Annotated in this window: 57 protein-coding genes and 3 tRNA genes (1 of these 60 running past the window's edge); 24 read left to right on the top strand and 36 right to left on the bottom strand. The window is 65.9% G+C overall.

What is annotated here, in order from left to right:
• The 9 genes from PHR85_RS06010 to PHR85_RS05970 form a co-directional block, all read right to left on the bottom strand.
• A protein-coding gene (locus tag PHR85_RS06010; protein ID WP_300051766.1) for a response regulator crosses the window boundary here: on the bottom strand, positions 1–11 show its beginning. The gene continues 430 nt to the left of window position 1, outside the view; only the first 11 of its 441 coding nucleotides appear in the window; the start codon lies at positions 9–11; its stop codon lies off the left edge, out of view.
• Positions 8–292, bottom strand: coding sequence for a hypothetical protein (locus PHR85_RS06005; RefSeq protein ID WP_300051762.1), 285 nt, complete (start codon positions 290–292; stop codon positions 8–10). Before PHR85_RS06005 ends, PHR85_RS06010 begins: the two co-directional genes overlap by 4 nt.
• 2 nt (positions 293–294) lie before the next feature.
• Positions 295–801 (bottom strand): chemotaxis protein CheW, encoded by a 507-nt coding sequence (locus PHR85_RS06000; protein WP_300051759.1) that lies wholly within the window; start codon positions 799–801, stop codon positions 295–297.
• 28 nt (positions 802–829) lie between these two features.
• Complete coding sequence (locus tag PHR85_RS05995; RefSeq protein WP_300051756.1) at positions 830–2,536, bottom strand: methyl-accepting chemotaxis protein; 1,707 nt, start codon at positions 2,534–2,536, stop codon at positions 830–832.
• A gap of 40 nt (positions 2,537–2,576) precedes the next feature.
• Entirely contained in the window at positions 2,577–4,751 is a 2,175-nt protein-coding gene (locus tag PHR85_RS05990) for a chemotaxis protein CheA (protein WP_300051753.1), read from the bottom strand.
• A gap of 27 nt (positions 4,752–4,778) precedes the next feature.
• On the bottom strand, positions 4,779–5,063 hold the full coding sequence (locus tag PHR85_RS05985; protein WP_300051750.1) for a lipid asymmetry maintenance protein MlaB: 285 nt from the start codon (positions 5,061–5,063) through the stop codon (positions 4,779–4,781).
• Between the two features lie 48 nt (positions 5,064–5,111).
• Positions 5,112–6,428 (bottom strand): methyl-accepting chemotaxis protein, encoded by a 1,317-nt coding sequence (locus PHR85_RS05980; RefSeq protein ID WP_300051747.1) that lies wholly within the window; start codon positions 6,426–6,428, stop codon positions 5,112–5,114.
• Positions 6,418–6,786 carry a response regulator gene (locus PHR85_RS05975; protein WP_300051744.1) on the bottom strand — a complete coding sequence of 123 codons (369 nt, stop codon included), beginning with the start codon at positions 6,784–6,786 and terminating at the stop codon, positions 6,418–6,420. Before PHR85_RS05975 ends, PHR85_RS05980 begins: the two co-directional genes overlap by 11 nt.
• A gap of 77 nt (positions 6,787–6,863) precedes the next feature.
• On the bottom strand, positions 6,864–7,256 hold the full coding sequence (locus PHR85_RS05970; protein WP_300051741.1) for a response regulator: 393 nt from the start codon (positions 7,254–7,256) through the stop codon (positions 6,864–6,866).
• 320 nt (positions 7,257–7,576) lie between these two features.
• On the opposite strand from PHR85_RS05970, the gene PHR85_RS05965 reads away from it, so the two are divergent.
• Positions 7,577–11,308: a response regulator gene (locus PHR85_RS05965; RefSeq protein ID WP_300051737.1), complete on the top strand. Its 3,732-nt coding sequence runs from the start codon at positions 7,577–7,579 to the stop codon at positions 11,306–11,308.
• Here the strand turns inward: PHR85_RS05965 and PHR85_RS05960 are convergent.
• Positions 11,290–11,835 (bottom strand): HugZ family protein, encoded by a 546-nt coding sequence (locus tag PHR85_RS05960; RefSeq protein ID WP_300051734.1) that lies wholly within the window; start codon positions 11,833–11,835, stop codon positions 11,290–11,292. The genes PHR85_RS05965 and PHR85_RS05960 overlap by 19 nt on opposite strands.
• 54 nt (positions 11,836–11,889) lie before the next feature.
• Between PHR85_RS05960 and tal the strand changes: the two genes are divergently transcribed.
• From tal to PHR85_RS05920, 8 genes are all read left to right on the top strand, one after another.
• On the top strand, positions 11,890–12,837 hold the full coding sequence (tal, locus tag PHR85_RS05955; protein WP_300051732.1) for a transaldolase: 948 nt from the start codon (positions 11,890–11,892) through the stop codon (positions 12,835–12,837).
• A 3-nt stretch (positions 12,838–12,840) separates the two neighbouring features.
• Positions 12,841–13,185 (top strand): MerR family transcriptional regulator, encoded by a 345-nt coding sequence (locus PHR85_RS05950; protein ID WP_300051729.1) that lies wholly within the window; start codon positions 12,841–12,843, stop codon positions 13,183–13,185.
• Between the two features lie 36 nt (positions 13,186–13,221).
• Positions 13,222–13,298, top strand: a tRNA-Pro gene (locus PHR85_RS05945).
• Positions 13,299–13,405: 107 nt separating this feature from the next.
• Entirely contained in the window at positions 13,406–13,861 is a 456-nt protein-coding gene (locus PHR85_RS05940; protein ID WP_300051726.1) for a hypothetical protein, read from the top strand.
• Positions 13,862–13,871: 10 nt separating this feature from the next.
• Positions 13,872–13,948 (top strand) — tRNA-Pro (locus tag PHR85_RS05935).
• 106 nt (positions 13,949–14,054) lie between these two features.
• Positions 14,055–15,461: a DUF4139 domain-containing protein gene (locus PHR85_RS05930; protein WP_300051723.1), complete on the top strand. Its 1,407-nt coding sequence runs from the start codon at positions 14,055–14,057 to the stop codon at positions 15,459–15,461.
• Positions 15,462–15,510: 49 nt separating this feature from the next.
• Positions 15,511–16,422 carry a helix-hairpin-helix domain-containing protein gene (locus PHR85_RS05925; protein WP_300051720.1) on the top strand — a complete coding sequence of 304 codons (912 nt, stop codon included), beginning with the start codon at positions 15,511–15,513 and terminating at the stop codon, positions 16,420–16,422.
• A gap of 150 nt (positions 16,423–16,572) precedes the next feature.
• On the top strand, positions 16,573–17,835 hold the full coding sequence (locus PHR85_RS05920; RefSeq protein ID WP_300051717.1) for a cyanophycinase: 1,263 nt from the start codon (positions 16,573–16,575) through the stop codon (positions 17,833–17,835).
• Between the two features lie 20 nt (positions 17,836–17,855).
• On the opposite strand, the gene PHR85_RS05915 is transcribed toward PHR85_RS05920, so the two are convergent.
• The 7 genes from PHR85_RS05915 to PHR85_RS05885 form a co-directional block, all read right to left on the bottom strand.
• The gene (locus PHR85_RS05915; RefSeq protein ID WP_300051714.1) at positions 17,856–18,218 is read right to left on the bottom strand and encodes a translation initiation factor Sui1; all 363 of its coding nucleotides are present in this window, start codon (positions 18,216–18,218) and stop codon (positions 17,856–17,858) included.
• A 112-nt stretch (positions 18,219–18,330) separates the two neighbouring features.
• Positions 18,331–18,648 (bottom strand): c-type cytochrome, encoded by a 318-nt coding sequence (locus PHR85_RS05910; protein WP_300051711.1) that lies wholly within the window; start codon positions 18,646–18,648, stop codon positions 18,331–18,333.
• 62 nt (positions 18,649–18,710) lie between these two features.
• Positions 18,711–19,208: an Rrf2 family transcriptional regulator gene (locus PHR85_RS05905; protein ID WP_300051708.1), complete on the bottom strand. Its 498-nt coding sequence runs from the start codon at positions 19,206–19,208 to the stop codon at positions 18,711–18,713.
• A 134-nt stretch (positions 19,209–19,342) separates the two neighbouring features.
• Entirely contained in the window at positions 19,343–19,909 is a 567-nt protein-coding gene (locus tag PHR85_RS05900) for a hypothetical protein (protein ID WP_300051705.1), read from the bottom strand.
• 55 nt (positions 19,910–19,964) lie between these two features.
• On the bottom strand, positions 19,965–20,597 hold the full coding sequence (gene plsY / locus PHR85_RS05895; RefSeq protein ID WP_300051703.1) for a glycerol-3-phosphate 1-O-acyltransferase PlsY: 633 nt from the start codon (positions 20,595–20,597) through the stop codon (positions 19,965–19,967).
• 30 nt (positions 20,598–20,627) lie between these two features.
• The gene (locus PHR85_RS05890) at positions 20,628–21,689 is read right to left on the bottom strand and encodes an aldo/keto reductase (RefSeq protein ID WP_300051701.1); all 1,062 of its coding nucleotides are present in this window, start codon (positions 21,687–21,689) and stop codon (positions 20,628–20,630) included.
• A gap of 52 nt (positions 21,690–21,741) precedes the next feature.
• Complete coding sequence (locus tag PHR85_RS05885; RefSeq protein WP_300051699.1) at positions 21,742–22,833, bottom strand: transposase; 1,092 nt, start codon at positions 22,831–22,833, stop codon at positions 21,742–21,744.
• Positions 22,834–22,985: 152 nt separating this feature from the next.
• Between PHR85_RS05885 and PHR85_RS05880 the strand changes: the two genes are divergently transcribed.
• From PHR85_RS05880 to PHR85_RS05860, 5 genes are all read left to right on the top strand, one after another.
• On the top strand, positions 22,986–23,942 hold the full coding sequence (locus PHR85_RS05880; protein ID WP_300051696.1) for an alpha/beta hydrolase: 957 nt from the start codon (positions 22,986–22,988) through the stop codon (positions 23,940–23,942).
• Between the two features lie 75 nt (positions 23,943–24,017).
• Positions 24,018–25,122, top strand: a protein-coding gene (gene prfB, locus PHR85_RS05875) for a peptide chain release factor 2 (RefSeq protein WP_300051693.1) whose coding sequence is annotated in 2 segments (ribosomal slippage) — positions 24,018–24,098 and positions 24,100–25,122 — 1,104 coding nt in all. Because the reading frame shifts where the segments join, the coding sequence is not laid out codon by codon here.
• Between the two features lie 3 nt (positions 25,123–25,125).
• Positions 25,126–27,789: an aminopeptidase N gene (gene pepN / locus PHR85_RS05870; RefSeq protein ID WP_300051690.1), complete on the top strand. Its 2,664-nt coding sequence runs from the start codon at positions 25,126–25,128 to the stop codon at positions 27,787–27,789.
• A gap of 23 nt (positions 27,790–27,812) precedes the next feature.
• Complete coding sequence (locus tag PHR85_RS05865; protein WP_300051689.1) at positions 27,813–28,844, top strand: class 1 fructose-bisphosphatase; 1,032 nt, start codon at positions 27,813–27,815, stop codon at positions 28,842–28,844.
• A 94-nt stretch (positions 28,845–28,938) separates the two neighbouring features.
• A tRNA-Thr gene (locus PHR85_RS05860) sits at positions 28,939–29,014 on the top strand.
• A 707-nt stretch (positions 29,015–29,721) separates the two neighbouring features.
• On the opposite strand, the gene PHR85_RS05855 is transcribed toward PHR85_RS05860, so the two are convergent.
• From PHR85_RS05855 to PHR85_RS05820, 8 genes are all read right to left on the bottom strand, one after another.
• Entirely contained in the window at positions 29,722–30,000 is a 279-nt protein-coding gene (locus PHR85_RS05855; protein ID WP_300051686.1) for an HGGxSTG domain-containing protein, read from the bottom strand.
• Positions 30,001–30,035: 35 nt separating this feature from the next.
• Positions 30,036–30,617, bottom strand: coding sequence for a hypothetical protein (locus tag PHR85_RS05850; protein ID WP_300051684.1), 582 nt, complete (start codon positions 30,615–30,617; stop codon positions 30,036–30,038).
• Positions 30,614–32,227 carry a YfjI family protein gene (locus PHR85_RS05845; protein WP_300051680.1) on the bottom strand — a complete coding sequence of 538 codons (1,614 nt, stop codon included), beginning with the start codon at positions 32,225–32,227 and terminating at the stop codon, positions 30,614–30,616. Before PHR85_RS05845 ends, PHR85_RS05850 begins: the two co-directional genes overlap by 4 nt.
• Positions 32,224–32,688 carry a CHC2 zinc finger domain-containing protein gene (locus tag PHR85_RS05840; RefSeq protein ID WP_300051676.1) on the bottom strand — a complete coding sequence of 155 codons (465 nt, stop codon included), beginning with the start codon at positions 32,686–32,688 and terminating at the stop codon, positions 32,224–32,226. Before PHR85_RS05840 ends, PHR85_RS05845 begins: the two co-directional genes overlap by 4 nt.
• Complete coding sequence (locus PHR85_RS05835; RefSeq protein WP_300051674.1) at positions 32,685–33,251, bottom strand: hypothetical protein; 567 nt, start codon at positions 33,249–33,251, stop codon at positions 32,685–32,687. Before PHR85_RS05835 ends, PHR85_RS05840 begins: the two co-directional genes overlap by 4 nt.
• Positions 33,248–33,484: a DNA-binding protein gene (locus tag PHR85_RS05830; protein ID WP_300051671.1), complete on the bottom strand. Its 237-nt coding sequence runs from the start codon at positions 33,482–33,484 to the stop codon at positions 33,248–33,250. The genes PHR85_RS05835 and PHR85_RS05830 overlap by 4 nt, the downstream gene beginning before the upstream one ends.
• Before the next feature lie 81 nt (positions 33,485–33,565).
• Positions 33,566–34,456 (bottom strand): hypothetical protein, encoded by an 891-nt coding sequence (locus PHR85_RS05825; protein WP_300051669.1) that lies wholly within the window; start codon positions 34,454–34,456, stop codon positions 33,566–33,568.
• Positions 34,457–34,554: 98 nt separating this feature from the next.
• Complete coding sequence (locus PHR85_RS05820; protein WP_300051666.1) at positions 34,555–35,874, bottom strand: integrase family protein; 1,320 nt, start codon at positions 35,872–35,874, stop codon at positions 34,555–34,557.
• A gap of 418 nt (positions 35,875–36,292) precedes the next feature.
• Between PHR85_RS05820 and PHR85_RS15220 the strand changes: the two genes are divergently transcribed.
• On the top strand, positions 36,293–36,559 hold the full coding sequence (locus PHR85_RS15220; RefSeq protein WP_367278707.1) for an Arm DNA-binding domain-containing protein: 267 nt from the start codon (positions 36,293–36,295) through the stop codon (positions 36,557–36,559).
• A complete protein-coding gene (locus PHR85_RS05815; protein WP_300051663.1) occupies positions 36,447–37,328 on the top strand; it encodes a tyrosine-type recombinase/integrase in 882 nt (293 codons plus the stop codon). The genes PHR85_RS15220 and PHR85_RS05815 overlap by 113 nt, the downstream gene beginning before the upstream one ends.
• A 537-nt stretch (positions 37,329–37,865) precedes the next feature.
• On the opposite strand, the gene PHR85_RS05810 is transcribed toward PHR85_RS05815, so the two are convergent.
• On the bottom strand, positions 37,866–39,332 hold the full coding sequence (locus PHR85_RS05810; RefSeq protein ID WP_300051660.1) for a DASS family sodium-coupled anion symporter: 1,467 nt from the start codon (positions 39,330–39,332) through the stop codon (positions 37,866–37,868).
• 114 nt (positions 39,333–39,446) lie between these two features.
• Between PHR85_RS05810 and PHR85_RS05805 the strand changes: the two genes are divergently transcribed.
• The 4 genes from PHR85_RS05805 (at position 39,447) to PHR85_RS05790 (ending at position 41,650) form a co-directional block, all read left to right on the top strand.
• Positions 39,447–39,797, top strand: coding sequence for a hypothetical protein (locus PHR85_RS05805; protein WP_300051657.1), 351 nt, complete (start codon positions 39,447–39,449; stop codon positions 39,795–39,797).
• Positions 39,798–39,969: 172 nt separating this feature from the next.
• A complete protein-coding gene (locus PHR85_RS05800) occupies positions 39,970–40,662 on the top strand; it encodes an SOS response-associated peptidase (RefSeq protein WP_300051655.1) in 693 nt (230 codons plus the stop codon).
• Between the two features lie 56 nt (positions 40,663–40,718).
• Positions 40,719–41,381, top strand: coding sequence for a DsbA family oxidoreductase (locus tag PHR85_RS05795; RefSeq protein ID WP_300051652.1), 663 nt, complete (start codon positions 40,719–40,721; stop codon positions 41,379–41,381).
• A gap of 5 nt (positions 41,382–41,386) precedes the next feature.
• Complete coding sequence (locus PHR85_RS05790) at positions 41,387–41,650, top strand: DUF167 domain-containing protein (RefSeq protein ID WP_300051649.1); 264 nt, start codon at positions 41,387–41,389, stop codon at positions 41,648–41,650.
• On the opposite strand, the gene PHR85_RS05785 is transcribed toward PHR85_RS05790, so the two are convergent.
• From PHR85_RS05785 to PHR85_RS05755, 7 genes are all read right to left on the bottom strand, one after another.
• A complete protein-coding gene (locus PHR85_RS05785; RefSeq protein WP_300051646.1) occupies positions 41,643–41,909 on the bottom strand; it encodes a hypothetical protein in 267 nt (88 codons plus the stop codon). The genes PHR85_RS05790 and PHR85_RS05785 overlap by 8 nt on opposite strands.
• A gap of 331 nt (positions 41,910–42,240) precedes the next feature.
• Entirely contained in the window at positions 42,241–42,846 is a 606-nt protein-coding gene (gene gstA, locus PHR85_RS05780; protein WP_300051643.1) for a glutathione transferase GstA, read from the bottom strand.
• A 7-nt stretch (positions 42,847–42,853) separates the two neighbouring features.
• Positions 42,854–43,078 (bottom strand): exodeoxyribonuclease VII small subunit, encoded by a 225-nt coding sequence (xseB, locus tag PHR85_RS05775; protein WP_300051640.1) that lies wholly within the window; start codon positions 43,076–43,078, stop codon positions 42,854–42,856.
• A gap of 22 nt (positions 43,079–43,100) precedes the next feature.
• Positions 43,101–44,777, bottom strand: coding sequence for an exodeoxyribonuclease VII large subunit (gene xseA, locus PHR85_RS05770; protein WP_300051637.1), 1,677 nt, complete (start codon positions 44,775–44,777; stop codon positions 43,101–43,103).
• Positions 44,778–44,821: 44 nt separating this feature from the next.
• On the bottom strand, positions 44,822–45,838 hold the full coding sequence (locus tag PHR85_RS05765; RefSeq protein ID WP_300051634.1) for a TIM44-like domain-containing protein: 1,017 nt from the start codon (positions 45,836–45,838) through the stop codon (positions 44,822–44,824).
• A 133-nt stretch (positions 45,839–45,971) separates the two neighbouring features.
• Entirely contained in the window at positions 45,972–46,196 is a 225-nt protein-coding gene (locus PHR85_RS05760) for a DUF3820 family protein (protein WP_300051983.1), read from the bottom strand.
• 53 nt (positions 46,197–46,249) lie between these two features.
• Positions 46,250–47,125, bottom strand: a complete 876-nt coding sequence (locus PHR85_RS05755) for a plasmid replication/partition related protein (RefSeq protein ID WP_300051631.1) — start codon at positions 47,123–47,125, stop codon at positions 46,250–46,252.
• Positions 47,126–47,783: 658 nt separating this feature from the next.
• On the opposite strand from PHR85_RS05755, the gene PHR85_RS05750 reads away from it, so the two are divergent.
• On the top strand, positions 47,784–48,713 hold the full coding sequence (locus PHR85_RS05750) for a SufD family Fe-S cluster assembly protein (protein ID WP_300051628.1): 930 nt from the start codon (positions 47,784–47,786) through the stop codon (positions 48,711–48,713).
• Between the two features lie 82 nt (positions 48,714–48,795).
• Here the strand turns inward: PHR85_RS05750 and PHR85_RS05745 are convergent, their stop codons facing one another.
• Together PHR85_RS05745 and PHR85_RS05740 are read right to left on the bottom strand one after the other, a co-directional pair.
• Positions 48,796–50,139, bottom strand: a complete 1,344-nt coding sequence (locus PHR85_RS05745; protein ID WP_300051625.1) for a dicarboxylate/amino acid:cation symporter — start codon at positions 50,137–50,139, stop codon at positions 48,796–48,798.
• Positions 50,140–50,231: 92 nt separating this feature from the next.
• On the bottom strand, positions 50,232–51,299 hold the full coding sequence (locus PHR85_RS05740) for a DctP family TRAP transporter solute-binding subunit (protein ID WP_300051622.1): 1,068 nt from the start codon (positions 51,297–51,299) through the stop codon (positions 50,232–50,234).
• Between the two features lie 29 nt (positions 51,300–51,328).
• On the opposite strand from PHR85_RS05740, the gene PHR85_RS05735 reads away from it, so the two are divergent.
• The 3 genes from PHR85_RS05735 to PHR85_RS05725 are packed head-to-tail and all read left to right on the top strand — an operon-like array spanning position 51,329 to position 54,749.
• Positions 51,329–52,978 carry a sensor histidine kinase gene (locus PHR85_RS05735; RefSeq protein ID WP_300051619.1) on the top strand — a complete coding sequence of 550 codons (1,650 nt, stop codon included), beginning with the start codon at positions 51,329–51,331 and terminating at the stop codon, positions 52,976–52,978.
• Between the two features lie 41 nt (positions 52,979–53,019).
• Complete coding sequence (locus tag PHR85_RS05730) at positions 53,020–54,114, top strand: transposase (protein WP_300051617.1); 1,095 nt, start codon at positions 53,020–53,022, stop codon at positions 54,112–54,114.
• Positions 54,006–54,749: a response regulator transcription factor gene (locus PHR85_RS05725; RefSeq protein ID WP_367278706.1), complete on the top strand. Its 744-nt coding sequence runs from the start codon at positions 54,006–54,008 to the stop codon at positions 54,747–54,749. The genes PHR85_RS05730 and PHR85_RS05725 overlap by 109 nt, the downstream gene beginning before the upstream one ends.
• A 21-nt stretch (positions 54,750–54,770) precedes the next feature.
• Here PHR85_RS05725 and PHR85_RS05720 read toward each other — a convergent pair whose 3' ends face one another.
• Positions 54,771–55,217, bottom strand: coding sequence for a hypothetical protein (locus PHR85_RS05720; RefSeq protein ID WP_300051614.1), 447 nt, complete (start codon positions 55,215–55,217; stop codon positions 54,771–54,773).
• Between the last annotated feature and the right edge of the window lie 225 nt (positions 55,218–55,442).

Here is a 55,442-nt window from a genome sequence, read left to right as displayed (position 1 = left end):
TCAGAGCTCATGACAGCAATTCCCCATCCATTTCATTCATCGGATTCAGACAGCCCGCCAAGGCCAGGGCCTGCCGGAGCGGCTCGGGCAAGGGGCCATCGAAAGGTGGCAAGCCGGTCGCCACGCAGTCCCTGGCATGGGCCAGCACCAGTTGCACGCCCGCCAGGTCCACCTCCTCGACCGCGGCAAAAGCGACCGGCAGGCCAGCGCGCCGCGCCGCCCGCAGGCAGGCGCTCAGCGACTGGGCGCTGCTCGCCGTCAAGTCAGGCAGCGTGCAAATCATGGCCGTCATGCTCAGCGGTCGGCGGGCTGCGCCTCGTCGAACAGATCCCTGACCTGGTCCGCCTCATCGACCGAGAACACCCGGTTGACGTCGAGCAGGATCACGAAACGCTCATGGCGCTTGCCTATGCCCTTCATGAACTCGGTGTTCCAGCGCATGCCGATGCGCGGCACGGCCTCGACCGCCCCGGCCTCCAGCTCGGTGACTTCATGCACGGCATCGGCGATGGCGCCCACGACCAGCTTCTCGCCGAGGACTTCCACCTCCAGCACGATGATGCGGGTATCGCGCGAATTGACGGCCGGCGGCATGCCGAACTTGACATGCAGGTCCACCACCGGCACCACCTTGCCGCGCACGTTGATCATGCCGCGCATGTAGTGAGGCGCGCGCGGCACCTTGGTGATCGGCACCAGGTCCAGCACCTCGCGCACCTTGGCCACCTCCACCGCGAACAGCTCGCCCTCCAGGCGAAAGGTCAGGTGCTGCGAAGACAGCGCATCCAGTTCTGTGCTCATGTCGTACTCCAATGCAAGCCCGGGCGCATCAGTAACGCTCGAAGCTCTGGTCTTCGTCGTCGAGGCGGATCTCGACGCCATGCCCGCCGTCGGACTTGCTGGCCGCGACCGGCTTCTTGCCGGCCGATCGACTCGACAGGGGGTGGGCCACGGCGACCGACTTGCGCGCGGGCGCATTGCTGACGCGACGGGCGCCGCCATTGTCGAGACGGAAGTAGGCGGCGGCCTCCTGCATCACGGCCGACTGGCTGGCGAGTTCCTGGCTGGTGGCGCTCATCTCCTCGGAGGCGCTGGAGTTCTGCTGGGTCACCTTGTCGAGCTGCTGGATCGCGCGGTTGATCTGCTCGGCGCCGGCGTTCTGCTCGTTGGACGCGGCGTTGATCTCCTGCACCAGCTCGGTCGTGCGCAGGATGTCGGGCAGCATCTCGGTCAGCATCTCGCCGGCCCTGGCGGCCACCGCGACGCTCGATGTCGAAAGCTCGTTGATCTCGTTGGCCGCGTTCTGGCTGCGCTCGGCGAGCTTGCGCACCTCGGAGGCCACCACGGCAAAGCCACGGCCGTGCTCGCCCGCGCGCGCCGCCTCGATCGCGGCGTTGAGCGCCAGCAGGTCGGTCTGACGGGCGATCTCCTGCACGATGCTGATCTTCTCGGCGATGGTGCGCATGGCTTCGACGGCCTGCGTCACGGATTCGTTGGTCTTCTTGGAAGCCTCGGCCGCCTTGACCGAGATCTTGCTGGTCTGCTGCGCGTTGTCGGCGGTCTGGCGGATGTTGGCGGCCATCTGCTCCATCGAGGCGCTGGCTTCCTCGGTCGACGATGCCTGCTCGGCGGCGCCCTGCGACAACTCCTCGGCCGAGGACGACAGCTCCTCGGCGCCGGCGGCCACGTTCTCGGACGCGTCCTGCACCTTGCCGATCACGTCCCGCAGCTTGGCGATCATGTTGTTGAGGCTGGCGATCAGGTCGCCCACCTCGTCGCGTCCGGTGTAGACCACGTTGGTGGTGAGATCGCCTTGCGCCACGCTTTCAGCCAGTTGCGTGGCCCGCCCCAGCGCCTTGGCGATCGAGATCGAGATCCACAGCGCGATGCCGGCTCCCGCAGCAGCACTCAGGACCAGCAGGGTGATCAGCGTGGTTCGGGCGCCATCGTAGGTCGCGTCCGCCGCCACCATGGATTGCTTCATGAAATCCTGGTTCTGCTCCACCAGCCTGGCCAGACGCGCTTCGGCCTTGTTCGCAAGGTCACGACCCTTGGAGTGAGCCAGCTCCTGCGACTGTTCCTCCAGCTTGGTGGCCATGTCCACCCGGCCGACCTCGCGGTCCTTGTTGGCCTGCAGATTCAGGGCGATGACTTCCTTCTTGATCGCCCGGTAGCCATCCATGTTGGCAACGAACTCCCGCACCGCCAACTTGCCCTCATCGGTCTTGAGCAACTTGTCCAGTTGTTCACGGTTGGCAAGCAGGCGGTCGTTGATCTCGTTGTGCTCTTTTTCCAGCTCTTCGAGCTCCTTGACCGTTCTGGAGAGAATGATGTTCTTTTCGTTGCGGATCAACGCCCCCACGTCGCGCTGCATCTCGGCGGCGAGGATGACCTTCCTGGCTGTCACGGTGCCCATCTCATCGAGCAGGTCATTGACCATGCTCATTTTATTGATGCCAATCAGGACCGATATCGCGCCAATCGCCGCGATCAGCAGGAACGACAGCAGCAATTTGAGTTTGATGGTGATTCTCATCATTTACTTCCAAAACCAATGAACAAGTGAAAATCCGCCTTCATTCCAGAACGGCAGCGGCATGGTTGACAGAACTGCGCATGAGCTGGGCAATCAGGGAAGGTATGTCCAGGATGACCGCGATCTCGCCAGTCCCCAGCAGGGTGCAACCGGCCAGCCCCTTGATGCCCTGGAACATCACGCCCAGCGGCTTGATGACGGCCTGCATCTCGCCATAGAGCTTTTCGACCACGATGCCGACCTGCTGGCCGCCGTGCTTGACCACGACCAGGTTTTCCGCCACATCGGACACGGCGCTATCGCCCTCGTCGCCGAACAGTTCGCGCAAGCGCACGAAGGGCAGCAGCTTGCCACGCAGGTTGATGTAGTCGCATGAGCGCGCCTGGCGGTCGTGCTGGATGCACTCGGCCACCATGTCGAGCGGAATCACGAAATGGGAGTCGCCGATGCCGACCCGGAAACCGTCGATGATGGCCAGCGTCAGCGGCAGCCGGATGGTGAAGGCACAGCCCTGACCCGGCCGGCTCTCGACGGTCACGCTGCCACGCAGCGCCTGGATGTTGCGGCGTACCACGTCCATGCCCACGCCGCGCCCGGACAGTTCGGTCACCTGCTCGGCGGTGGAGAAGCCGGGCTCGAAGATGAGCTGGTGGATCTCGGCCTCGGTCAGGGTCTGCTTGGGCTGCACCAGCTTGCGCTCGACCGCCTTGGCCAGGATTCTTTCGGTGTCGAGACCGCCGCCGTCGTCACGGATCTGGATCAGGATGCTGCCCGCCTCGTGCTGGGCACGGAGCGTCAGGCGGCCACGCGCCGGCTTGCCGCGTGCCAGGCGCAGCTCGGCCGACTCGATGCCATGATCCATGCTGTTGCGCACCAGATGCATCAGCGGGTCGCCGATCTTCTCGACCACCGACTTGTCGAGCTCGGTCTCGCCGCCCTCGGTGAGCAGCTCGATCTCCTTGCCCAGCTCCCGCGACACGTCGCGCACCACGCGCTGGAAGCGGTTGAAGGTGGCGCCGATCTGGACCATGCGCATCTGCATGGCGGAGTCACGCATGTCCTCGATCAGGCCCGACAGCACCGACAAGGCCTCGTTGAGGTCTTCCCGTCCGACCCGCGCGGCGATCACCGAGGCGGCGGCGCCGGCGATCACCAGCTCACCCACCAGGTCGACCAGCCGGTCGAGCTTGTCCGCGTCCACGCGCAACTGGGCATGCGCGGGCACGCTGGGTTGACCTGGCTGCGCTCGTCGTGGCGCGACCGCATCCGATGCCACGGCAGCGGGCGCGGCCAGCTCGTCAGTCTCTGCCTGAGGCACGGGCACGGGCACGGGCGCGGCGTCCTCAGACTGCTGGCCCGCGAGCCAGTCGATCAGCAGCGCCTCGTCATCCAGGTCGAGCATGTCGACCTGGCGCAACTGCTGCGCCAATTCCACCTCGCGGCCTGGGGCCTGGACCTGCAGCACCCGCCCCAGCTCGGCCAAGGGGCTGTGCGGCGGCAGGATATGCAGCACGCATTCCCCCTGCAGGAAGGCAAAGGCGTCCTCGATATCGGCGCGGACCACGGCACCGCGAAAAGCCATCTCGAAGCCGAGGTAGCACAGCTCGGCGTCCATCTGCTCGGGCGCTGGCAGCGCATCGGTGATGGGCAACACCCGCACCAGCTCGCCGAGCCCGGCCAGGTAGCGGATCAGGCCGATCGGCTCGACGCCGCGCTGAAAGATTTCCTGCCCCAAGCGCAAGGAGATATGCCAGGCATCGCTGCCCAGGCACTCCTCGCCACCCCGGCCGCTGGCGCTCGACGGCGATGCGACGAGCGGGATCTGCCGGGGCACTGACGCCGGCTCCAGCCAGGGCTTGAGCCGCGCCAGCAGGACCTGCCCCTGGGAGCGGGTCGGCTCATCGATGTCGGCATCACGGGCAAAGAAATCGAGCAGCACGCGGATATGGTCGGCGCAGCCCAGCAGCGCGCTGACCAGCTCCGACTCCACCACCAGCTCGCCGTCGCGCATGCGCTGCAGCACGTTTTCCACGTTGTGGGTGAACGCGGTAATGCCCATGGCCTCGGCCATGCTGGAGGAGCCCTTGATGGTGTGCGCCGCGCGAAAGGCACCGTGGATCTGGGTCTCGTCGCCAGGATCGCGCTCCAGCGCCAGCAGCGTGGTCTCCAGGGCTTCAAGCTGGTCGCGCGCCTCAAGCAGAAAAACGTCTTTCAAGGTTTCCATCAGGGGCTGCCGTTCGATTCAGGACTCTAGGGTGAAAAACGCGCCCAGGCCCAGCAGCGCCAGCACCTCGGACAAGGCGGCACTGGGGTGCTTGAGCACCAGGGCGTGACCAGCGGCCGCGCACTCGCGCTGCGCGAGCAGCAGCACCTGCAGACCGGCCAGGTCCACGCGCTCGACGGCCGAAGCGTCCAGCACCCGGTCACGCATGACGGGGCCCGGCGCCACCAAGCCGGGCTTGAGTGCCGCGGCCTCGTAGATCGTGAGCTCGGCGGGCAGGACGAAGTCGGCGGTGGTGGGTTCCATGCGTGGCGTCGAAAGTGAGAAGGGAAGAATGGCCCGTTGCGCCGGCGATCAAAACAGCTCGATGCTCGGTACTGCCGCTGCTACGGGCACAGAGGCGGATCCACCCACGCTCATGTTGTGCGTATTGATCTGGCTGTGCATCACATAGCGGTCGGTCTGCGCCGCCAGCAGGTCTTGCAGGCGCTCGCCGTCGCTCAAGGAGCCGTCTGGGGTCTGCATCAGGGTGGCGAGTTGCTGCAGGTGGGTGTTGAGCTCATGGATCGCGCCTTGCACATGGTCCACGCGCTGGCGCATCACATCGTAGAACTGCATGTTGCCCAAGGCCTGGGTCATCAACTCCACCAGCGCACGGTGGCCCTGGCCCAACGAACCGAACACATGCTCCATGTCGTTCTTGTTGGCGGCATCGTTGAAGCGCCGCTGCATGTCGTAGATGTCGGCCAGCACCTTGTGCATGTTGGCCACGGCCGAGTTGCGGTGGGCGCTGTTGCTGGCCACCTCAAGCTCCTTGTCCACCCCTTCGGTGGCGGCATGGATCCGGGCCGAGATGTCCTTCACGGTCGCGGCCGTCTTGGTCGAGAGGCTGCGGATCTCGGCGGCCACCACGGCGAAGCCATTGCCACTGTGCCCGGCGCGGGCCGCTTCCACCGCCGCATTGATCGACAGGAAATTGATCTGCCGCGCCACGGTGGCAATCACGTCCACCATCGGTTCGAGGGCCTTGACCTCCTGCAGCCGCTGCACGCGCCCGAGGTTGTCGGCCACGTCCTGCTGCAGCTTTTGCACGAACATCTCGAGAATCATGCCGAGTTGCTGGTCGAGTTGCATCTTCTCATGCACCACCTCCAGCAGCTCGGCCCCGTTGTGCTTGGAGGCCTCGATGCGCGCGAGCTCCTCCTGCGACACCTCGTTCATCCGGTTCAGCGACTCGACGATGGCGGTCACGTCCTTTTCGGCGTCCTGCAGCGCGCCTTGCAGCTGGCTCGTGAGCAGCTCCAGGTAGGGACCGGCGTCGCGCACCTCGGTCGCCGCCCGCGCCACCGGCAGGCGGCGTTCCATCACCAGCCACGGAAAGCGTCGCAGGCGCGGCTGCAAGACCGAAAAGCCCCACAGCCCCCCGAGCAGCAGCAGCTCCGTCAGCAAGGCGATGGACAGCACCCAGCGCCACGGCACCTCGGCGAAGCCCAGCAGCGCGACCAGCGCACCCACCAGCCCGAGCGCGAGCAGCGACGAGACCAGCACCGGCCCCGCCAGCTGCAGGCCCGCCAGCCCGCTGGCATCGACCGGCGGACTGGCGGTCGGGCCGCTGCCGGGCTTGGACATGGAGCGCCCCTGCATCGGTGGGGTAGCGGCGTCAATTGGCATGGTCGTCAATCAAGTCCAGCAACTGCATGGGGTTGAACGGCTTGGTCAGGAAGACCCGGGCACCGGCCGCCTGGCCCTGGCGCCGCAGCTCGGGGTCGTTGCTGCCGGTCAGCAGGATCACGGGAATCTCCGACAGCTGCGGATCACGGGACAGGCGCTGGCACATCTCGATGCCGTTGACGCGCGGCATGTTCAGATCGAGCAGGATCAGGTTGGGCTTTTCGCGGCGAGCCACCAGCAGGCCCTCGTCGGCGTCCATGGCCTCGACCACCTCGTGGCGGCCGTCGAACTCCAGCGCCATGCGGATCAGGCGGCGGATATCGCCCTGGTCATCGATCGTCAGGATTTTCTTTGACATGATCTCTCTACGTCCCTGGATTCAAGATTGAAAGTTCAAGATTCGAGCGGCAAGGAAGACCATCTGCCGATGCGGATTCAACGTCCAGCCGGCAATATCTGGGAAATCACCTTGATCAGATCAGGACCGGAAGCCGGTTTGAGCATCCAGCCCGTGATCCCCATCTTCTTGCCTTCGTCGCGCTTTTTCGGGTCGCTTTCGGTGGTCAGCATCAGGATCGGGGTGAACCTCAGAGTCGGCATGGCCTTGACGGCGCGCACCAGTTCACCACCGTTCATCTTCGGCATGTTGAAGTCGGTGATGATCAGGGCCGGACGCAGCCCGGCCTGGAGGCGGCTCAGGGCCGCCGCGCCGTCGGCCGCCGTTTCCACCTGGTAGCCATTGAGGGTCAGGTTGGACTTGAGGCTCAGGATCACCGTGGGGGAATCATCCACAATGAGAATCAATTTGGACATGGCAAAACCCACCATATTAGATTTACAGAACTGGCTGGATTATAATTGGCGGATGCGTCTTCAAAGTCGCAATAAAGCGTAAAAACGCAAATCTGCTCCATCTATGCACATGTCATGAACATGCCATAGTCATGAGGTAAAGCCGTAATGCCAGCAGTCGCTTCTATGCTCGATGTCGGCGCGTACACCCCAGCCACTGCATCTGCGGCCCAATGGACATCGGCAAGCGATTGAAGTACCTTACCAACGAGTTATCGACATTATTCCCCGAGCCGTCCCCGCCGCCGAGCTGGAGGCTGCGCCTTGCCCGCTCGAATCGCCCAGTCGAATGGCTGGTGCTGGGCCTGGGTGTGCTGCTGAGCCTGGGACTGGCCAGCACGGTGCGGCAAAAAAACGAGGCCAGCGCCCAACAAGCCTTTGACGATGCCGCGCACCACACCCAGGCCGAGCTGCTGGCCCGTTTCAAGCTGCCGGTCTATGGACTGCGCGGTCTGCGCGGCAGCTTTGCCAGCGTCGGGCCGCTGTCGCGCGAGCAATTCGCGCACTACATGGCTTCGAGCAACCTGGCCGACGAATTCCCAGGGATACTCGGCATCGCCTTCGTGCAGCGGGTGCAGCGACGGGATCTGGCTGACTTTCTCGCAGCCACCCGGGCCGACAAGGCGCCCGGCTTCACGATCCACGGCCTCGGTGAGAGCAAGCACAACGATCTTTATATCGTCAAATATATCGCGCCTCAGGCGCGAAACGCCAGCGCGCTCGGGCTGGACATCGGCTCGGACCCGTCACGCCGGCGCGCGATCGAGCAGGCCGTGCGCAGCGGCCAGCCCACCATGACCGAATGCATCTTGCTGGTACAGAACCGCGAGAACAAGCAACCCGGCGTCCTGATCAGTTTGCCGGTGTACGCGAACGCGGCACCATTGGACACCCCTAAACAGAGACAGGCCGCGCTGATCGGGATCATCAACACGCCAGCGGTGGTCGCCGGCCTGCTCGATGCCCGAGGCGATATCGGCCACGGCGAGCTGCACGTTCGCCTGCTCGGGCCGACGGCCCCGACGGGATCGACCACGCCGTGGTACGACAACCTGGCCGGGACAGCCAGACCAGCGGCAGCAACGCCGCACTACCAGCGCAGCATCCCGCTCGATCTCTACGGCCAGACGCTCGAACTGCAAATCGCCAGCACGCCGGACTTCGAGAACCTGCACCTGAGTTCAGCCGATTGGTGGGTGATGATCACCGGCCTGCTGCTCAGCGCCGGCACAGCCCTCTGGCTATCGCGCCACCTGCACGCCCTCAGACGGGCCGACAGCGAGCTGGAACTGGCGCAACGCAAGCTGGACAGCTACCGCCATCTCGCCGGCCAAACCCACTCGGCTTACGTGGCGACGAATCTGCTGGGCTGCATCACCTCGGTCAGTTCGGGCTTCGAACAGCTGTCCGGCTACACCATGGAGGAGGCACTGGGCTGGCACCCGGGCGCGCTGCTGCAGTGCGAAGAGACCGACCCCGACGAGGTGCTGCGCATCCGCGAGGCCTTGCGCAGCACCGGGTATTACGTGGGCGAAATCCTCAACCGCAGCAAGCAAGGCCGGCTCTACTGGGTGGAACTGCACATCCATCCCCACTTCAACAAACAAGGCGAGCAGATCGGCTTCATCGCCAGCTCGATCGACGTGACGCAGCGGCGCCAGTCGCAACAGCTGCTGCAGGAGGCCGAGCGCAGCAACCGCAACCTGCTGGATGCACTGGACCACAATGCCATCGTCTCGTTCACCGATCTCGACGGCGTGATCCAGCGGGTCAACAGCGGTTTTTGCCGCGTCAGTGGCTACAGCCAGGACGAGCTCGTGGGCAAGCGGCACAACATCGTCAACGCCGGGGCGGACAACGTGGTGAACTGGGGCCAGGTGTGGCGGACCATACAGAAGGGCCGCGTCTGGCGCGGCGAGGTCTGCAACCGCGCCAAGGACGGCCGCTTGTACTGGGTGGACACGGTCATCGTGCCCTTCCTGTCGGTCAAGGGCGAGGTCGACAGCTACGTCTCGGTGCGCTTCGAGATCACGCAGCTCAAGCTGACCCAGGCCCGGGCCGAGCAGCAGACCGCGCTGCTAGAGGGCGCGATCGCCACCATCGGTCAAGCCTTCTGCATCTACGATGCCGACGACCGGCTGGTCTATTTCAATGACCAGTACCGACAGGTCTACGCCAGAAGCGCGGCCAAGATCGTGGCCGGCGAAACCTTCGAAGCCATCGTGCGCTTCGGCGCCGAGAGCGGCCAGTACCCGGAAGCCATCGGCCGCTTCGACGAGTGGGTGGCCGAACGCCTGGCGTTCCACCGGCGCGGCGACGGCGAACTCGTGCAGCACCTCGACGACGGGCGCATTCTGCGCATCATCGAGCGCCGCATGTCCACCGGCTACACCGTGGGCTTTCGCATCGACATCACCAACATGGTCAAGGACAAGGAAGCGGCGCAGGCAGGCGAGCGCGCCAAGAGCCAGTTCCTGGCCAACATGAGCCACGAGATCCGCACCCCCATGAACGCGGTGCTGGGCATGCTGGCCCTGCTGCGCAAGACCTCCATGACGGCGCAGCAGAGCGACTACGCCGGCAAGGCCGAGCGCGCGGGCAAGTCGCTGCTGGGCCTGCTCAACGACATCCTGGACCTGTCCAAGATCGACGCGAACATGATGGTGCTGGAGCAGCGCCCGTTCGAGATCGAGCATGTGTTGCGCGAGCTGGCGGAAATCTTTGCCAGCACCCACAACTCGCCCCGGGTGGAGCTGCTGCTCGACCTGGACCCAGGCGCCAGCGGGTCGGTGATCGGCGACAGCCTGCGCCTGCACCAGATACTGCTCAACCTGGGAAACAATGCGATCAAGTTCACCCAGGAAGGCCATGTGCTGATCGGCGTGCGGGTGGTCGAGCGCGCGGCGACCTGCTTGCGCCTGCTGTTCGAGGTGCGCGATACCGGCATCGGCATGGAGGCCAGCTTCCAGCGCGTGATCTTCGATGCCTTCACCCAGGCCCAGCAGTCCAACACGCGCCAGTACGGCGGGACGGGTCTGGGCATGGCGATCACCAGCCAGCTCGTCAAGCTCATGGGCGGCGAGTTGCAGGTCGAGAGCGAACTGGGCCGGGGCAGCCGCTTCTTCTTCGAGGCCGACCTGGCGCTGGATCCGGCGGAACCCGCCGGCCCGCCCGAAGTCGCCCGCACCGGCGTGCGTTGGGACGGCTTGCATGTGCTGCTGGTCGACGATCACCCGAAATCGCGCGAGTTGCTTGAGCGGATGTGCCACTCACTGGGCTGGCGGGCCACAGTCTGCGACAGTGGCGCCGCCGCACTCGCCCTGCTGCGCGATGCGGCGCGGCAGGGCCACCACTACGATGTGGTGTTCATGGACAGTCAGATGCCCGACCTGAGCGGTTGGCAGACCTGCGTGCAATTGCGCGAGTGGGACCGCGGTACGCCGGTGGTGCTGATGACCACCCTGTCCTGCCTGAAATCGTTGCCTCCAGGGATCGATCTCGCGGGCCTGATCGACGGCCAGATCATGAAGCCGGTGACGGCTTCCATGCTCTACGACACCGTGGCCAACTTGCGTGGGCATGGCGAGCAGGCGGCCAAGCCCCCCGCCAGCCAGGCCATGGACGATGCGCCCCTGGCAGGCCTGCGCATCCTGCTGGCCGAGGACAACCTGGTCAACCAGCAACTGGCGCGTGAACTGCTCATGCACGAAGGGGCCGAGGTGGACATTGCCGCCAACGGCCAGCTCGCCGTCGAGATGGTGCAGGCGGCCAGCCCGCCCTACGACCTCGTGCTGATGGACATGCAGATGCCGGTGATGGACGGGCTGGAGGCCACGCGCAAGATCCGCGAGTCGCTCGGACTGCTTGAGCTGCCGATCGTGGCCATGACCGCGAACGCCATGAGCGACGACCGCCAGGCTTGCCTGGACGCCGGCATGAACGAGCATGTGGCCAAGCCGCTGGACATGGACGAACTGGTGGACATGATCCTGCGGCATGCGCCAGCGCGTCACGCCGAATCCCGGTGAGCTGATCGCGGCGGGCGCTCGGCGCTGAGTGCCAGGATGCGGCGCAGTTCATCGGCATCGACCGAGCGTGCCGCACCGAAGCCCGCGATCTGGCGCGCACCCGACAGCTCGATGGCGACGAAGCGGAAGTCGCCCAGCCGCGTCATCGGCTCGGCCTCCGGGAAGCGCGCCAGATAGGCCACGCGGCAGGCGGCCCAGGACGCGCCGCCCGGCTCCGGCGTGCCGGCGCGCCCCAACAGGCTCAGGCGCGGCAACGCGTGCACCGGCTGATCCGCCTGCTCGGCCTGCATGACCAGCAAGGAAATACGTGGATCACGCGCCATGTTGCCGGTGTGCTGCGCCAGCGCGCTGACATGCAAGACCAGGCAAGCCTGCTCCGGCTCGGTGGCGAACGGCACCATCGACACGAACGGCGAACCATCGGCCTCCAGCGTGGCCAGCGCCGCCACCCGCTGCCCCCGCAGCAAAGCCCCGATCGCGCGCATCAGGCGCGGCTGGTGTTCGGACGGTGAACGGGTCTCCATCATCGGCTTCCTTCAGTCTGACAATTTTTCGCGGCGCGCTTGGGCTAACATGGAGGGATGACCCAGCTCGACGCACTCAAACGATACACCACCGTGGTCGCGGACACCGGCGATTTCCTGCAACTGGAGCAGTTCCAGCCGCGCGATGCCACCACCAACCCCTCGCTGATCCTCAAGTCGGTGCAAAAGGCCGAGTACGCCCACCTGCTGGCCGACACCGTCGCGCGCTTTCGCGAGCGCCCGCTCGACGAGATCGTCGACCGGCTGCTGGTGCGTTTTGGCTGCGAGATCCTGCAGCGCGTGCCCGGTCGCGTCTCGACCGAGGTCGACGCGCGCCTGAGTTTCGACAGCTCGGCCACCGTCGCGCGCGCCGAGCGCCTGATCGAGCTCTACCAGGCCGCGGGCGTGCCGACCGACCGCGTGCTGATCAAGATCGCCGCGACCTGGGAAGGCATCCAGGCGGCCGAACAGCTGGAGCAGCGCGGCATCCACACCAACCTCACGCTGCTGTTCTCGTTCTGCCAGGCGGTGGCCTGCGGCCACGCCAAGGTGCGGCTGATCTCGCCCTTCGTCGGGCGCATCTACGACTGGTACAAGAAGCAGGCCGGCGCGTCGTGGGACGAGGCCGCGATGTCTGGCGCCAACGACCCCGGTGTCAAGTCGGTGCGCCAGATCTACCAGTTCTACAAGCATTTCGGCATCGCGACCGAGGTCATGGGCGCGAGCTTTCGCAACGTCGGCCAGATCCAGGCGCTGGCGGGCTGCGACCTGCTGACCATCAGCCCGGAGCTGCTGGCCCAGCTGGCGGCGAGCGAGGCGCCGCTGGCGCGCGCGCTCGACCCCGAGGCCGCCCGCGCGCTGGAGCTGCACTTCGCTCGGTACGACGAGTCCGCCTTCCGCCTCGCGCTCAACGAGGACGCCATGGGTACCGAGAAACTGGCCGAGGGCATCCGTGCCTTCTGTGCCGATGCCGTCAAGCTCGAAACCCTGATCCGGGCCGCGTGACCCATGAGCGACGCACTGCCGCCCATTCCCGCCAAGCGCTACTTCACCATCGGCGAGGTGGCCGAGCTCTGCGCGCTCAAGCCTCATGTATTGCGCCACTGGGAACAGGAATTCACCCAGCTCAAGCCCATGAAGCGCAACGGCAACCGACGCTACTACCAGCACCACGAGGTGCTGATGGTGCGCCGCATCCGCGAACTGCTGCACGAGCAGGGCTACACCATCGCCGGTGCGCGCAACCGCCTGCTGAATCCGCAGGAGGTCACGGCGGATGCCAGACCCGCCGGCCCCGACTGGGCCAAGGTGCGGAAAGAACTGCTCGACATCAGAAAAATTCTGGCTGGCTAGCGAAAAACCGATTTTTGTGCCTAAAATACGAGTCTTCGGCGTGTAGCGCAGCCTGGTAGCGCACTTGCATGGGGTGCAAGGGGTCGTGAGTTCGAATCCCACCACGCCGACCATACAGACAACGGCCTGCAATCTTCTGGATTGCGGGCCGTTTTGCTTTGGCGCCGCAGACTCCAGCAAAGGCATCCAACATGCCTCATACTTGGATGTTCAAAGAACCATGAGCCCCAAACGACCCATTCGTCCGCTGATGCTGGCCCTCTTGCTGGTCAGCACAGGCGCGCAGGCCGGCCAAACCGGCATGCCATCTGCCCCCATGGCGTCACGCTTCTCGGAAGTCGCGCTTTGTGTCGCGGCGCTGGAACGCGAGGTCAAGTCCGACCTGCACGCCAACCCGACGCCCCAGGAACAAAAACAGTGGCAACTCCGCCTCGAGAGCGCGTTCGCCCATACCGGCCAAGCCTACCTCGACGGCTTGTCCGGCGATGAAAGCAAGACCTTGCTCCACGCCGCCAAGTCCAAGGTCGCCAGCTGGGCGGAACAACGACTCAAGCCATACGCCCAGTCCTGTCACGAACAAGGCCAAGCCTTGTTCGACCAGGCCTCCGGGCTGCAGCAGCTGATCGTGCGCAATTCAGCCAAACGCTTGCTGAACCGGGAACTGGCCAAGCTATAATGCGAGGCTTCGGCGTGTAGCGCAGCCTGGTAGCGCACTTGCATGGGGTGCAAGGGGTCGTGAGTTCGAATCCCACCACGCCGACCATACAGACAACAGCCTGCGATCTTCCGGATTGCAGGCCGTTTTGCTTTGCCGCGCCGCCAGCTTCAGCTAAGCTGGTCTCCGGATCGACCATTCGGGGGAGGCGGACATGAAAATCATGCTGGGCATCGCGGCGGCACTGACCATGGCGACTGCGGCGCAGGCTCAAGGCAGCCGGGAGGCGAGCGTGGATGCCTCGGGAGCTGAGGCCCTCTCACTGACGCTTTACTCCGGCGACCTGGCCCTGGTCAGGGAGCGGCGCCAGCTCAGGCTGCCGGGCGGTCAGGTGCGCGTGAACCTGGGCCAGGTACCGGTCCTGCTACGCCCCGAGACCGTCATGCTGCGCCCGCTCGGCAGCGGCGCGTTCAAGCTGCTGGAGCAGGACTTCGAGGCCAGGGTCCTGACACCGCAGACGCTGTTGCAGCAGCATGTCGGTCGCGAGGTCACCGTGCTGCGCGAGCATCCGGTCACGGGCGAGGACCGGAGCGAGCGGGCCACCCTGCTGGCCGCCGGCAACGCAGCGGTGCTGCGCTTTGCCGACCGGATCGAAACCCACTACCCGGGTCGCATCGTCTTCGACCGCCTGCCGCCCGGACTGCAACCGGGCCCCACCCTGTCGGTGCTGCTCGAAGCGGCGACTGGCCCGCAGACGTTCGAGCTCGCCTACCAGACCGGCGGCCTGTCCTGGAAGACCGACTATGTGGCCCGGCTCTCGGCCGATGGCCGCAGCCTGGACCTCTCGGGCTGGATCACGCTGGCCAACCGCAGTGGCACCGATTACCCGGATGCCAGCCTGCAGCTGGTCGCCGGCTCGCCCAACCGGGTGCAGGACCGCTTCATGGCCAGCGAGCGCATGGCGCCCGCCGCCGTGCTGCGCGCCAGCGCGGAGCCGACCGAGGAGACGCTGCTGGACTACCACCTCTACCGCTTCGAGCGTCCGGTCACGATCGCGGACCAGCAGACCCGGCAGCTGGCCCTGCTCACGGCAGCCGCCGTGCCGGTGCGGCGCGAGTACCTGCTCGCCAGCGCCGAGCCGTTCCAGCTCGAACGACAGGATCAGCCGGCACAGCAGCTCAAGCCCTCGGTCTACCTGGAATTCGACAACCGGGGCGCTCAGCTGGGCCAGCCGCTGCCAGCCGGCGTGGTCCGGGTCTACGGCCCTGACCGCGAGGGCGCGACGCAGTTCATCGGCGAGGACCGGATCGCGCACACCGCCCGCGACCAGACCATCAGGCTCAGACTGGGCACGGCCTTCGATCTGTCGGCCGAGCGTCGGCAAACGGCGTTTCGCCAGCTGGGCGAGCGCAGCAGCGAGAGCAGCTGGCGCCTGAGCTTGCACAACGCCCGCAACGAGGCGGTCACGATCCGGGTGCTGGAAACCCTGCCGGGCGACTGGGAGATCGTGCAGGAAAGCCAGCACAGCCGCAAGGACTCGGCGCATGCCGCGTCCTGGTCCGTGGCCGTGCCGGCTGGCGGCTCGGCACAGCTGGACTACACGGTGCGCACGCGCTGGTGAACCGCCTCGCAGCCAGATAATCGGACCTTTTCCGTTCTGTCAGCCGACCATGCACCAAGACTCCACCCCTACCCCCTGGATGCCAACCGCCTTCGCCGGCGAAGCCAGCTTGCGCTTCGAGACCGACCGCGTCGAACTGCGGGCGGGGCTGCGGGGCGGCAGCCTGGCAGTCGGGGCTCGAAGGCCGATGGCGCTGCAACTCTGGGCCGACGACAGCTTGCTGCTCGCTGAACTGCCGCTGGGCGCTCTGCAACCGGACGCACGGGGCCTGGCGCGGATCAGCGCCAGCCTGCCGCTGAGACCGCCCGCCGGCCAGTCCAAGCGTCGGCTGTCGTTGAGCCTGGTCTCGGGCCGACCAGGCACCTGGGACAGGCTGCACGACCGCCAACGCTTCGCCATTCCACAGCGCTTCCTGCAACCCGCACTGGAAGGGGCGGTGCAGGCCCGGCTGGAGGGCGGCACGCTGCAGCTCGGCATCGAAGCCATCGTCAACCCGCGCGACGCAGCCGACATCAGCGGCAGGCTGGCGCTGGAGCTCTGGGCGCTGGAGCAGCCCTATGCCGGCGGCGACTTCCGGGGCCAGCCATTGGGCAGCACGCTGCTCGGCAGCCTGGGCGGCCAGCAACGCCGGAACAGGCTGAATCCGGCTTGGTGCCTGCCCGAAACGCCCCCAGCCTCGCCAGCGCGCACGCATCTGACCTTGATGCTGCGCGAATGGACCCAGTCCGCCTACGTCACGCGCGACTGGAGGGCGCTGGACTGGCCCCAGCCATCGGGTGCCGCCGCACCCTCGATCAACCGTTCGACCACGGCCAGGCTGCGCTCGGTGCCCGGGATCAGCGACAAGCTCGCACGCACCATCGTGGCCTCGCGCCCCTTCGCCTCGCTCGACGAGCTGCAACGGGTGCGCGGCATGAACGCGCGGCTCTACGCCAGGCTGCGCGACCGCGTCTTGCTCTGAGGCGGCCGGGGATTTCCTTGGAACCGGGATCGGCCTAAACTCACTCCCAGGCGAAAAACTCATTTACGCCATTTCTCAATGGAGTCAGGCATGACAAACAGGAAAAGGACGGCCCGATCGAACCAGCCGGGAATCAGCTCGAACGGATGCTTGACCAGCTGCCTGCTGGCGCTGGCGGGCTTGACACTGGTGCCGGCGGCAGCCAGCGCTGGCGACTGGACCAGCAAGGACGGCTACCTCTACTACAGCACGCCCTCGACTCCCGCACCGGACCAGCGGATCGACCTCAAGGACAAGGCCAACACGCCATCCTTCGTGCTGATGGGTGGCGGACCCGACGTCGACCAGGCTTTCCGCTGGATGATAGAGCGCGCCGGCGTGCGCCCCGCTGCAGCCGGCAAACCGGCCACCGGCGGGCGCTTCGTCATCGTGCGCGCGCGCGGCGCCGACGGCTACAACCCCTACATCTACTACAGCAACGCATCCCTGCAGACCGATCAGCCCGCGACCGACGACTGGGTCGGCGGCGCCCAGCTGGGCTTGAGCTCGGTTGAAACGCTGGTGATCCCGAACCGGGCGGCGGCCAACAGCGACTTCGTGAATCAGGTTGTCCGCTCGGCCAACGCGGTCTTCATCGCGGGCGGCGACCAGAGTGACTACATCCGGGACTGGAAGCGCAGCGCTCTCGAAGCGAGCCTGCTGGAACTGATGAAGAACCAGGTGCCGATCGGCGGCACCAGCGCCGGACTGGCGGTGCTGGGGCAGTTCGACTTCGCCGCGCTCAGGGGCACGGTCAGCTCCACCCAGGCACTGGCCGATCCCTACAACAAGTACATGACGCTGGACCCGGACCCCTTGACATTGACACAGTACGTAGCCGATGACGTCAGCACGAAAGGCGCCGGCTTCCTGACGCCAGCGCCCCTGTTCAACATCGTGTTCGACAGCCATCTGGACAGCCGCGACCGCCTGGGCCGACTCGTGACCTTCGTGGCGCGCCAGATCGGCGGCGGCAGCTGGGGCAATGGCTGCCCCGGCGGCATCCTCAACCCCGGCATGGCGCCCAAACCCAGCCAGACCGACCTCTACGCGCGCGGCATCGGCCTGTCGGTCGAGACGGCGCTGCTGGTCGCACCCAACGGGAATGGCCAGCTGATCGCGCAACGGGTCACCAACGCCAACAACCAGGACAGCGCCAGCAAGGCCTTCTTCGTCTCGACCAGCCAGGCTCCCGGCCAGTGCGCGGCGGGGCTGCCGTTGTCGATCAAGGCGGTCGACATCGTGCAGGCCGACGCCAACGCTCCGACCTTCAACCTCTCGACCTGGAGCGGCGACGGCCAGCAGATCAAGCTGGAAGTGAAAAACGGCGTCATGACGCCCGACGGCGCCACCTTCTACTCCGCCCAACCCTGAAGACCAGCAGGTGGCTGGCTTCAGCCGCCGCTGCGCTTGACCTTGAAGCCCTCGGCCTGCAGGAAGGCGACCACCTTGTCGCAGTGGTCGCCCTGCACCTCGATCTGGCCGTCCTTGACCGTGCCACCACTGCCGCAGGCGGCCTTGAGCCGCTTGGCCAACAGCGCCAGCGCCTCGGCGTCGAGCGCCAGGCCGCGCGCGATCGTGACAGCCTTGCCGCCGCGTCCCTTGGTCTCGCGCTGCACGCGCGCGATGCCGTCGCCAGCGGGAAGCGCGCGCTGGCTGGCGCACTGGCAGTCCGCCACGGGCTGGCGGCAGGCGGGACACATGCGACCGCTGTCGGTCGAATAGACCAGGCCGCCGAGTTCACGCAAAGATTTCATGTCCAATTCGGATACTGATGCAGGACGGTATTGTCCTGCCATGAGGAGCGCGCAAAAAAACCGCTGCGGTGGAACGCTCCACGGCGGCGGTTTTCAGTCGGAACAGGTCCGATCAGGACTTCAGGATGGTCTGGATGGCCAGCTTGAGATCGGCGTCGTTGATCTTCTCCGGGCCGTTGGCGGGCATCGGGATCGGGCCCCAGACGCCAGCGCCGCCCTTGCGGACTTTTTCCGACAGCTTGGCCATGGCGTCACCCTGGCCCTTGTACTTGGCGGCGATGTCCTGGAAGGACGGGCCGACCAGCTTCTTGTCCTTGGCGTGGCAAGCCATGCAGCCGCTCTTGTTCAGCGCGTCTTCGGCCGGGCCGGCCTGGGCGGTCAGTGCGGTGCCGGCGATCAGCGCGGCTGCCAGGATGTTGAGCTTGTTCATGTGAACTCCTTGCTTGAAAATTCCGGCTGGATACCCGCCTCTCGACGGACGGTCTGCCTTGATCAGTATACGTCTTGCTGGATGTTGCAGACGTTGAAATGACCGGTCGCCAGGACCGGCAGCGACACGACCTGAGTCTTCGACCTGGGCCTGACGGGCAGGATCAGGTCGGCCACCGTGGCATCGTCGAGCACGGCGAGGTAGGCCGACATGGCATCGGAGAGCACGCTCTTGAGCCGGCAGTGGCCGACGATGCGGCAACTGTTGCTGCCCGCATCAAAGCATTCGACCAGATTGAAATCGGTTTCGGTCATCCGCACCACATCGCCGATCCGGATCTGGTCAGCGGGCTTGAGCAGGCGCAGACCGCCACCGCGACCCCGCGTGGTCTCCAGCAAGCCGGCAGCCGCGAGCGTCATCGCGATCTTGGTCAGGTGGCTGCGCGAGATGCCGTGCGCCTCGGCGATCTCACCGACGGTGGGTGCACGTGGACGCTCCTGGTGGATGGCGCAGTACATCAGCATGCGCAGGCTGTAATCGGTCCACTGTGTCAGACGCATGGCATCTACCTGGTCAGGAAGCGGGCGGTTCGCCCAAGATGGACGAAATACACCAAAGAAACTAGTAACTTGATGGCATTATAACCGCACAATTATCATTGCGTATGATTATTATTGCTTTGGTCTGAGGCGACTCAGCGCCCGTAGCCTGACTGGGGGTAGCCCGACCGCGTATAGCCGGCAGGGGCATAGCCCGAGGGCGGACGCGGCACGATCGGCGTGATCTGCAGTTGCACGTACTGGCCCGGGTCGCTTGGCATCTGGGCGCTGTACTGCTTGCCGCCGAACTCGTAGACCACGTTGTAGGCACTGACGTGGCTCTCGTAGACGGTCTGCGGGTAGCAACGCCTGACCATCTGGGTCTCGGGAGGCGCCTCGCCCTCGATGCTGTTGCCCAGGATCGCGCCGCCGAACAGGCCCAGCGCGGTGGCCGCGGCATTGCCGCTGCCCTTGCCGATCGCGTTGCCGATCGCACCGCCTGCGAGGCCGCCCATCAGCGCGCCGGCGCCGGACTTCTGGCCGCCGCGCGTGACGGCCTCGTCCTGACAGACCTGGCGCGTGACGGGCACCTGCTGCATGACCGGGGTACTGCTGACGACATGCGCCATTTCCTGCTGCGCCTGAGCCGGCAAGCCAGTCAGGAGGGCGACGGAAAAGGCGGCTACGCCGGCCAGCCGGGCGAATTTGATTGGTTGCTTCATATGAAACCTGGGAAAACTTCATTTCCGGCGTGCCACGGCACGCCCAGGATGGCAATCACTTCTTGCTGCCGATCTTGCTTTCCTGGCCCGCGATCAGGCGCGTGATGTTGCCACGGTGGCGCCACAGCAGCAGCAGGCTCATGAGCGTGACGGCCAGCGCGACCGACGGGCTGCCGTACCAGGCCCAGCTCTCGCCGCTGACCAGCACATAGAAGCCGGGCGCGAACAGCGCCGCGACGACGGCCGCCAGCGAGGAATAGCGCAGCACCAGCGCCACGAACAGCCAGCTGCCGAGCGTGGCCAGGCCCAGCAGGGGCTCGAAGCCGATCAGCACGCCAGCGGCGGTCGCCACGCCCTTGCCGCCCTTGAAATGGAAGAAGACCGGAAACAGGTGGCCCAGGAAGGCCGCCATGCCGACCAGCGCCAGCGCACCGTCACCCAGACCCCAGCTCACCCCCCAGTGCGACACGACCCAGACCGGCAGCCAGCCCTTGGCGCCGTCGAGCAGCAGGGTCGCGATCGCCGCCTTCTTGCTGCCCGAGCGCAGCACATTGGTCGCGCCGGGGTTCTTGCTGCCGTAGCTGCGCGGGTCGTTCAGGCCCATGACACGGCTGACGATCACGGCAAAGGAGAGCGAGCCGATCAGGTAGGCTGCCAAGACGACGGCCAGGGTAGTCAAATCAAACATGCGTTATCCAGGATAGAAGGTGGGCGGGACTCAGGCAGCGGGGTCGCGCTGCTCCCAGCGGATCTGGTCGATCGCCTGCAGCAGCTCAGGAGCCAGCGTGGTGCCCCAGGCGTCGAGGCATTCGTCGAGCTGGGCCAGCGTGGTCACGCCGATGATGGTGCTGGCGACCTGCCACTTGGTGTAGCAGAAGGCCAGCGCCAGCTGCGTCGGGGTGAGGCCACGCTCGCGCGCCAGCGCGTTGTAGCGCCGCGCCGCAGCCAGCGAATCAGCCCGGCCCCAGCGCTGCTTGCGCATCGACTCGTAGCGCGCCATGCGACCATCGGGCGCGGTGGGCGACTCGAAACCGCTCGCATCATACTTGCCGCTCAACAGGCCAAAGCCCAGCGGCGAATAGGCCAGCAGCGACACGCCCAGGCGGTGCAGGGTCTCGTCGAGCCCGTTCTCGACCGTGCGGTTGATCAGGCAGTAGGGATTCTGCACCGTGGCCACGCGCGGCAGGCCATGCTGCTCGGCCAGGCGCACGAACTCATGCACGCCGTAGGGCGTCTCGTTGGACAGGCCGATCGCGCGCACCTTGCCAGCGCGCACCAACTCGGCCAGGGCTTCGAGCTGCTCGTGGATCGAGGCGCAAGGGGTTTCCTTGGCCGGGTCGTAGTAGATCTGGCCGAAGGCAGGCACCTGGCGCGCCGGCCAGTGGATCTGGTACAGATCGATGAAGTCGGTCCGCAGCCGGCGCAAGCTGCCATCACAGGCGGCCAGGATCTCGGCATGGGTCAGGCAGGACTGCTCGCCGCGGATCCAGGGCATGCCGCGCGAGGGACCGGCGACCTTGGTCGCCAGCACGATGCGCTCGCGCGCGCCGGGACGACTGGCCAGCCAGTGGCCGACGATGGTCTCGGTCGCGCCGCAGGTCTCGGCGCGCGCCGGCACCGCGTACATCTCGGCGGTGTCGATGAAATTGATGCCGCGCTCAAGCGCGCGGTCGAGAATGGCGTGGCTGTCGGCCTCGCCGACCTGCTCGCCAAAGGTCATGGTGCCCAGGCAGATCGGGGTCACGCGCAGCTCGCTCGCGCCCAGTGGAATCAGATTCATGGTGGTGCTCATTTGTCTCTTGCTCGGCCGATTTTTTGACATCCTCCCCGCCCTAAAGGGCGGGGATTCCTGCTGCCAGACGGCGATGCCCCGCCGCGAGAATGTTCCTGGCCGCGTTCACGTCCCGGTCGTGGACCGTCGCGCACTGGCTGCAAGACCATTCTCTTATTCGCAAACCCGCCCTACCTTTCGGACTGCTGGCGGGGATGGCCCTGCAGCACGAGCAAGTCTGGGTGGAATACGCTTCGTTCACTACCTCGAAGACGATACCGGCCTGATGGCTCTTGTACTCCAACATCGTCTTGAACATGGACCAGCCCGCGTCGAGCGTGGACTTGGCCATTCTTGTCTTGACCAGCTTGGCGCTGGCCACGTCGCCCACGAAGATGGCGGCGTGCTCTTTCACCAGGGCGGTGCTGAACTGGTGCAGCGCGTCCTTGCGCTGGTTGGCGATCCTGGCGTGGATGGCCTTGACGCGGCGTTTCTTTCTCGCCCGCTGGGCGGTGGCGAGCTTGGCCTCATGTGCCCGGTACCAGCGACCTTCCAGCTTGAGCCCGTCCGAGGTGGTGGCGCAGTCCTTGAGCCCCAGGTCGATGCCGACGCTGGCCGTAGGCCCCGGCAGGCACGGACCGACGAGTTCCGGGATCTCGACGGCGACGTTCAAGTACCAGCGGCCCCGGCTGTCCTCGCTGAACGAACCGCTGCGGAGTTCGTGGTCCGCCAGGCCGTGGCTGTCCCAGAGGCTGAAATGCTGGCCGGCGAACTGGATCCGACCGGCCTTGTAGCGGGCGTGACCGATCTTGAACGGAATCCAGCCCAGCGAATACTTGGACGATTTCGGATTCGAGACGCGCCAGTTCAGGCGTGAGCGTTTGAACGGCCTGCGCCGGGTGGCGTATTCTGCGCAGACCACCTGCACGGTGCCACTGCCGATGGCGATGCCGTCGCACTGGCTGAAGCCGGCCGTGAGCTTTTGCAGGTCGTAGCCGGAGAGGTAGCGTGGTTGGCCAGCGAATGGCCGTGCGGCCTTGGACGATACCGCGTTGATGTGGTTCCAGACCTGATTGACCTCGCGCGCCATCTGACGCAACAAGCGAGCGTGCTTGTCCTTGATGCGCAGCTGCAAGGTCTTGGTCGTGTTCACGGCGAACATCATAGGGCATGGGACCGCGCGGCGGACCACGGGCCGTGCCGGCCTGATCGCTCGAACCTCGGACTGAACCCCGAGGCTTGCCGCTCAGATTGGGTCACGAGGCCGGAATGGCAGATGCCGTGCCAGCCGCAATAATCGGTCACATGTACCAGGCCATCCGTCCTTCCCGCAGCCAATTCATCAACATCCGACAGCAGCGCTACCACGTCCGAACCTGGGGCGAGTACCGCCCGGGCACAGTGCCACTGGTGCTGCTGCACGGCTGGATGGACGTCTCGGCCTCGTTCCAGTTCGTGGTCGACGCCCTGTCGCGCGAGCGCTTCATCATCGCGCCCGACTGGCGCGGCTTTGGCCTCACGCGAGCGCTGGCAGCCGGACCGGAAGTCACCGACTACGGCCCCGCCGACCATTACCTGTCACCGGCCGAATACCTGGCTGATCTCGACTTCCTGCTCGACGCGCTCGATGCCGAGCTCGGCCGCGGCAGTGGCGAGGCCATCGACCTAGTCGGTCACAGCATGGGCGGCAACGTCGTGATGGTCTATGCCGGCGTGCGGCCCCAGCGCGTGCGCCGCCTGATCAACCTGGAAGGCTTCGGCCTGCCCGCCACCAGACCGGCGCAGGCGGCCAGCCGCTATGCGAGCTGGATCGACCAGCTCAAGTCGCTCGATCGCGGCAAGCTGGCCATGCCGCGCTACGATGAGCTAGAAGGCGTGGCGCAGCGTCTGATCAAGACCAACCCGCGACTCGATCCCGCCAAGGCGCGCTGGCTGGCCCGGCATTGGTCGGCACAGGACGCCGAGGGTCGCTGGCAGCTCCTGGGCGATGCAGCGCACAAGGTGGTCAATCCCCACCTATACCACGCCGACGAGGTGCAGGCGATCTGGCGCTTCATCACGGCGCCAACGCTGATGGTCGAGGCCTCGGACGACAGCCTGGCGCGCTGGTTCAAGCCCGGCCAATACACGCTGGAGGAATTCCATCAGCGGCTGACCGCCGTGCCCGACTGCCGCCGCGCGCGGGTCGAGGATGCCGGCCACATGCTGCACCACGATCAGCCGGCCGCCGTGGCGCGGCTGATCGAGGACTTCCTCGACTGAAATGCCACGCACCCGCAACGGCCAAGGCCGTGAGAAAATCGGCCGTTTTGACAGATTACAAAGAGATTCAAGATCATGGAAGCCGAACGCCTCAACGCCATCTCCGCCCGCCTCGCCGACCTGAGCTCGCGCGTGATCGAGCTACGGGGGTATCTTTGACTACGATCACAAGGCCCTGAAGCTGACCGAGGTCAACAGCGCGCTCGAAGACCCGACCGTCTGGAACAACCCCAAGCGGGCCCAGGACCTGGGCAAGGAAAAGAAGTCGCTCGAAGACGTCGTGATCGTGCTCGACCGCTTGACGGGCGAACTCGCCGACAACGGCGAACTGTTCGAGATGTCCAAGGAAGAAGGTGACGACGACGGCCTCGAAGCCATCGAGGGTGAAGCCGGCAAGCTGGCGGCCGAAGTCGAGAAGCTCGAATTCCGCCGCATGTTCAACCAGGAGGCCGACCCGCTCAACTGCTTCCTCGACATCCAGGCCGGCGCCGGCGGCACCGAGGCCTGCGACTGGGCCAGCATGCTGCTGCGCCAGTACACCCGCTACGGCGAGCGCAAGGGCTTCAAGGTCACGGTCGAGGACCTGGCCGACGGCGACACCGCCGGCATCAAGAGCGCCACCATCAAGATCGAGGGCGAATACGCCTACGGCCTGCTGCGCACCGAGACCGGCGTGCACCGCCTGGTGCGCAAGTCGCCCTTCGACAGCTCGGGCGGGCGCCACACCTCGTTCGCCTCGGTGTTCGTCTACCCCGAGATCGACGACTCGGTCGAGATCAACATCAACCCGGCCGATGTGCGCATCGACACCTACCGCGCGTCCGGCGCCGGCGGCCAGCACATCAACAAGACCGACTCGGCGGTGCGCCTGACCCACATGCCGACCGGCATCGTGGTGCAGTCGCAGGACAGCCGCAGCCAGCACAGCAACCGCGACCTGGCTTGGGGCCGGCTGCGCTCCAAGCTCTACGACTACGAGATGCGCAAGCGCATGGAAGAGCAGCAAAAGCTCGAGGACACCAAGACCGACGTGGGCTGGGGCCACCAGATCCGCAGCTATGTGCTGGACAACAGCCGCATCAAGGACCTGCGCACCAACGTCGAGATCTCGGCCACCCAGAAGGTGCTCGACGGCGACCTGGACGCATTCATCGAAGCTTCTCTGAAACAAGGCGTTTGACCCATGAGCTCACTGCGTGAAGGCAACACCCCGGTGGTGAAGCGCGAAGACTACGCCGCTCCGGCGTACTTCGTCGATACGGTCGACCTGTGCTTCGACCTCGACCCGGCCAAGACCCGCGTCCTCAACAAGATGCGGCTGCGGCGCAACCCGGCCGTGGCGGCCCAACCGCTGCGGCTCGACGGCGAGGAGCTCAACCTGGCGCGCGTGCTGGTTGACGGCGCGGGCTGCAGCTTCAAGCTGGAAGGCAACCAGCTGGTGCTGGAGAAGCTGCCCGAGGGCGACCAGCCCTTCGAGCTCGAAATCTTCACCACCTGCGCCCCGGCCAGGAACAGCAAGCTGATGGGCCTGTATGTCAGCCAGGGCACCTTCTTCACGCAGTGCGAGGCCGAGGGGTTCCGGCGCATCACCTACTTCCTGGACCGTCCGGACGTGATGGCCAGCTACACCGTGACGCTGCGTGCCGACCAGGCCACCTACCCGGTGCTGCTGTCCAACGGCAACCTGGTCGAACAGGGCGAGCTGGAAGACGGTCGCCATTTCGCGAAATGGGTCGACCCGCACAAGAAGCCCTGCTACCTGTTCGCGCTGGTGGCGGGACAGCTGGTGTCGCGCGAGCAGCGCATCACCAGCCGCAGCGGCGGCGAACACCTGCTGCAGGTCTACGTGCGCCCGGGCGACCTCGACAAGACCGAGCACGCGATGAACTCGCTGATGGCCAGCATCGCCTGGGACGAGGCGCGCTTCGGCCTGCCGCTGGATCTGGAACGCTTCATGATCGTCGCCACCAGCGACTTCAACATGGGCGCGATGGAGAACAAGGGCCTCAACATCTTCAACACCAAGTACGTGCTGGCCAATCCAGCCACCGCGACCGATACCGACTACGCCGGCATCGAATCGGTGGTGGGCCACGAGTACTTCCACAACTGGACCGGCAACCGCGTGACCTGCCGCGACTGGTTCCAGCTCAGCCTGAAGGAAGGGCTGACGGTGTTCCGTGACCAGGAATTCAGCATGGACATGGCCGGCAGCGCGTCGGCCCGCGCGGTCAAGCGCATCGAGGACGTGCGCGTGCTGCGCAGCGCCCAGTTCCCCGAGGACGCCGGCCCGATGGCGCACCCGGTGCGCCCCGACCAGTACGCCGAGATCAACAACTTCTACACCGTCACGATCTACGAGAAGGGGGCCGAGGTCGTGCGCATGCAGCAGACCCTGGTCGGGCGCGAAGGCTTCGCGCGCGGCATGAAGCTGTACTTCGAGCGCCATGACGGCCAGGCCGTGACCTGCGACGATTTCGCGCAGGCCATCGCCGACGCCAACCCCGACAGCGAGCTGGCCCGCCTGCTGCCGCAGTTCAAGCGCTGGTACGCCCAGGCCGGCACGCCGCGCCTGCACGCCAGCGGATCGTACGATGCCGAGGCGCGCCGCTACACCCTGACGCTGGGCCAGAGCTGCCCCGCCACCCCCGGCCAGCCGGCCAAGGAAGCCTTCGTGATTCCGGTCGCGCTGGGCCTGCTCGACGCGCAGGGCCGCGAGATCGAAGGCAGCGCCCGCACCGTGGTGCTCAGCGAAACCAGCCAGATCGTCGTCTTCGACGGCGTGGACGCCGAGCCTGTGCCGTCGATCCTGCGCGGATTCAGCGCGCCAGTCGTGCTGGAACACGACTACAGCGATACGCAACTGCTGACGCTGCTGGCCCATGACAACGACCCGTTCAACCGCTGGGAAGCTGGCCAGCGCCTGGCGCTGCGCCGCGCGCTCGCCGCCGTGCAGTCGCAAGACGCCGTGCACCAGCCGCTGGACCGTGCCTACCTCGACGCGATGCGCGCCGTGCTGGGCGCACCGGCTCTCGATGCCGCCTTCAAGGAGCTGGTGCTGACGCTGCCGGGCGAGACCTACATCGCCGAGCAGCTCGCCGTGGTCGACCCGCAGCGCATCCACGCGGTGCGCGAAGCGATGCGCGAGCAGCTGGCGCACGCACTGCACGACGACTGGGTGCACGCCTTCGAGGCCCACCAGGACAACGGAGCGTTCCGCCCCGATCCGGTTTCGAGCGGGCGCCGTGCCCTGGCCGGCCTGGCGCTGAGCATGCTGTGCCTGGCCGCCCGCGAGAACGGCAACCCGGTCTGGCCCGGCAAGGCACTGCAGCGCTTCAAGGACGCCGGCAACATGACCGACCGCTTCCACGCGCTGTCGGCGCTGGTCGGCAGCGGTCACGCGCTGGCCGCGCAGGCGCTGGAGCGCTTCCACGCCCTGTTCAAGGGCGAGGAACTGGTGCTCGACAAGTGGTTCGCGCTGCAGGCCGGCGCCGGTGACCGCGGCGGCAACATCCTGCCATTGGTCAAGCAGCTGCTGACCCACCCCGACTTCCACCCGCGCAACCCGAATCGCGCGCGCAGCCTGATCTTCAGCTACTGCAACGCCAACCCGGGCGCCTTCCACCGCGCCGATGCGGCCGGCTACCGGTTCTGGAGCGAGCGCGTGATCGAGATCGACGCCTTCAACCCGCAGGTCGCCGCCCGCCTGGCGCGCGCACTCGACCGCTGGAAGAAGCTGGCCGAACCCTACCGCAGCGCCGCGCGCGAGGCCATCGCTCGCGTCGCCGCCAAGGCCGAACTCAGCAACGACGTGCGCGAAGTCATCACGCGCGCACTGGCCGACTGACACCCACCAGGAAACTATCCGACATGAGCAACAAGATCTCCCTGACCCGCTATCTGGTCGAACAGCAGCGTGAACACGGCCTCATCCCGCCCGAACTGCGCCTGCTGATCGAAATCGTCGCACGCGCCTGCAAGCGCATCGCGATTCAAGTCAACAAGGGCGCTCTGGGCGAAATCATGGGCAGCGCCGAGAGCGAGAACGTCCAGGGCGAAGTCCAGAAGAAGCTCGACATCATCGCCAACGAGGTGCTGATCGACGCCAACGAATGGGGCGGCCACCTGGCCGCGATGGCCTCCGAGGAAATGGAAACCATCCATGTGGTGCCCAACCGCTATCCGCAAGGCGAATACCTGCTGATGTTCGATCCGCTCGACGGCAGCAGCAACATCGACGTCAACGTCTCGATCGGTACCATCTTCTCGGTGCTGAAGAAACCCAACGACAAGCCGGATGCGATCGAGCCGGTCGCGGAAAGCGATTTCCGGCAGCCCGGCAGCCAGCAGGTCGCGGCCGGCTACTGCGTCTATGGTCCGCAGACCACGCTGGTGCTGACCGTGGGCAACGGCGTCGTGATGTTCACGCTCGACCGCGAACAGGGCAGCTGGGTCATGACCGCCGACCAGGTCCGCGTTCCCGAGGACACCAAGGAATTCGCGATCAACATGAGCAACATGCGCCACTGGGACACCCCGGTCAAGCGCTATGTCGACGAATGCCTGGCCGGCCAGGAAGGTCCGCGCGGCAAGGACTTCAACATGCGCTGGATCGCCTCCATGGTGGCCGACGTGCACCGCATCCTGAGCCGTGGCGGCGTCTTCATGTACCCCTGGGACAAGCGCGAGCCCAACAAGCCGGGCAAGCTGCGCCTGATGTACGAGGCCAACCCGATGAGCTGGCTGATCGAGCAGGCCGGCGGCGCGGCGACCAATGGCCGCCAGCGCATCTTGGACATCCAGCCGACCGAGCTGCACCAGCGCGTGAGCGTGGTGCTGGGCTCGAAGCACGAAGTCGAGCGCATCACCGCCTACCACCTGGAAGCCGACGCGACCAAGTGAGCAGAAACTGTGGGGCGACCCAGGCGCCGCGCCGAAAAACAGCTCGTAAAGCCGCTATAATCTGCGGCTGTGACGGCGCAACGCTGTCATGTGTGCCGGTGTAGCTCAGTCGGTAGAGCAGCTCATTCGTAATGAGAAGGTCGAGGGTTCGATTCCTTTCTCCGGCACCAATAGAATCAACGGCTTAGCCCAGCTTTCGAGCTGGGCTTTTTCGTTTCCGGGTTTGCTTGTAGGCAATCTGTAGGCAAGTTGGGCAAATGCCAGCATCAGGAACAGCGCCAGCACCACCCCAAAACCTCCCCACTCGGGCGCTCGACCCTTGCCTAAACCTTGGCAGTCCAGCGGTTTGACCGCATCCACCAATTGAAAAACAGGCCCTTGAAAAGGTCGCCAGTAGCCAGCGTCGAAAACGCCGGAAACACAAGTGTTCACAAGTGGGTGGTGCGGGCCGGTGTCAGGTTTTGACAGGTAGTCAGCCCCTGAACCCTTAGCTAAACCTTAGCAGTCCACCAGCTTGACCAGGGCGCGGGCTTTGCGGGGAAACCCTCGTACCTTTCGTACTTACTCGGGCCGGCCTGGGTGCGTAGCTTGCGTAGAAACCCGGCGCGGGCCAGTGTTGCGCTTGGTGTTTACTTTGTTGCGAAACGTGCGAAACCCGGGCGCGTGCAGCGGTTTCGGGCGTAACTTGGGCCGTAACTTTTGCCGGGCCGCTGCGGGCCTCAGACGATGCGGGGCGTCCCTGCATCCGGCCTGCTCTTGCAGGGCGTGGGACCAGCTCGACCGGCACCAGGAACGAAAAACCCGGCGCGGGGCCGGGTCGGGTGCCGGTAGGGCGGGCGGACGGCCAAACCTCAAGTTTTGTCAGGCTCTCACGGGGTCAGTTCTTGCCCTTGTGCTTCCTGCCGTTGTCCGCCATCTTGGCGCGGCCCTCGGGTGTCGTGGGGCCGGTACTCAGTCCGCCGTGCAGCTTGCAGCGGCCATTGCTGTAGATGCCTGTCAGCTTGCAGGGCGTGCCCGCTCGGGTCTTGGCCCCGCAGGCCAGCCCGCGCAGTACGTCGGGCAGCGGTGGATACCCTGCCGTCGTTCCGGCATCCCGCGCCGCATACCAGCCGCGCCAGTAGTCCCGCCACAGTTTGCGTTTCTGATCGTCGTTCATCGTCAAACCTTAACTTTTACCAACCTCTCACGGGGTCAGCTTCGACCAAATGCCGCGCATCGTTGCAGGGTCAGCGCCAGATCACGCGCCAGCCCTTGCGCCGCTACGTCAGCGGCTCGCCAATTACCGCAGCGCCAGCGGCCCGCGCCGTGAAGGTGGGCGCATTCCAGGCATAGGCGGCGGTCGTCGCCTTCACGGTCACGGATAACCAGCTTGTCAGCCAGCCGTTCGCCATCCTCAAGCTTCACGCCCTTGTCAGTGAACCGCGCCAGCCGCGCCGTAAAGGTGTCGATTTCGCGGGAGTTCATCGCGGGACTGTGCAGCCAGCACCAGCGGTCGGGGTCTGCCGCTGGCGCTGCATCGTTGACCGCTTCGGCCCCGGCCTTGCTGGGTCTGCCCTCCCCCTCGATTTTTTGAAAAGGTGCAGCGGGGGACGCTACAAAACCTACGAAACCCGGATCGCCTCCCCTTTCGTTTTTTGAAATAGTGGCCCGGGAGGACGCTACGAAACCTACAAAACCCACCTTTTCCACCCCTTCCAGGGGTTTCGTAGGTTTTGTAGCGTAGGTGTCGGGGCTCTTTTCAGATTTCAGCCTTGCCAGCCAGCGCCCCATCATTGCCCCCGTTTCAACAGTTGCGGGTGGATCAGATAGCGCTCACTGGGTCTGCCGCCTGTCGCGCTACTGGGCATGGCCTCACGCTCTAGCCATCCGTAATCAGCCAGCAAGTCGGCGGCCTTGCGTACTGGCTCCACCGCGCCCAGCCCGGCCCAATGCTTGACGGCAACCTGTCGGGGGGTGAAGCCATCCAACAGCACGCCGTCGGAATCGGTCAGCTTGCCCGCCTTGATCTTCGTCAGCAATGCTTGCGCGCCGGCCGTCTCAGGGATCACGGCCGCTGAATACAAGCGTTCGGCATGCGTGCGCAGGTAGTCAGCCCAAGCCAGTGCGCGCAGCAGCTCGGCGTCATGAATCACGCCGTCGCTGTCTGGCGTGTCCACCAGGGCGAACACCAGCGCCAGCGCGGGCACTAGCTTGCGGTACTTGCTCAAGTGCGAGACAAGCGCCGGGTGGAGTTCATCGCCGCGAATCTCAGTCTCGAAGGGCTCGGCCCACTCCCAGTAAAGCGCCTGGGCCTCGGGCGTGAAGCGCCATGCCTGGGGCTGGGTGTCGCTGGCCGGTTGCAGTTGCTTCAGTCGCTCGAAAACCGCCCAAGCCGCCTGTTTGGCTTGCGTGTCGGGCCACTGGTCAACCTTGTGGAACTCGCGCGCAATGTCGGGCCAAACGGCCAGCCCGAACCGTTGCAATAGGCCGTCATCGCTGGCGCCGCCTGCCACTGCTTCCCTGACGTAGCTTTGCACCTTGCCAGGCTGGATACCGCCCAGCATCGCCAGACACACACGGGACACATAGGATTCACCCCGCCCGATCCGGTCCACGGCATAGCCCTGGTTGCCGTCGTAGCCCGTCAGATAGAAGCCGCGCGCGCCCTCTTGCCCTTGCTTGTCCATGCTGCATAGCAGGCCGTGCAGCTCGTCGCGGTACACCAGCAGCCCCCAGGGGTTGACGGTCAGCATGTCGGCCAGCTTTTCCACGGTGGCATCGTTGACCACATAGCGCCTTGCCTTGGGCTCGGTGGGTGCGTCCGCTGGCTGCAACAGCGCTCGCGCCTGGGCCGGGTCTTTTGCCGCCACCCTCGCGGCTGTCTTCTCGTTCGCCTTCGCGGCCAGCTCTGCCACTTTGCAATCCAGTTCCCACGCCTCATGCGCCATCTTCCATACCTCACGCTCGGTGGCTTCCAGGCGGTCAAGGGGTGCCATCGTTTGTGACAATGCCGGGCTTTTCATAACGCCAGGGCGACCCACGACAAGGCCCCACAGATTCGGAGTCACTGTCCAATCGTCGCGCTCCTTGGGCTTGACCACGGCGCGCGCACCGATCAGGCTGGAAATCGCCACCAACACCCCCACGGCAGTGAAGTCAGGGGGGCATTGCATGCGGTGGGCAATGTCTGCCACCCAGCCGCGCAGCGCCTCGGGCAACAATTCAGCGTCAAACGGTGCCACGGGTGGCAACCCATCGGGCAAGGGGACCGGCTCAGGCCATGTGCCAGACATACCCGGCAAGGCGCTTTCCAGCCCTTCAGGCGCATCGGGCAGGGCGGGGAATACCTCGGCATCCAATTGCGCCGCCATCGTCTCGTATTGATTCCAGTCGGTCGATGTCATGCGTAGTACCCCGTGATTCGGTTGATACGGCCGGCGCAGGTCATCAGCCGCGCCCGGTCTTCGTCGGTCAGCGCAACCCCGTGCGCGAGATTGCCCGCAGCGATAGCGGCCAAATTGCATTCAAAACCCAGCACTTCCAGCGCGGCGCGCGGCGACAGCGGCGCGGGCTTGTGCTGCGGCTGGGGCTTGCCGTCCTCGACCCAGGCCCCCAGGCGGCGCGCAGCCTCGACGAACTCCGAGCCGTTCAGCGCCATTTCGTAGGCCAGTACGTCACCGCCGCGCGCACCGCAGTTCATGCAGCAGAATGCGCCGCTGTAGACGTTGACGCGCATGGAATCGCTGCCGCCGTGGAAGGTGCAGGCGGTCGTCTTCCATTTGGCGGATCGAGGACCGCGCAGGCGCATGCCTTGGGCTTCGTAGTAGCTGGCCGCGTCGGGCAGCAGGTTGCGGTCGAAGCTCATGCCGCACCTCCTTGGGCTTGGGCAGCGCAAGCGCGCTTGAGCAGCGTTGCGGCGCGGATCACGCGGCCGGTCGCGCGTTGCAGGTCGGCAGCGGTGCCGGTGGGATCGCGCAGCATGGACAGCGCCAGGATCAGGGCGTCCTCGGCAGCGGCATACAGCGCAATGCGCTGGGGGTCGGTGGTATCCGGGGCGGACGGGTGAAGCGCAGCGCGGCGGCTGGCAGTGATAGGCGCGACAGCGCGCACCAGGGGGATTGCCTGGGTCATGGTCGGGACTCCTTTACGAGACTCGGAATCCACCGGCGGCGTTTCTACGCGCAGCGGGTGGGCATGGTGGTTAGAAACACGGGTAAAGCCGTGCGGGCGTCCTTGCGGATAGCCCCCACCATGCCCATAAACCATGCCAGCACGCGCAAGCGCGGGCCGGACCAATTCGGACATGACAAAACCCCGCTTGTCGGTGGGGGCTGCAACCGCTTTACCAAAGGTGTTTCTACGCACCGCGCCTTTCGGCTTGCGGCGATTATGGCATGGGCTGGCGCTCATGGCGGCTGCGTTGCTCATGCCACCCCCAGCACGCGCTTGAGGTCGGCAACAGGCCACGCAAGGCGGCCATTGACGCGAATGGGGCGGATAGGGCCGTCTTCGCGCATGGCCCACAGTCGCAAGGTTTGCTGCGCGCGGTGCAGGTGTCCGGCAGCCTCAGCGGTGGGGAGTGTTGCGCGGGCTTCTTGCGCCAGCGGGGTAAGTTGAATAGTTCTCTGCGCCATGTTTAAACCATTTGGTTTGTTGATCATGGCCAGATGATTTTCCGGTGGGTATCCTCCCCCGCAAGTGTCCCCGTATCCCCCAATTATGGGTATACCCAGGGCGGGCAATCAAGCGTTGGCTATTTCGCCACGATCTCGCAGCCTGTCCCATGACTTGACGAACTGCCGCCCTAACTCTGGAAACGGTGTTCCAGCCCTACCGACAAGGGCATTTCTGATAGCGGCCTTGATGCCCGGCTTCCCAGGTGGATTTTTCGGCAGTGCCTGCGGGTCATAACCCGCCTCACGAATGGCGCTCAGAATGGCGGCATCTTGTAGTTGGCTTGCCAATACCCTTTTTGCTGGCGCAGCCTGTACCGGCTCTGGGCTGGCCTGGGACACGGCCACAGCCGCTACGGGCGGGGCTGGCGTCTCTACTGGCTCAGGGAACCTATGCGGGCTTCCCATGCTTTCCAGCCATGCGTTTATGGCCTTGGCCGTTGTTGTCTCGCCATACCCTCCAAATATGCAATCCTCATCCTCATCTTGTGGGTTTATTTTCGTCAGGCGTTCATTGAAAAATTGAAGCTCTCCACTGAAAAAAGCCTCCCTCATATCCTTTGAGAAGCCTTCAGGCGGTATAGCTCGACCGTTAGAACCAGCGCATGATTCAGACAGGATTTCAGCCGCTTCTGAAAGCTCAAAGAATCCTTTATCCTGCCTCTCCATCTTGCTTTTAAAGCAATCCAGCACAAGCCAGACAGTCGCCACCCTATCGACTTGACCCTGCCTAAAAATCACCTCTGAATCAGACGGCAGCGCCAGCAATCCGGGGGGGATTTCTTGCGGCCACGCGACAAGCTCGAAACGCTGCAAGGTTTTCGCCTTGTCGGCGACCTCCTTTGTGTAAAGACCATCTGCCAAGTCGAATATGCAGGGCTTCAGATGCCCTGTTTCCACTAGCTCGGCGACCTCTGGCGAAACCTGCGGCAGATAAACGCGGGCTTGTACTTCTTTCATCTTGCACCCCTTCTCGGTGCCCTTCAATTAGGTGCCCAGGCGGGCGGGTGAAGGTGTCCCGCTTTTCGGTTCGCGGGCCTAGCCTGGGCAAAACTCAGTCAGGCGGCCTTCACCAGCGCCAACTTGCCCGGCTCGGTCTTTCGGTCGAACTGCACCCCGGCAAGGCTCAGAATGTGCGCTTCTATCTGCTCAAGGAACGGGCGCAGGGCGTCAACACTTCGCGGCCTGTAGCCTTCAGCGGTCGCGCTGGGCTTGTGCCCCATCACTTGCGCAATCGCCCCGGCAGGCGCTCCGGCAGACTCCCCCAGCAGCGAAAAGGAACGGCGCAGGCCGTGGAATGTCAGGTGGTCGATTCCGGCGCTTTGCAGGGCCTTGGCATGGCTGGCGCGGGCGTCAGTAATGCGGCCCGACTTGCTGGCGCTGGCGAACACATACGGCCCGACTCTGGGCAGACTTGCCAGCAGGTGCGCAAGGTACGGGGTCAGGGGCATGGTTCGGGTTGCGTCCACCTTGTCGGCAATCGTCAGCTTGCGCCATTGGAAATCCACGTTCTCCCAGGTCAGGGCGGCCAGTTCTTCACGTCGGGCACCTGTCAGCAGCAAGGCCCGCAGATAAGCGCTTGCGGTGCGGTTGCTCTGTTGCTCTACGCTAGTCCACCAGCCGGGCACCTGGGCGGCCTCTAGGGCATCTGTGCGGCGCGTGTTGCTGGGCAGGTTCTCCACAATGGCGGCGGCCTTGCCCGCGTCCCTGTCGGTCATGCCTCGATACTCGGGCCGGGCAGAACACCAGCGCAGGAAGCCCCGAAACATCATCAGGGCGCGGGCGGCTTGATGCTTGCCGGCCAGGGCTTCGCGGTCATGCCATGCCTTCAGCGTGTCCTCGTTCACTTGCGCCAGGGGCAGCGCCAGCAGCGGGAACAACGGCCCCGGTCGGGTCAGCCCCTGCCCTCGCTTCTTTGGCTCGCCACCTGGGGCGGCCATGTTCTGAAGGTCGGCCAGATAGCGCGGCTTGAATGCGTCCTTGCGCTTGGGGCGGCCTTCAATCAAATAGGTCGGCCACAGGTCGCCCACAGTCACGGCCTGGGCTTGGTCTTGCTGGCGCTTCGCTTCCTTGGCGGCCAGGGCTTCGCGCTCAAGCTCGCGGGGGTCTTGCCCGCTGTCCACCAGTTGCTTGAGTTCGGCGGCGCGCTTGCGGGCATCGCTCAGACTCCAATCAGCAGCGGTGCCGATATTGATTCGGACGGTGGCCCCGTTCAGCCTGCCCTCGAAGGCGTAGGTCTTGCGGCCTGTCGGGGTTGCCCGCAGCATCAACGACGGCGCTTCGGTGTCCCATAGGAAGGCTTGAGACTTCCCAGCCGGGCAGGCGAAGGACTCCACGCGGCCAGCGGTCAGGCGTATACGGCTTGGGGTTTGGGTCATTTGGGCTTCCTTGGCCTGTAGGCAGGCTGTAGGCAACTTGTAGGCAATCTGTAGGCAGATTCGACAAAAACAGGCGAATCCTCATCAACACTGAAAGCCTAAAAAGTTTCCCTATGTCGTTGATTTACATTGATTCTACCAACATACATCAACAGGCACAAATACCACTATCCCATCATTCGTAATGAGAAGGTCGAGGGTTCGATTCCTTTCTCCGGCACCACGCGAATAAACAAAGGCCCCCAAGGATCACCACTTGGGGGCCTTTTTCATTGGTGCGCAGGGGAGAGCATCCCCCAGGGACGCACAAAGACCCACATTGACAGCCACGAGCAAGCGGGGGAACATCCGGGGGAACGAAAGCCGATGTTCCCCCAAGAGCGGGGGAACAGGCGCAAACCCCCCCCTACCCTTCCCCATGCTGACCGAAGCCCACTGCAAAAACGCCACCTGCCCACCAGACAAAGCCCGTGCCCGGCTGGCTGATTCGGGCGGGCTGTACCTGGAAGTCTCCCCCAACGGATCACGGCGCTGGTTCTGGAAGTACCGCAAGGACGGCAAGGAGGGCCGGCTTGCGCTGGGAGCGCTATCCAGCCATCACCCTCAAGGCGGCACGGCAGGCGCGCGACGAGGCCAAGGCCAAGAAGACGGACGGCGTAGACCCGGTACAGGCCCGGCAGGTTGAGAAGCTGAAGGCCAGCATAGGCAGCGGCGACACCTTCGGGGAGACGGCGCGCGAGTGGCTGGAACGCAAGCGCCCAGGATGGAGCGCGACCCACTACGAACGCGAGCGGCGCAACGTCGAGAAGGATCTGATGCCCTGGCTGGGGCCGCGCAAGATCAGCGGCATTGAACCCGTCGAGCTGCTGGCAGTGGTGAAAAAGGTAGAGGACCGGGGATCACTGGAAGTGGCACACCGCGTGCTCATGACAGCGGGCGGCGTATGGGCCTATGCGCTGGCGACGGCGCGCGCGGATCGGATCATCACGCAAGGGCTGACCAAGGCGATGAAGCCGCACACGAAGAAGAACCTGCCCGCCATCACCGATCCGGTAGAGCTGGGGGAGCTGCTGCGCGCCAGTGATGCCTACAGGGGCGGCGCGATTGTCCGCGCGGCGCTGGCGCTGGCGCCGATGCTGTTTCAGCGGCCCGGCAACCTGCGCACGATGCGATGGACGGACCTAGACCTAGAGCGGGCACTGTGGAGCATCCCCAGCGAGGACATGAAGCGCACCAAGGCCGGGAAGGTCAACGGACAGCCCCACGTTGTCCCCCTACCCCGTCAAGCCGTGGCCCTGCTGCGCGAGCTGCACCCGCTGACAGGCGGCGGGGAGTGGGTATTCCCTGGCCTGCGCAACGCCAAGCGCCCATTGAGCGAGGCTGGGGTAAGTGCTGCCCTGGCCAGGGCAATCGCATTTACCCCCGGGGCTGTAGCCCGGCGCGATGGTCGATGATGGCGACTAACCCCATGGGGTATGTGAGCAGGCTGGCCCGCTGGTCGAGCGCCTGCACTTCGGTCCCGTTCCAACATGGCGTGAACTGTAGCGGCGATGGGCTGACGCTGCTGTTCCTGGCATGGCGGCGCTGATCCTGCGCGACTGGCGAGTACCAGGTCAAGTTCGAGGAGATTGGAAGGCTTCCGTTTGAAACGGAGGCAGTGGAACCCTTGCGGCGCAATGGTCGAGCTGCTGGAATGGCTCAAAGCTGATCCGTGCAAAGTTGGACGCATCGCCGCAAGGGGATGGTGAAACGCCAAGGGTTCAGGCAACCGGCTCAAGACTGAGCTGGTCGAGCTGGCGATCCCGGTTTCCACCCCGAAATGCGAGAAACCGAAGCCGACCTTCGCACCAACCGATCAGACAAAGCCTGTCAAGGATAATCACCTGACAGGCTTTTTCATTGGTGAATCAAGGCGCTTACCTTGCAGGAAGGCCCAGGGAGCTGCACTGGCAGCCAACCCGTCACGGGGGAACAGACCGGGGCACAAGCCCCTACCAGTAGCCGAGAAACGACCACCACAGCCCACCGACCACGACCCAGACGGCGAGGTTGACCACGCTCATGACCAGACCCGCCCACCACCATTGGCCCAGGGTCGTGTAGCCTGAGTTGAAGATGATCGGCGAGGTGCCGGTGGCATAGTGCGTCAGGGTCATCATGATGCTCGATGCCGCCGCCATGATCAGGGCAAAAACCATCGGCGGCGCGCCCAGGGCGATGCCGGCGGCGTAGAAGGCGCCAAACATGGCGGTGATATGCGCCGTGGTGCTGGCGAACATATAGTGGGCATACATATAGGCCAGCAGCAGCAACAGGCTGGACCAGATCCAGCCGATGCCGAGTTGCCGGATGCCGCCTTCCAGGCTGGTTGAAAGCCAGGCCACGATGCCCAGCTTGTTCAGGAAGGTGGCCATCATGACCAGGGCGGCGAACCAGGTGATCGTGTCCCAGGCGCCCTTCTCGGCCAGTACCTCATCCCAGGACAGCACGCCGGACACCAGCAACAGCGCCAGGCCGCTCACGGCAGCCGCCGTCGGATCAACGGCAAAGGCCTTGCCGAACACGAACTCCGGCACGCCCGCCCAGAGAAACAGCAGCCAGCCGAAAACGCCAAGCAGGATTTTTTCGCTCCGCTTGACCGGCCCCAGCTCGGCCAGCTTGCCGGTGGCGAAGTCGTGCGCGGCATGGGTATCGGTGATTTCGGGCGGGTAGAGCCTGGCCAGCACCAGCGGCATCAACAGGATGGCGACCAGTCCGGGCAGCAGCATGGCGATGGCCCAGGTGCCCCAAGACAGGCTGATCTGCGCGCCAGTGGCTTCGGCGACCAGCTTGACGACCAGCGGGTTGGGTGCCGTTGCCGTGATGAACATGGCGGAAGTGATCGGGTTGGCGTGGTAGTTGACCAGCGCCAGGTAACGGCCCATCCTGCCCTCGGTCTTCTGCTCCGGGGAGGAGCCGAAGCTGAGCGCGATCGACTTCATGATCGGGTGCATGATGCCCCCGCCGCGCGCCGTGTTGCTCGGCGTGACCGGCGCCAGCACCAGTTCCGACAGGCTCAGCGCGTAGCCGATGCCGATCGTCCTGCGGCCGAACAGCGCAATGAACCAGTAGCCGATGCGCGCGCCCAGGCCGGTCTTGATCAGCCCGCGCGAGATCATGATCGAGAGGCCGATCAGCCAGATCAGCGGATTGGCGAAGCCGCTCAGGGCATCGGCAATCGCGGTGCCCGGCTTGTCGCTGGTGACCCCGAGCAGGGCGACCAGCGCGATGCTGATCATGGCCAGGGCACCGATCGGCATCACCTTGCCGATGATGGCCGCGATGGTCCCCACGAACAGTGCGAGCAGATGCCAGGCCGCCGGTTTGACACCCGCCGGCACCGGGATGATGAACCAGATGATGAGCGCCAGGCCGATGGCTACGAGAGCAGGCCGGAGTTTGAATCCATTGTCACTCATGGCAGTCTTTCGTGAATTGCTGCAGATTTCCGGCCAACAGACCTCGCCCTTGCCCGGCAAATTCATTCTAGTCCAGGCCTTGGCGCCGAAGCGCAAGCACGGCACACTGACCGCATGGACATCACGACACACCTATCCCGCTTGATGCTGCCACTGGCTTGCGCGCTCGGTCTGGCGGCTTGTACCAATGAGCCGACGGAGGCCGACCTGCGGCAGGCCGTCGAGCGCCAGGTCGGCGCCCAGAATGCCTCGATGGAACAGCTGCTGGGCAAGGGACTGACGCAAGCGGCGCGCCAGTTCACCGGCGAGATCAAGGGCGTGCGCAAGATCGGCTGCCAGCCCGACGGCGAGCAGGCTTACCGCTGCGACGTCGAACTCGAAATCGAGCACCTGGGCACCCTGGCCAGGGAGCCGGCGAGCTACCGCTTCGTCAAGGGCAGCGAGGGCTGGATGGTGGCGCGGTAATCCCCAATCTGCGTGGTCAAAGCTGTGGACAACCCACCAAGTGGCTCGCTAACCCCTTGTCGCTGCTGGGCTTCGATGATCTGCCCATAAATCAGGCAGCCAGCCGACCTGAATGGCACCTGAAGCGAGCATTCGATGTTCGGCCAGCGAGCCGATGCGCTAGCATCGCCGCATGATCACCCACTACGAAAGCGTCCGGCTCGCGACGCTCTACACCGAAGCCTTCAACCTGTCGGCCCCCGACGTCCTCCCGGGGCGCGACATCTGGCCACGCCGACCGGGCGTATTCATCCGCAACCAGCCGGCGCCCGTCGATGCCGCCACCGCCGAGGCATCAGCCGCGCGCGAACTGGCGGTCGGCCAGTTTGGCCTGGCACCGGCCTGGGCCAAGTCCGCCTCCGACGCCAAGCTGCGCTCGTCCAAGCTGGTCAATGCCAAGCCGGATGCGGTCCCGGGCTCCAAGAACTTCGGCGCGGCCTGGTCGGAGTCGCGCCGCTGCATCGTGCCGATGATGGCCTTCTTCGTGGACAACTGGCGCACTGGCAAGGCGGTGCCGACCCGCATCGCGCGCGTCGATGGCAGACCCATGGGCGTGGCGGGTCTGTGGGAGCGCTGGGGCAAGGCCGAGGGCGATGCGGGCGACATGGGCGAATCCATCCTCAGCTTCACCCTGCTCACGGTCAGCGCCTACGGCCACGGCTTGATGCACCGCTACCAGCCGCCTGGCGCCGAGAAGCGCATGCCGGCCATCCTCAACGAAGGCGCCTACGACGCCTGGCTCAACGCCCCGCAGGGCAAGGCGATGGAGTTCATGCGCGCCTACCCGGCCAACTGGCTGACGGCCAATCCGGTCGAGCAAGGCTGAAGTCCGGCCAGACCCGGGCGGGGCAGCCGGGACTGAAATCGGGTGAAAATCCAGGAATGAGCCAACTCCTGAAAATCGATTTCATCTCCGACATCTCCTGTCCCTGGTGCGCCATCGGGCTGGCCGCCTTGCAGCAGGCTCTTGAGCGCCTGCCGGCGGCAGTGCCGGTCAGCCTGCGCCTGCAGCCCTTCGAGCTCGCGCCCGAACTGCCGCCCGGCGGTCAGGACCTGGGCGAGATGCTGACGCGGAAATACGGCTCGACGCCCGAGCAGCAGGCCGCCATGCAAGCGACGATCCGCCAGCGCGGCGCCGAGGTCGGCTTCGAGTTCGCGCCCGAGGGGCGCGACCGCATCTACCTGACCCTGAACGCACACCGGCTGCTGCACTGGGCCGGCACCGAGCACCCCGAGCGCCAGCTCGCGCTCAAGCAGGCCCTGCTGCTGGCCTGCCACCGCGACTGCCTGCCGATGGACGCCGACGATGTGCTGCTCAACGCCACCGAAGCCGCCGGACTGGACCGCGAGCGCGCGATGGAGATCCTGGCGGGCGACGAGTTCACCCAGGAAGTGCGCAAGCTTGAAACCTTCTACCGTCAAGCGGGCGTGAATTCAGTGCCCACCATGGTGGTCAACGACCGCTACGTGATCACGGGCAGCCGGCCGGTCGAGCAGCTCGAACAGGCGCTGACCCATATCGCCGCCACCGCACCGGACGCCTGAAGCGCATGGCCCGCATCGTCCTCTATTGCCAGCCCGGCGCCAAGCAGACCCAGCTGGCCGGCCTGTTCGACGGCAAGCCCAAGATCCAGCTCAAGGCGCCGCCGGTCGACGGCGAGGCCAACAAGGCGCTGATCGCCTTCCTGTCAAAACTCTGCGGTGTGCCGAAGTCGGCTATCCACATCGAGATGGGGACCAGCGGCCGGACCAAGCGGGTCGAGGTGGACGGTCTGGACGACGCGGCGCTCAGGGCGGCGCTGGGCGCTAGTTGAGCAGCATCCGGGAGCGGGATGGCTCTTGTTCCGACTCGCCCTCGCTCTCGATCTCGGCCAGGTGCAGCGACTCGCACAGGTCGCGGCACTCGCCGGCCATGCGCGAGCACAGTTCGAGGAAATAGGCCTGCAACTCGGCCTCCTGCTGGCGGAAATGTCCGACGCCCTCGCCGCCGACCATGGTCAGCACGGATTCGAGCTGGGCCAGCTTGCTGCTGAGACGCTCGAAGCGGTTACGCGATCCCGATTGCTTGTCCATCCGGTGCCACTCCCAGATTGATGCCCTTTCCTCAAGGGCGAGTTCGTGATTCTAGCGTTTGCCCAACGGGATGAAAAATCCGTTCGGCGGAAAAAAAGAAACCCGGCACATGGCCGGGTCAAAAGGCTCTGCCTTTCCCCCCTCACCTAAAGCTGTTTTTCAAGGCAAAACCAGCAGTCGAATCAGAAATTAATGTCTAACCCGAATGCGTTCAGGTTATCAGATATGAACAGGATGTGAAGAGGGAATTTATCCCGGTCGATGTCACAAAATCCGGCCATCTTCCTCCCTGGCCGGATTGTCTGTTTTTTAAGCAGTCGCGAAATCCCCGTCAGGCCAGGCCTTCGGCCTTGAGGGCGGCTTGCACGGCGGGACGGGCGGCCACGCGCGCCTGGTAGGCCACCAGCACGGGCCAGGCACCGAGGTCGAGTTGGATGAACTTGGCCCAGCCCAGCACGGTGAACAGGTAGGCATCGGCGACCGAGAAGTCGCTGCCGAGCAGGTAGTCCTGGCCTTCGAGCTGTCGCGCGGTGTAGGCCAGGCGGCGCTCCAGGTTGGCGCGCGCGATGTCCTTCCACTCCTGCGGCGCCTTCGGGTTGAAGAAGGGGCTGAAGGACTTGTGCAGTTCGGTGCCGATGAAGGTCAGCCAGGACTGCAGCTGGTAGCGCGCGACGCTGCCATTGGCCGGTGCGAGCCGCTTCTCGGGCACGAGGTCGGCCAGGTACTGCACGATCGCCGGGCCTTCGGTCAGCAGTTCACCGCCGTCGAGCTGCAGCGCCGGCACATAGCCCTTGGGGTTGATGGCCAGGAAATCCTGGCCGGAAGCGGTGGTCTTGCGCGCCAGGTCGACCACTTCGGTCTCGTAGGGCAGGCCCAGCTCTTCGAGCACGATATGCGGAGACAGCGAGCAGGCGCCGGGCTTGAGGAACAGTTTCATGGGAATGTCAACTTTCTGTTGCGGGGTTGAGGGAAATCTCGGCTCCGCCGCCCAAGGCCTTTTCGAGCGCCTGCTCGACCGCGTCGATGCGCTCTTGGCAGACCTTGTAGGCGCCGACCGACTCGGTCACGATGGCGAGCAGGTCATCGATATTGGGCTCATCCTGCTCGCGCAGGGTCTGGGCGTGGCGTTGCAGCACGCCATAGGCATCCCGAAAGGTCTTGGCTTTCATGGCGGGGTTCTCTATCGAATAGTCAATCGGCAGGGGTGGCGGCAGGCCGCGCGAGCTGCGCGTCCACCCGGCCGTCGTGGAACTGGATCTGCAGCGCCTGGCCTGGCTTGAGCTCGGCGGCGCGCTGCAGGGTATGGCCGGCGGCGTCGCGCACGATGGCGAAGCCACGCGCGAGCGTCTTTTCCGGGCCCTGGCCGGCGATCTCGCGCATCAGCGCGCGCGAGTCCTGGCGCGCCTGACGCAGCGCCTGGCGGCTGCCGCCTGCCACCTCCTGCAGCGACCGCGCGGCGGACTCGCCGGCCAGCCGCACGGCGACGTCGGCGCGCTCGCCGATCTGGTGCAGGCGCAATTGCGACTGCTCGCGGGCCGCACGCAGCAGCCGCCGGGCCTGGGCCTGGACCTCGGACCAGGCGGCCGGCACGCGGTGACGCGCCGCGTCGAGCTGGCGCCAGGCCAGCGCGCGGACCAGGGACTCGGCCTGCTGCGCCTCGATGCGGGCCTGGGCGATGCAGCGCTGGCAGAGCCGGGCAATGGTCTCGAAATGGGCGCGCGCCTCGGCGGCGCGGCGCACGATCTGCTGCTCGATCCCGGCCACGACCTTGGACGGGGTATCGAAGCGCTGCTGCGCGACTTCGTCGAGCAGGGTGTTGTCGCGCTCGTGGCCAATGCCGGTCAGCACTGGCCGCTCAAGCTCGCAGATGGTGCGCGCGAGCTCGTAGTCGTTGAGCCAGGCCAGGTCGTTGACCGCGCCGCCGCCGCGGATGATCACCACCGCATCGGGCCGCTTGGCGGCAACAAGACCTTGCAAGGCGAGCAGCAGGATCGAGCGGATCTCGGCAGCGGCGCCCTCGCCCTGGAAGCGACTGTAGGCGTAGTCGAAGCGGCAGACGCCGTGCTGCTGCAAGCGGCTGGCTTCGGCCTGGAAGTCGCCCAGGCCTGCGCCGCCTTCGGGCGCGATCACGAGCACGCGCTGATAGTCCCAGGGTGGATCGAGCCGCTGTTGCCGCGTGTAGAGGCCCTCGCGCTGCAGCCGCTCGCGGATCTCGCGCTGGCGCGCCTCCAGGTCGCCCAGGGTGTAACCGGAGTCGATCGCGTCAATTTCAAGGCTGAAGCCGTACTGTGGCTTGAAGTTCGGTCGCGCGCGTACCAGCAGCTTGATGCCCGGACCGAGGGTGGCGCCAGTCGCGCGCTCGAATTCGGGCAGGATGCGGCTTGCGGTGGAGGCCCAGACCATGGCATTGGCCTTGGCCAGCGGCTGGCCCGAGGCGTCGCGCTCGGACAGTTCGAGATAGACATGGCCGTTGCGCAGCCGCGCGTCGACCACCTCGACCAGGGTCCAGACCCCGGCGGGAAAGGCCTGGGTCACCACCTGGGCAACGCCCGCGAGGAGTTGCGACAGACTGAGGGCGGGCTGACTCGCCGGACTCGCGTAGGCTGGTGCGGGCTCGGACGCTGACAGCGAGCGGCCAAGCGAAGTGAGGTGATGGTCTGGAACAAGGGCAGATGCTGGCGCCAGAGGAGCAGGCGGCAGCTCGGAACCAGCCGTGCCGGCAAGATCAGCCGGCAACCAGGCGGCAAAGGGAGCCAGCTCGCGGCCTGGGGGCACATACCACTGGCGCTGGGCCGGGTCCCAGCGCGCGCCCAGCGCCTTGGCGCTGTCCTTGTCGCGAAACGGTACGTTGAGGTAGGTGGCGGACATGGGTGTATTTTGACCCATGCCCCCGCCACCTACCGGCACTGGGCTTACTGCGCCTGCTGGATGCCGGACAGCAGCCAGCCGCCCGAGTCGGTGCGCGCCTTGGTCAGGTGCCAGACTTCGTCGAAGGCTTCGGGTGCGGCGAACTTGTCCTCGCGGATCTGGCCAGTGAAGCGCACGCTGACGACGTAGCGCGTGGCTTCCTCGACCACCTCAAGCACCTCGGCGGCGATGGTGACCACCTCGGTATGCTGCTGGGCATTGCCGCGCTCCAGGACGTCCATCTTGAGCTCGGCGAACATCTCGGACGTGGTGACCTCGCGCAGTTCGTCGAGGTTGCCGGCGTCGTTGGCGGCCTGCAGGCGGATGAAGTTGACCTTGGCGTTGCGCACGAAAGCGTCGACGTCGAAGCCGGCCGGGATGACCGGAGCGGCCACCGGAGCAGCAGCCAGGCCGGAGCCAATGGCGGAAGTCGGCGCCGGGCTGGCACCGAGGGTCGAGCCGAACAGCGAGGAGCCGGTCGAAGCGCCAGCCGGCGAACTGACCGGCGGCAGCGAGACATCGAAACCACGCGGCGCTTGCGCATCGGTCTGGGCGCTGCGGAACATGCCGCCTGCACCGGCGCCGGCGCCAGCAGCCGCCATGGCGGGATTGCGCGCCGCGACACGGCGACGCATGATGAAGCCGATCACCGCGACCGCGAGCATGACCAGCAGGCCGATCATCATCATCGAGGCCAGCTCATCGCCGAAGCCGAAATGCGAGGCCAGCGCGGCCAGGCCGATGCCCGCGGCGATGCCCGCCAGCGGGCCCATCCAGGAGCGCTTGGACTGGGCGGCAGCCGCGGCGGGGGCTGCCGCCATGGCGCCGGGCGCCGCTGCGGTGGCGGCCATCGGCGCGGTTGGCGCCTGCGCCGGAGTAGCGCCCGGCGTCTTGCCGACCGTCATCTCGCGCTGCATGCCGGCGGACTTGCCGCCGCCCAGGCGTCTGGCGGCATCGGCATCACCGACACCCAAGGTCAGGCCCAGGGCCAGCACGGCCGCGAGCAGGGACATCGTTTTCATGGTTTTCTCCTTTGAGAAAGGTTGTTCACAACAGACAGGATAGCGGTTTTATCCTCAAGAAAAAGAAGATAGCTACTGATCCACCATCAGTATTTTCCTGAAAGATGACAGACTATCCGAAAATACGCCGGGATCAGGTCCGGCGCACGCGAGCGCGCAGGGGCCGCAGCAGCTCGCGCAGGCCGTTGTGGTCGATGGTCTGCATCAGCGCGAGCAGGCGACCCAGATCGCCGGACGGAAAGCCCTCGCGCGCGAACCAGTTCAGGTAGGGGCCCGGCAGGTCGGCAATCAGGCGGCCCTGGTACTTGCCGTAGGGCATCTCGACCGTCAGCAGGCGTTCGAGCTGGGTCGGGTCCAGTGGGTCCATGGCTTGGCGGGCTGGCAAGGTCGCGGGCGGATCGAATGGGGGTCTCAGCCGACCAGTTGCGACAAGAGGTTGGCGACCTGCTTGCGCAGTGCCTCGTTCTCGGCGGTGAGCTCGGCCACGCGCTTGTTTAACGCCTGCAGTTCGCCAGCCAGGTCGGCCGATGCGGCAACCTCTGCCGAAGCAGCGCCCTCGCCTGCTTCGCCATCCCGGACCGCCGCCGCGCGCGGCTTGCGCTTGGCCTCGCGCACGCGCTTGGCGGCCTGCTTGAGTTCCTCCTTGCCGGCGACGGCCGCGGCTTTCTGCTCCTCGGGCGGCAGGGTGGCGACGGCGGCGGCGGCATTGATCGAGATCGAGCCCGACTTGAGCGCGGCCACCAGCTCGGGCTCGGCCTGCTGGTGGATCTTTTCGATCATCGCGATCTGGCTGCTGCTGAGGCGGGCGGCGCGCGCGAGGTCCTCGCGGCTCTTGAGCGGCTGGGGCGTGGGATAACTGGATTCGCCCTCCCAGGGCAGGTCGTCGGCCGCTCCGGCCTGCTGCTCGGATGCCACTGCTTCGGCCGCGCCATCCTGCGCCGAGGCCTCGAGGAAGCGGGCCCGGCGCGCGGCGACGATCTCGCGCTGGCGCAGCGCGAGCACCCCGCGCTGGAAGTCCGACACGCTGCGCCGGCCCAGGTGCTGGTCGATCATCCAGAGGTGCACATCCTCGATGTCCTTGAACAGCTTGCTCTGCACGGTCTGGAACGGCAGGCCATGCTGGCGGCAGATCTGGTAGCGGTTGTGGCCGTCGATCAGCAGCTCGCCCCACAGGACCAGCGCATCGCGACAGCCCTCGGCCAGCAGGCTGCGCTCGAGCGCCTGGTACTCCTCGGGCGTGAGGGGGTCGATATAGGCCTTGAGTTCCTCGTTGACGACGATGTCCATGCTGCGGGTCCGTTTGCGATGAGAGGGGCCGGATTGTAGTGGCGCGAAGGTCCGTCAGCACTCAAAATGCGGCGATGTCCCGCTTGAGAGCGGGTCTGTGACTGAGGGAGGATTTATGGAACAGACAGCTCAGGCCGGCGACACTGCGGCACTTCCTGGCACCGACATCGACGCGAGGGAGACACAAGTGACCAGTTCACGAGCGCAAGCCCCGTCGTTCACGGCGGGGTCTAGCGAGACTCCCTCTGCTAGAATTTCTGCCGTTGCCACGACGGTTCCGAATTCTTCTTTTGCCATCAGGCAGCCGGAGCCCAGCACATGAATTTCCGGTAATTCGCCATCCCGCATGGGAGTCCAAAAGGTAGGCGCTTTGCTGAATGAGTCGGCTCAAGCCGATGCGGCTGGACATGGCCGTCTCGCGGGAGGAATCACCGCCATTGATGGCGGCGAGGATGTCAAAGCCTGCCCCTGCACGAGCGTGCCAGGCTGGGCCTGACGCTGGCCTGGCAGGAGCCGGCGCGCTTCGAGGGCCTGAAGGTGGCGGACTACCTGGAGCTGGGCCGGCGCCATGCCCAAGGTAGCGCATTAGCCGACATCGCCAGCTGCCTGCGCAACTACCGCGGCCGCGCCTGCCGCCGCTGCGACGGGGAGATCTGCCATGGCTGAACTGCGTCCCATCATCCGGCTGTTCGAGCGCGCCGGCCGCAAGCCACCCGCGATTCCCGACGAGGCGCACCTGGTCGCCTACGGCCACGAGATCGCAAGCCTCAAGTCGCAGCCCGGGCTGCGCCTTGAGGCTGGTGGCGACAGCGACCATCTGAGCGTCGAGATCGTGGTCGAGCGCGGGGTACAGCTGGAGCGGCCGGTGCATCTGTGCATGGGGCTGTTCGAGCGCCACGGCATCCAGCGCGTCAGGCTGAGCCTGACGCTGGAGCCGGGCGCGCAAGCCACGCTCTGGTCGCATTGCCTGTTCGACACACCGCTGTCGGCACGGCACGAGATGGACGGCGAGATCCGAATCATGGAGAGCGCGACGCTGCGCTATCAGGAGGCGCATTTCCACGGCAGCTCGGGCGACATCCTGGTCGCGCCACGCGCGCGCATCAAACTCGAAGCCGGAGCGCGGCTGCACTCCGACTTCAGCCTGCTGCAGGGCCGGGTCGGCCGGCTCGAGGTCAACTACCTGGTCGATGTCGGTGAGGCGGCAGTGGCCGAACTGCTCAGCCGGGTCTACGGCTACGGCAAGGACGCGATCGTGCTGCGCGAGCGACTGCTGCTGTCGGGCGCGGGCGCGCGCGGACTGCTCAAGACCCGGGTCGCCGTGCGCGACGACGCCAGCGCGAGCGTGCTCGGTGCGATGGAGGGGCTCGCGGCGGGGGCGCGCGGTCATGTCGACTGCATGGAGGTGGTGCGCGACCGCGCCGTCGCCGACGCGGTGCCCGAGGTCAGGGTCACGCATCCGCAGGCCAAGGTCACGCACGAGGCCGCGATTGGCAGCGTGGACGCCCGTCAGCTCGAAACGCTGATGGCGCGCGGGCTCACGCCCGACGAGGCGGTCGACCTGATCGTGCGCGGCATGCTGGCCTGAACCCTGCAGCGACACCGGGGCCATGAAAAGAAAAAGGGCGTACCGCCAAGGTACGCCCCGTTCAAGTCCGGTCAGGCCGGAATCAGGCCTTGCGGGTCACGGCCATGTGCGCGACCTGCTGGTCGAGGATGAGCTCGGGCTCCTGCGCCTCGGCCAGGGACGGATGGTCCAGACCCTGATGCAGGCGCTGCATGTCGAGGTCGCCGGTCCACTTGGCCACCACCAGGGTCGCGACGCCGTTGCCGACCAGGTTGGTCAGGGCGCGGGCCTCGGACATGAAGCGGTCGATGCCCAGGATCAGCGCCAGGCCGGCAACCGGCACGCCGCCAACCGCCGACAGCGTGGCCGCCAGCACGATGAAGCCGCTGCCGGTGATGCCGGCTGCGCCCTTGGAGGTCAGCAGCAGCACGGCCAGCAGGGTCAGCTGCTGCGTCAGGTCCATCGGGGTGTCGGTGGCCTGGGCGATGAACACGGCCGCCATGGTCAGGTAGATCGAGGTACCGTCGAGGTTGAACGAGTAGCCGGTCGGGATCACGAGGCCGACCACCGACTTGCGCGCGCCCAGGTTCTCGAGCTTTTCCATCATGCGCGGCAGCACCGACTCGGACGACGAGGTGCCCAGCACGATCAGCAGCTCTTCCTTGATGTAGCGCACGAACTTGAACATGCTGAAGCCATGCAGGCGGCTGACGATGCCGAGCACGACAAAGACGAACACCAGGCAGGTCAGGTAGAAGGCGCCCATCAGCTTACCGAGCGAGAACAGCGAACCCACGCCGTACTTGCCGATCGTGAACGCCATGGCGCCGAAAGCACCGATCGGAGCCACCTTCATGATGATGCCGACGATGTCGAACAGCACATGCGAGAACTTCTCGATGAAGTCGAACACCATGGTGCCGCGACCGCCGAACTTGTGCAGCGCAAAGCCGAACAGCACCGAGAACAGCAGCACCTGCAGGATCTCGCCCTTGGCGAAGGCGTCGACCACCGAGCTCGGGATCACGTTGAGCAGGAAATCGACCGTGCCCTGCATCTTGCCGGGCGCGGTATAGGCCGCGATGCCCTTGGTGTCGAGCGTGGACGGGTCGACATGCATGCCCGAGCCAGGCTGCAGCAGATTGACCACGACCAGGCCGATGACCAGCGCCAGGGTGGACATGATCTCGAAGTACAGCAGCGCCAGGCCGCCGGTCTTGCCGACCTTCTTCATGTCCTCCATGCCGGCGATGCCGACCACGACGGTACAGAAGATGATCGGAGCGATGATCATCTTGATGAGCTTGATGAAGCCATCACCGAGCGGCTTCATCTGGGCGCCGAGTTCCGGCTGGAAATGGCCCAGCAGCACGCCGACGGTCACGGCGAACAGGACCTGGATGTAGAGGGACTTGTAAAGGGGCTTGCGCCCGGTGGTCGATGACATGGCAACGGCCTCGGTTAAGGGTTGGGGAAAGGCGCAACGATACGCAGCCCGCCCGCGGACGCCAACTGTGGCATTCAACAGTCGGGTTTACCCTAGTCCCCGGCGGCAGTCGTCGGCGCGATCGCGCCGCGCACTTCGGCCAGCAGCCCGGCGCCGACCCGGCGCTCGAATCCGAGCTGGACCGCCTGTGCCGTGCGCTGCAGTTCGGCGCGCTGGGCCGGGCTCAATTCATGGACGCGCAGGCGCGGCAGGCGACGCACCTGCTCCAGTGCCTGGCGGTCGAGCTCGGCCGAGAGCCGGTTGCCGAACTCGATCGCCTCGGTCAGCGCCTGACGCAGCAGCGCCTGGTCGGCAGCACTCAGGCTGTCCCAGAAACGCGGATGACTGACCACGGCATAGCCGAGGTAGCCGTGCCGGGTCAGCGTCAGGTCGGTCTGCGCGCCGTCCAGGCCCTGGGTCAGAAAGTTGGAGAGCGGGTTCTCGGCACCGTCAACCACGCCGCTGGCCAGCGCGCTGCGCGTCTCGCCAAAGGGCAGCACCACCGGCTCGGCACCGAGCGCTCGCATCTGGGCGACCAGCACGCGCGAAGCCTGGACGCGCAGCCGCAAGCCCTTGAAGTCAGCCAGTGCGCGCAGCGGCCGGTTCGCGCTCATCTGCTTGAAGCCGCTGTCCATGAAGCCCAGGCCGACCATCTGCTGGCGTGCCAGCCGATCGAGCAGGCGGCGTCCGACAGGCCCCTGCGTCACGCGCCGGACCTGGGCCAGGTCGTCGAACAGGAAAGGCAGGTCGAAGACCTCGAACTCGGGCAGGCCGGCCTGGCCGAACTTGGACAGCGAAGGCGCCAGCAGCTCGACCGCACCGAGCTTGAGCGCCTCGAACTCGTCCTCGTCGCCGTAGAGTTCCGAGTCGGGGTAGACCTCGACCCGGATCCGGCCCGCGCTGCGCTGCGCCACGAGTTGCCGGAAATGCAGCGCCATCCGGCCCTTGGGCGTGTCGGGTGTCACCACGTGCGAGAAGCGCACCAGCAGCTCGGGCCTGGCGGAACGCACCGGCCGCGCGGGCGCCAACCCGGACAGACCCGCGAACGTCACGAGCAGGCCGTGCAGCAGCGGGCGCCGGCGCAGCGGTCGGGCATGATTGGGGCGGACGCGGTTGGGCATGTCCGCTATGCTAAGCGCATCCACCGACCATGAAGCCCAAACCTGACCTAGACCTACTCGACCTGGACGTCCGCCAGGCTTGGGCATCGAGCCGACGCGCCTTGTTCTGGCTGGCGGGTCTGTTCATCGCGCTGGTGACCGCATCGATCCTGCTGCTGGCGCTGTTCCTGCGCGATGTCGAGGCGCAGGAACAGGAGCGCCGCCGCGCCACCGATGCGCAATGGCTGGAGCAGACCCTGCGCTTTCACTTCACCCAGCTCGAGCGCGATCTGGCGCAGCTGGACCGCGCTGCGCCGCCAGGCGGCACTCGCCGCGAAACACCCCGGCGCGCCGGACTGCTGTCGCGCGGCGAGGGCGTGATCGTCTGGCAAGGCTGGCTGACGCCGGAGCAGATCGCCAGCCCCGGACACTGGCCGGACGCCATGATGGCAACCGAGCGGCAAGCCGAGGCCGGCGGCATGCTGGCGGTGATGCTCGACACCGGTCGTGGCCTGCGGCGCGCGGCCTACGCCGGGCCCCTGCCCGCCAGCGACCCGGCACACGGACTCCTGCTCTGGCTGGCCGTACCCCGCTTCGAGCGGGACCGCTTCGTCGGCAGCCAGGTCGCGGCGATCCGGCTCGACCGCGCGCTGGAACAAATCGTGCCGGCCTGGTTCCTGGCGGAACACGCGCTGCTGACCCTCGACGACGAAGGACTGGCACCCGCTGCGGCGAGCGCATCGGGCTACCCGGTCGCCGTGCAACTGCCTGGCACCCAGTGGAAACTGGCGGTCGAACTGCTACAGGCGCAGCCCGCGACGGCGCCGCGCGCCTTCTTCGGCATCGCGTTGGTCAGCCTGTCCGCGATGCTGGTGGCACTCTATTTTCTCTGGCGTGGCTGGCTGCGCCGGCAGCGCCTCGAGCGGCTGGCGACACGCCAGCAACAACAGCTCGAAGCCTCGGGCCGGCTGGTCGCGGTCGGCGAAGTCGCATCCACGCTGGCTCACGAACTCAACCAGCCGCTGGGCGCGCTGAGCAGCTTCACCAGCGGCTTGCTCAACCGAGTGCGCCAAGGCAGCATCGAGCTGCCCGAAATCATCACGGTGCTCGAGCGCATCGAACGCATGGCCGAGAAGGCCGGCCGCGTGATCCAGCGCGTCAATGCCTTCGCGCGCCGCCAGGAAATGAGCCGCCAGCCGCTGGCGCTCGCCCCCTTCGTGCGCCGCGTCACGCAGCACCTGCCCCTGCCCGACGGCCTGGCGTTGCAGCTGCAACTGCCCGAAACCGATCCCGTGGTCTGGGCCGATGCGCTGCTGCTGGAGCATGCGCTGCGCAACCTGGTCCTGAACGCGAGCGAATGGGCCGAACCGGGGTCCGGCAGCCCGGCCACGGTGCGCATCAGCCTGGCGCAGCAAACAGGGATGGCCGGCATCCGGGTCGAGGACAACGGGCCCGGCATCCCCGAGACGCAGCGCACCGGCATCTTCGACGCCTTCCGCAGTGGCAAGCCCGGCGGCATGGGCATGGGCCTGTCGATCTGCCGCTCCATCGTCGAGGCGCATCACGGCCGCATCGAGGTCGGCGACAGCCAGGCGCTGCACGGGGCACAATTCACCCTGTGGCTGCCCCTGACCAAATCTGAACGGCAAACCTCGGGGCTCAGTCCGAGGTTCGAGCGATCAGGCCGGCACGGCCTGTAGTTCGCCGCGCGGTCACATGCTCTATGATATTCGCCGTGAACATGACCAAGACCCTTCGTATTCAGTTGCGCCTGAAGGACAAGCACGCCTGCGTGCTGCGTCAGATGGCGCGCGAGGTCAATCAGGTCTGGAACCACATCAACGAAGTCTCCGCCCGGGCCGCTCGCCCTTTCTCGGGCCAGCCGCGCTACCTCTCGGGCTACGACCTGCAAAAGCTCACGGCCGGCTTCAGCCAGTGCGACGGCATCGCCATCGGCAGTGGCACCGTGCAGGTGGTCTGCGCGGAATACGCCACCCGGCGCAGGCCGTTCAAACGCTCACGCCTGAACTGGCGCGTCTCGAATCCGAAATCATCCAAGTATTCGCTGGGCTGGATTCCGTTCAAGATCGGTCACGCCCGCTACAAGGCCGGCCAGATCCAGTTCGCCGGCCAGCATTTCAGCCTCTGGGACAGCCACGGCCTGGCGGACCACGAACTCCGCAGCGGTTCGTTCAGCGAGGACAGTCGGGGCCGCTGGTACTTGAACGTCGCCGTCGAGATCCCGGAACTCGTCGGCCCCCGGCTCCCCACCCCGACCTCCGTCATCGGCATCGACATCGACCTGGGGCTCAAGGACTGCGCCACCACGTCGGCCGGACAAAAGCTCGAAGGCCGCTGGTACCGGGCGCATGAGCAAAAGCTGGCGACCGCCCAGCGTGCACGCAAGAAACGGCGCAAGGCCCTCCACGCCCAGATCAGAAACCAGCGCCAGGACGCGCTGCACCAGTTCAGCACCGCCCTGGTGAAAGAGCACGCCGCCATCTTCGTGGGCGACGTGGCCAGCGCCAAGCTGGTCAAGACCCAGATGGCCAAGTCCACGCTGGATGCGGGCTGGGCCATGTTCAAGACGATGTTGGAGTACAAGAGCCGTCAGGCCGGTGTCGTCTTCGAGGTAGTGAACGAAGCATATTCCACCCAGACTTGCTCGTGCTGCGGGGCCATTCCCGCCAGCAGTCCGAAAGGTAGAGCCGGTCTTGGAATAAGGGAATGGGCTTGCAGTGCCTGCGCCACGGTCCACGACCGGGACGTGAACGCGGCCAGGAACATTCTCGCGGCCGGGCATGGCCGTCTCGCAGGAGGAATCCCCGTCCTTTAGGGCGGGGAGGATGTCAAAACCTGAACCCGACTGTACATATCGTCGACGACGACGAGGATTTCCGCGACGGCCTGGCCTGGCTGCTGGACTCGCGCGGCCTGCCCACGCGCTGCTGGAGCGGCGGTGACGCCTTCCTGCAGGCACTGCGCGCGGCCAGCGAGCCCTGGACCTGCTGCGTCTTGCTGCTCGACATCCGGATGGAGCCGCTGTCGGGCCTGGCGACCTTCGCACAGCTCAAGACCATGGGCTGGCCCTGGCCGGTGCTGTTCCTGACCGGGCATGGCGACGTCGGCATGGCGGTGGCAGCGGTCAAGCAGGGCGCCTGGGACTTCCTCGAAAAGCCGTTCCAGAACAACCTGCTGGTGGATCGGGTCGAGGAGGCACGCCGCGCCGCGCTGGATCTGCAGGCTGGCTCGCGCGAACGGCTCGAGTTCCGCAAGGCGCTCGCGGGACTGAGCGTGCGCGAGCGCGAGGTGCTCGACGAGCTGCTCGCGGGGCACTACAACAAGAACATCGCCGACCACCTCGGCATCACCCCGCGCACGGTCGAATTCCACCGCGCCAACATCTTTGACAAGCTGCGAGTCCAGTCGGCAGTCGAGCTGGCGCACCGCATGGGTCTTTATGGCCGCTGAACCGGACCAGGAATCCTGCGCTCAACGAGTCACGTCCACCAGCTGCCACCCGGAGGGACAGGACTGGACTTGCGGGTGGTACTGGCCAAGGGCGGGGCAGTAATAGGCGATCCCCCCCGGGGCCGACTCCAGCATCTGGGGCGATGCGGCGTAGGTCAGGCCAGCCGGCGCGACATGCATCGGCTGCGCGGCTTGCCACTGGGGCTGCGCATAGACCACGACCGGCTCGACCGGAGGCGGCGGCGCCTGAACGAAGACGGGGGCAGGCCCGCGAGCCGCAGCGCTGATGGCGGCGCCAGCGATGCCCAGCACGATCAGTGGCGCGATCCAGCCCCCACCCTGCACGCGCACCGGCCTGTGGTGAGTGAATCCGTGGCGGGATTGGCCGCGCCAGCCGTCAGCCTGCGCCTGACCGGAGACCGCCGCGACGAGCAGCACCGCCACGAGAACCTTGCGTTTGAAGTTCATCGAATGCACTTGAATATTGGTGTCTTATTGTGCGCCGAGCCATGCGCCGCGCGGAATCCTGGGCTGTAACAGCAGGGCGATTGCGCTATGTAGCCCGGGAATGATCTGAGACTGGGCTATTGAGCTGGCCGGGTGGATACTGAAGGCATGCTTGCCAATCCCCAGACCTACTTCGCCGAGTTGCCCGACCCCAGGCGGCAGACCCGCAACAAGCTGCACAAGCTC

The sequence above is a fragment of the Malikia sp. genome (assembly GCF_028687635.1).
Taxonomy (GTDB): Bacteria; Pseudomonadota; Gammaproteobacteria; order Burkholderiales; family Burkholderiaceae_C; genus Malikia.
This window is presented reverse-complemented; position numbering and strand designations above follow the sequence as displayed.

Excerpts from the sequence above, each read along its gene's own strand:
- PHR85_RS06005 (WP_300051762.1), bottom strand. The coding sequence starts at position 292 with ATGACGGCCATGATTTGCACGCTGCCTGACTTGACGGCGAGCAGCGCC.
- PHR85_RS06000 (WP_300051759.1), bottom strand. The coding sequence starts at position 801 with ATGAGCACAGAACTGGATGCGCTGTCTTCGCAGCACCTGACCTTTCGC.
- PHR85_RS05995 (WP_300051756.1), bottom strand. The coding sequence starts at position 2,536 with ATGAGAATCACCATCAAACTCAAATTGCTGCTGTCGTTCCTGCTGATC.
- PHR85_RS05985 (WP_300051750.1), bottom strand. The coding sequence starts at position 5,063 with ATGGAACCCACCACCGCCGACTTCGTCCTGCCCGCCGAGCTCACGATC.
- PHR85_RS05980 (WP_300051747.1), bottom strand. The coding sequence starts at position 6,428 with ATGCCAATTGACGCCGCTACCCCACCGATGCAGGGGCGCTCCATGTCC.
- PHR85_RS05975 (WP_300051744.1), bottom strand. The coding sequence starts at position 6,786 with ATGTCAAAGAAAATCCTGACGATCGATGACCAGGGCGATATCCGCCGC.
- PHR85_RS05970 (WP_300051741.1), bottom strand. The coding sequence starts at position 7,256 with ATGGTGGGTTTTGCCATGTCCAAATTGATTCTCATTGTGGATGATTCC.
- PHR85_RS05960 (WP_300051734.1), bottom strand. The coding sequence starts at position 11,835 with ATGATGGAGACCCGTTCACCGTCCGAACACCAGCCGCGCCTGATGCGC.
- tal (WP_300051732.1), top strand. The coding sequence starts at position 11,890 with ATGACCCAGCTCGACGCACTCAAACGATACACCACCGTGGTCGCGGAC.
- PHR85_RS05950 (WP_300051729.1), top strand. The coding sequence starts at position 12,841 with ATGAGCGACGCACTGCCGCCCATTCCCGCCAAGCGCTACTTCACCATC.
- PHR85_RS05940 (WP_300051726.1), top strand. The coding sequence starts at position 13,406 with ATGAGCCCCAAACGACCCATTCGTCCGCTGATGCTGGCCCTCTTGCTG.
- PHR85_RS05930 (WP_300051723.1), top strand. The coding sequence starts at position 14,055 with ATGAAAATCATGCTGGGCATCGCGGCGGCACTGACCATGGCGACTGCG.
- PHR85_RS05925 (WP_300051720.1), top strand. The coding sequence starts at position 15,511 with ATGCACCAAGACTCCACCCCTACCCCCTGGATGCCAACCGCCTTCGCC.
- PHR85_RS05915 (WP_300051714.1), bottom strand. The coding sequence starts at position 18,218 with ATGAAATCTTTGCGTGAACTCGGCGGCCTGGTCTATTCGACCGACAGC.
- PHR85_RS05910 (WP_300051711.1), bottom strand. The coding sequence starts at position 18,648 with ATGAACAAGCTCAACATCCTGGCAGCCGCGCTGATCGCCGGCACCGCA.
- PHR85_RS05905 (WP_300051708.1), bottom strand. The coding sequence starts at position 19,208 with ATGCGTCTGACACAGTGGACCGATTACAGCCTGCGCATGCTGATGTAC.
- PHR85_RS05900 (WP_300051705.1), bottom strand. The coding sequence starts at position 19,909 with ATGAAGCAACCAATCAAATTCGCCCGGCTGGCCGGCGTAGCCGCCTTT.
- plsY (WP_300051703.1), bottom strand. The coding sequence starts at position 20,597 with ATGTTTGATTTGACTACCCTGGCCGTCGTCTTGGCAGCCTACCTGATC.
- PHR85_RS05890 (WP_300051701.1), bottom strand. The coding sequence starts at position 21,689 with ATGAATCTGATTCCACTGGGCGCGAGCGAGCTGCGCGTGACCCCGATC.
- PHR85_RS05880 (WP_300051696.1), top strand. The coding sequence starts at position 22,986 with ATGTACCAGGCCATCCGTCCTTCCCGCAGCCAATTCATCAACATCCGA.
- pepN (WP_300051690.1), top strand. The coding sequence starts at position 25,126 with ATGAGCTCACTGCGTGAAGGCAACACCCCGGTGGTGAAGCGCGAAGAC.
- PHR85_RS05865 (WP_300051689.1), top strand. The coding sequence starts at position 27,813 with ATGAGCAACAAGATCTCCCTGACCCGCTATCTGGTCGAACAGCAGCGT.
- PHR85_RS05855 (WP_300051686.1), bottom strand. The coding sequence starts at position 30,000 with ATGAACGACGATCAGAAACGCAAACTGTGGCGGGACTACTGGCGCGGC.
- PHR85_RS05850 (WP_300051684.1), bottom strand. The coding sequence starts at position 30,617 with ATGATGGGGCGCTGGCTGGCAAGGCTGAAATCTGAAAAGAGCCCCGAC.
- PHR85_RS05845 (WP_300051680.1), bottom strand. The coding sequence starts at position 32,227 with ATGACATCGACCGACTGGAATCAATACGAGACGATGGCGGCGCAATTG.
- PHR85_RS05840 (WP_300051676.1), bottom strand. The coding sequence starts at position 32,688 with ATGAGCTTCGACCGCAACCTGCTGCCCGACGCGGCCAGCTACTACGAA.
- PHR85_RS05835 (WP_300051674.1), bottom strand. The coding sequence starts at position 33,251 with ATGAGCAACGCAGCCGCCATGAGCGCCAGCCCATGCCATAATCGCCGC.
- PHR85_RS05830 (WP_300051671.1), bottom strand. The coding sequence starts at position 33,484 with ATGATCAACAAACCAAATGGTTTAAACATGGCGCAGAGAACTATTCAA.
- PHR85_RS05825 (WP_300051669.1), bottom strand. The coding sequence starts at position 34,456 with ATGAAAGAAGTACAAGCCCGCGTTTATCTGCCGCAGGTTTCGCCAGAG.
- PHR85_RS05820 (WP_300051666.1), bottom strand. The coding sequence starts at position 35,874 with ATGACCCAAACCCCAAGCCGTATACGCCTGACCGCTGGCCGCGTGGAG.
- PHR85_RS15220 (WP_367278707.1), top strand. The coding sequence starts at position 36,293 with ATGCTGACCGAAGCCCACTGCAAAAACGCCACCTGCCCACCAGACAAA.
- PHR85_RS05810 (WP_300051660.1), bottom strand. The coding sequence starts at position 39,332 with ATGAGTGACAATGGATTCAAACTCCGGCCTGCTCTCGTAGCCATCGGC.
- PHR85_RS05805 (WP_300051657.1), top strand. The coding sequence starts at position 39,447 with ATGGACATCACGACACACCTATCCCGCTTGATGCTGCCACTGGCTTGC.
- PHR85_RS05800 (WP_300051655.1), top strand. The coding sequence starts at position 39,970 with ATGATCACCCACTACGAAAGCGTCCGGCTCGCGACGCTCTACACCGAA.
- PHR85_RS05795 (WP_300051652.1), top strand. The coding sequence starts at position 40,719 with ATGAGCCAACTCCTGAAAATCGATTTCATCTCCGACATCTCCTGTCCC.
- PHR85_RS05790 (WP_300051649.1), top strand. The coding sequence starts at position 41,387 with ATGGCCCGCATCGTCCTCTATTGCCAGCCCGGCGCCAAGCAGACCCAG.
- PHR85_RS05785 (WP_300051646.1), bottom strand. The coding sequence starts at position 41,909 with ATGGACAAGCAATCGGGATCGCGTAACCGCTTCGAGCGTCTCAGCAGC.
- gstA (WP_300051643.1), bottom strand. The coding sequence starts at position 42,846 with ATGAAACTGTTCCTCAAGCCCGGCGCCTGCTCGCTGTCTCCGCATATC.
- xseB (WP_300051640.1), bottom strand. The coding sequence starts at position 43,078 with ATGAAAGCCAAGACCTTTCGGGATGCCTATGGCGTGCTGCAACGCCAC.
- xseA (WP_300051637.1), bottom strand. The coding sequence starts at position 44,777 with ATGTCCGCCACCTACCTCAACGTACCGTTTCGCGACAAGGACAGCGCC.
- PHR85_RS05765 (WP_300051634.1), bottom strand. The coding sequence starts at position 45,838 with ATGAAAACGATGTCCCTGCTCGCGGCCGTGCTGGCCCTGGGCCTGACC.
- PHR85_RS05755 (WP_300051631.1), bottom strand. The coding sequence starts at position 47,125 with ATGGACATCGTCGTCAACGAGGAACTCAAGGCCTATATCGACCCCCTC.
- PHR85_RS05750 (WP_300051628.1), top strand. The coding sequence starts at position 47,784 with ATGGCTGAACTGCGTCCCATCATCCGGCTGTTCGAGCGCGCCGGCCGC.
- PHR85_RS05745 (WP_300051625.1), bottom strand. The coding sequence starts at position 50,139 with ATGTCATCGACCACCGGGCGCAAGCCCCTTTACAAGTCCCTCTACATC.
- PHR85_RS05740 (WP_300051622.1), bottom strand. The coding sequence starts at position 51,299 with ATGCCCAACCGCGTCCGCCCCAATCATGCCCGACCGCTGCGCCGGCGC.
- PHR85_RS05735 (WP_300051619.1), top strand. The coding sequence starts at position 51,329 with ATGAAGCCCAAACCTGACCTAGACCTACTCGACCTGGACGTCCGCCAG.
- PHR85_RS05730 (WP_300051617.1), top strand. The coding sequence starts at position 53,020 with ATGACCAAGACCCTTCGTATTCAGTTGCGCCTGAAGGACAAGCACGCC.
- PHR85_RS05725 (WP_367278706.1), top strand. The coding sequence starts at position 54,006 with ATGGGCTTGCAGTGCCTGCGCCACGGTCCACGACCGGGACGTGAACGC.
- PHR85_RS05720 (WP_300051614.1), bottom strand. The coding sequence starts at position 55,217 with ATGAACTTCAAACGCAAGGTTCTCGTGGCGGTGCTGCTCGTCGCGGCG.